Origin of the sequence: Saccharopolyspora rectivirgula DSM 43747, assembly GCF_000497205.1 — a bacterium.
GTDB classification, from domain to species: Bacteria; Actinomycetota; Actinomycetes; order Mycobacteriales; family Pseudonocardiaceae; genus Saccharopolyspora; species Saccharopolyspora rectivirgula.
Window position 1 is genome coordinate 1 of the sequence record NZ_AYJW01000011.1, and the last position, 57,258, is coordinate 57,258.

Genomic DNA, 57,258 nt, shown 5'->3' on the forward strand with positions numbered 1-57,258 from the left:
CGGCAAGATCATCGCCATCAACCCGCTGCCCGAAACCGGTCTGATGAGGTTCAAGAACCCGCAGACCGCGCGGGGCGTCATCGGCAGTGGGACCGCGCTGACGCGGATCTGGGCGAACTCGTCGGCCAGCGCGGTCCCACTGCCGATGACGCCCCGCGCGGTCTGCGGGTTCTTGAACCTCATCAGACCGGTTTCGGGCAGCGGGTTGATGGCGATGATCTTGCCGCCGTTGCGCTTCACCTTCTCCAGCGAGGTGAGCATGCGCGGGTGGTTGGTGCCCGGGTTCTGGCCCACCACCACGACCAGGTCGGCCTGCTCGACGTCGGCGAGGGAGACGGAGCCCTTGCCGATGCCGATGGTTTCGGTCAGCGCCGCGCCGGAGGCCTCGTGGCACATGTTGGAGCAGTCCGGCAGGTTGTTGGTGCCGAAGCTGCGGACCATGAGCTGGTAGGCGAAGGCGGCTTCGTTGCTGGCCCGCCCCGAGGTGTAGAAGGTGGCCTGGTCCGGCGAGTCCAGCGCGTTGAGCTTGTCGGCGATGACCTGGAAGGCGTCCTCCCAGCTGATCGGCCGGTAGTGGGTGTCCCCTTCGCGGAGGATCACCGGTTGGGTGATCCGCCCCTGTTGGCCGAGCCAGTAGTCGGTCCGCTCGGCCAGTTCGGCCACCGGGTGGGCGGCGAAGAACTCCGGGCCGACGCGGCGGGTGGTGGCTTCCTCGGCCACCGCTTTGGCGCCGTTCTCGCAGAACTCGGCGATTTTGCGGTGCCCGCCCTCCTCCTGCCGCGGGTCGGGCCAGGCGCAGCCCGGGCAGTCGAAGCCGGACTGCTGGTTGAGCAGCGGGAGCGTCCGCACGGTGCGGGCCAGGCCCATCTGTTCCCAACTGCGCTGCAGGGAGACCAGAACGCCTTTGACCCCAGCCGCAGCTTCGGACCGACCGCCCACCTCGAGTTCTTCTTCGTTGATATCCCGTTCGGGAGCTTTGCGTGCCATGAACCTGCCTCCCCTACCGGAGACCACGCGGATCGGAGCGGCTGACCGAGCCACTTAATCCTGTTTGATCTTCTTGGTGTCCCCAACCACCATAAGTCGAGCTCATCAACCGGTACTACCGCGCTGGCCCGGTCGCCCGCAGGCGGAGCAACGGGGGAGCCGATGCCCGCAGAAGGCGCTGAACAGCCGCTCGTAGAATTCGGAGTGTGACTGAGACCCATGCTGCGCAGCCCCGTGAACTTCCGTCGTCCTGGAATCCAGCCGACGTAGAGGCCGAGCTGTACCAGCGCTGGGTAGAAGCCGGTTATTTCACCGCCGACGCGAACAGCGACAAGCCTCCGTTCTCGATCGTCATCCCGCCGCCGAACGTCACCGGCAGCCTGCACATCGGGCACGCCTACGAGCACACCCTGATGGACCTGCTGATCCGGCGCCGCCGCATGCAGGGGTACGAGACGCTGTGGCTGCCCGGTATGGACCACGCCAGCATCGCCGTGCAGGCGCTGGTGGAGAAGCAGCTGCGGGACGAGGGCATCGACCACCGCGACCTCGGCCGGGAAGCCTTCGTCGAGCGCGTGTGGCAGTGGAAGGAGAAGCACGGCGGGGCCATCCTGTCCCAGATGCGCCGCATGGGTGACAGCGTCGACTGGACCCGCGAGCGCTTCACCATGGACGAGGGGCTCTCCCGCGCCGTCCAGACGATCTTCAAGAAGCTGTACGACGACGGGTTGATCTACCGGGCCGAGCGGCTGGTCAACTGGTCGCCGCAGATGCAGACCACCTTGTCCGACATCGAGGTCGAGTACAAGGAGGTCGAGGGCGAGCTCGTCTCCATGCGCTACGGGGACGGCGAGAACTCCATCGTGGTGGCCACCACCCGGGTGGAGACGATGCTCGGCGACACCGCGGTGGCGGTGCACCCGGACGACGACCGGTACAAGCACTTGGTCGGCACGGAGGTCGAGCTGCCGCTGACCGGCCGGAAGATCCCGATCATCGCCGACGAGCACGTCGACCCCGAGTTCGGCACCGGCGCGGTCAAGGTGACCCCGGCGCACGACCCGAACGACTTCGAGATCGGCAAGCGGCACGGCCTGCCGATGCTGACGATCATGGACGAAGCCGGCCGCATCGCCGGGACCGGCACCCAGTTCGACGGCATGGACCGGTTCGAGGCCCGGAAGGCGGTCCGCGAAGCGCTCCGCGCCGAGGGGCGCATCGTCGCTGAGAAGCGGCCGTATCTGCACAGCGTGGGGCACAGCTCGCGGTCGAAGGAGCCGATCGAGCCGCGGCTGTCGATGCAGTGGTTCGTCAAAGTGGGTCCGCTGGCCAAGGCGGCCGGGGACGCGGTGCGCGACGGTCGGGTGCAGATCCACCCGCCGGAAATGGCCAAGCGCTACTTCGACTGGGTCGACAACATGCACGACTGGTGCATCTCGCGCCAGTTGTGGTGGGGGCACCGGATCCCGGTGTGGCACGGCCCCAACGGCGAGATGGTGTGCGTGGGCCCGGACGAGGAACCGCCCACCGGCGAGGGCTGGTACCAGGACGAGGACGTCCTCGACACCTGGTTCTCCTCCGGCCTGTGGCCGTTCTCCACGATGGGCTGGCCGGACGACACCGCCGACCTGCGGAAGTTCTACCCGACCAGCGTGCTGGTCACCGGCTACGACATCCTGTTCTTCTGGGTGGCCCGGATGATGATGTTCGGGCTGTACGCGATGGACGGGGTGGAGCCGTTCAAGGTGATCGCCCTGCACGGCATGGTCCGGGACGCCCACGGCAAGAAGATGTCCAAGTCGGCGGGCAACACCGTGGACCCGCTGGTGTGGATGGACGAGTACGGCACCGACGCCCTGCGGTTCACGCTGGCGCGCGGAGCCAACCCGGGCACGGACGTGCCGATCGGGGAGGAGTGGGTCGCCGGTTCCCGGAGCTTCTGCACGAAGCTGTTCAACGCCACCAAGTTCGCGTTGATGAACGGGGCGCGGGTGCCGGAGGCGCCGCTGCAGCGGGACGAGCTGACCGATGCGGACCGCTGGATCGTCGACCGGGTCGGCCAGTTGGCGTCTGATGTGGACAACCTGCTGGAGGACTTCCAGTTCGCCAAGGCCACCGAGCTGCTCTACCACTTCACGTGGGACGAGTTCTGCGACTGGTACCTCGAGCTGTCCAAGGTCCAGATGGACGAGGACGGCCCGCGGGCCGAGCGGACCCGGGAAGTCCTCGGCTACGTGCTGGACATCCTGCTGCGGCTGCTGCACCCGATCATCCCGTTCATCACGGAGAAGCTGTGGACCACGCTGACCGGCGGTGAGTCGTTGGTCATCGCGGAGTGGCCGAAGCCGGCGACCGAACCGGTCGACGAGGCGGCGGCCGAACGGATCGCCGCGGTGCAGAAGCTGGTCACCGAAATCCGCCGGTTCCGCTCCGACCAGGGCCTCAAGCCCGGACAGCGGGTGGCCGCCCGGTTGGACGGCATCGAGGCGCAGGGATTGGCCGGGCACGTCAAGGCGGTTCGCGCGCTGGCCCGCATCACCGAGCCGGAGGACGGTTTCACGTCCAGCGCTTCGATCGAGGTCGGCTTGCCCGGTGGGGTGGTCACCGTTTCCCTCGACCTGTCCGGCGCGATCGACGTCGCGGCGGAGCGCAAGCGGCTGAACAAGGACTTGGCCGCGGCCGAGAAGGAACTGGCCAACACCGAGAAGAAGCTGCAGAACCCGGCGTTCTTGGAGAAGGCGCCGGCCGAAGTGGTGGACAAGATCAAGGTGCGCCGGGAGACGGCCCAGGCCGACATCGAGCGCATCAAGTCCCGCCTGGCGGCTCTCCCGCAGGGCTGAAAGATCGTTGGTGGCACCTGGCCGGTGGCCCGGTCAGGTGCCACTGCGCACCTCCCCGGGCTGGGCAGCAAGGTTTGTGTCGCGCACCGACACGTAGACTGACCTCGGCATTCAGTCGGGGCGCGAGGAGTGAGGGCACGTGTTCGGCATTGATCCTGCCGAGCTGCAGGAATTGCGAGCGGTCGAAGCGGAGCTCAACGAGCGCTGGCCGGAAACCAAGATCGAACCGTCGCTGGACCGGATCGAGGCGTTGACCGAGCTGCTGGCCGAGCCCCAGCGCACCTACCCGGTCATCCACGTGGCGGGCACCAACGGCAAGACCTCCACCTCGCGCATGGTGGACGCGCTGCTGACCAAGCACGGGCTGCGCACCGGCCGGTACACCAGCCCGCACCTGCAGCTGGCCACCGAGCGCATCAGCATCGACAGCGCACCGATCAGTCCTCGCGCCTACGTGGAGGCCTACCGGGACATCGCGCCCTACGTCTCCATGGTGGATTCGCGCAGCGACATCCGGATGAGCAAGTTCGAGGTGCTCACCGGAATGGCCTTCGCCGCCTTCGCCGACGCTCCGGTGGAGGCCGCCGTCCTGGAGGTGGGGCTCGGGGGCAGCTGGGACGCCACCAACGTGGCCGACGCGAAGGTGTCGGTGATCTGCCCGGTCGCCATGGACCACGCCGACTACCTCGGTGACGACCTGGAGTCGATCGGTCGGGAGAAGGCCGGGGTCATCAAGCCCGGTTCGATCGCCGTCGTGGCGGAGCAGCGGCCGGAGGCAGCGCAAGCCATCTACCAGCGCATCGCCGAGGTGGACGCCACGGTGGCCCGGGAAGGGCAGGAGTTCGGGGTGCTGTCCCGCACGATCGCGGTCGGGGGGCAGATGCTCCAGCTGCAGGGGCTCGGTGGCGTCTACGACGAGATCTTCCTGCCGCTGCACGGGGCGCACCAGGCCCGCAACGCCGCCCTGGCCCTGGCCGCGGCGGAGGCGTTCCTGGGCGCGGGCGCGGAGCACAAGCTCACCGAGGACGTGGTGCGGGAAGCGTTCGCCAGCGTGATCACCCCGGGCCGGTTGGAGCGGGTGCGGTCGGCCCCGGCGGTGCTGGTGGACGCGGCGCACAACCCGCACGGTGCCCGGGCGCTGGCGGAGACGCTCAGCTCGGAGTTCTCCTTCCGCAAGCTGGTCGCGGTGGTGGGAGTGCTGGGCGACAAGGACGCGTCGGGCATCCTCGGTGCGCTGGAGCCGGTGGTGGACGAAGTGGTCATCACCCGCAACTCCTCGCCGCGGGCGGTGAACCCGGACGAGTTGGCCCGCATCGCCAAGGACGTCTTCGGGCCGGACCGGATCGTCGTCGAGCCCCGGTTGGACGACGCGGTGGACACCGCGGTCCAGCTGGCGGAGGAGACCTCCCAGCCCCAGGACCCGGTTTCCGGCGGCGGTGTGGTGATCACCGGTTCTGTCGTGACCGCTGGGGAAGCCCGTGCCCTGTTCGGTAAGGAGCCGGCATGAGCGAGAACGAGTTGCCGAAGGACGAAACCGGTCTGCCGGTGCCGCCCCCTGGCGTGCGGGACCCGTGGAAGGGGCTGCGCGGGGTGATGGCGGGCACCCTGGTTCTCGAGTTCATCGTCTTCTTGCTCGCGCTGCCGGTGGTGTGGCAGTTCGGCGGGGGCGTTTCCAGCGCCGGGTTCACCGTGGTGGCGGTGCTGTCCGGGCTGATGCTGGTGGCGGCGTTCGTGCAGCGGAAGACCTGGGGGCTGTGGGTGGCCCTCGCGCTGCAGGCCGCCATGGTCGTGTGCGCGGTGGTGCACCCCGCGATCGGGATCATGGGCGCCATCTTCGCCGCGATCTGGGGGTACATCCTGTACCTGCGCCGCGACGTGGCCCGCCGGATGCAGGCCGGGCAGCTCTACGACCAGCTGGGGCATCCGCCCGGGTACCCGCCGGAGGAGCAGGGCTGAGCCGCCCGGCTCACCGGATGTCGATCACGGAACGCCCGATGGTCTCGCCGCGGTCGAGCGCGGTGAAGGCCTCCTGCACCTGGCTGAACGGGTAGCGCCGGGTGATGGCGTCCTTCGGGCGGAGCTGTCCGCGGGCCACCAGGTCGAGCAGGATCGGCATGTCCCGCCGGGGTTTGGCCCCGTAGGAGCCTTTGATCTGCAGCTTCCGGCGGGCGATCGTGGCCAGGTCGAATTCGCCGGTGGTGCCCTTGGGGGCGATGCCCACCACCACGACCTGGCCTCCTTCGACCACGCAGTCGCGGGCGATGCCGAAGGTGGCGGTCGAACCGAGCGCTTCGAAGGCCACGTCCACGCCCCGGCCCCCGGTGATCTCGCGGATCGCTTCGGCGGCGTCGACCTGGGCGGAGTTCACGGTGTGGGTGGCGCCCAGTTTGCTGGCCGCGGTGAGCTTGTCGTCGCTGATGTCCACGGCGATGATCGTCGAGGCGCCGAACACGGAGGCCAGCTGCACCAGGGCGGAGCCCACTCCACCGGTGGCCACCACCGCGACCGAGTCCCCGACCTTGACGTCCGCGGCGTGCCGCAGGGCCCCGTAGGCGGTCATCGTGGAGCAGCCGACCGAGGCCACGTCGGCCAGTGCGACGCCGTCCGGCACGCGGAACACCGAGGTCGCCGGGGTGACGCAGCGTTCGGCGAGGCCGCCCATGGAGTACATCCACACCGGTTCGCCATCGGGGCGGTGCAGGCGGGTCCGGTCGTCGTAGAGACGTCCTTTGGCGCGGTTGAACGCGAAGAACTGCCGGCAGATCTCCTCGTTGCCGCGAGCGCACTGCTCGCACTGGCCGCACGGCATGATGAAGCTGGTGACCACTGGATCGCCGACGGACAGCCCGGTGACTCCGGGACCGACTTCGGAGATCACCCCGGCCACTTCGTGGCCGAGCACGGCGGGGGTGGGGAAAGCCAGTTCGCCTTTCATGACGTGCAGATCGCTGTGGCAGGCGCCGCAGGAGTGGACGTCGATCGCCACTTCGCCCACCCCGGGTTCCGGGTCGGCGAGCTCTTCGATCTGCAACGGGCGGTTCGGGGCAGTGTGCACAGCGGCGTGCATTCGGCCTCCCAGATCAAACCGGCCAGTCGGTCGGGGAGAAGCTACCTTGTGACTCACGCCGCATGCCATCGTCAATTCGGGGGACACCGGGTGCGGAGGTGACCTGTGCGCGCCGCGGACCGCCCAGCCCCGCTGCACTTCGTGCGCCAGCTGCATCGATACCCTGACTGGAGCAACGGGCGCTCGTCGAGCACCTGCGGCGCCCCGGTCTGCGAAGGAGAGGAACGTGAACGAGCGCACCCTGGTTCTGGTCAAGCCCGACGGGGTTCAGCGAGGACTGGTCGGCGAAGTCATCAGCCGCATCGAGCGCAAGGGCCTGAAGCTGGTCGCGCTGCAGCTGAAGAACGTGGACCGCAAGCTGGCGGAGCAGCACTACGCGGAGCACGACGGCAAGCCGTTCTTCAACGACCTGCTCGAGTTCATCACCTCCGGCCCGGTGGTGGCCGCGGTGGTCGAGGGCCCGCGGGCGGTTTCGGCGTTCCGGCAGATCGCCGGTGGCACCGACCCGGTGGAGAAGGCTGCGCCGGGCAGCATCCGCGGCGACTACGGCCTGGAAGTGCAGTACAACCTGGTGCACGGGTCGGACTCGCCGGAGTCCGCGCAGCGGGAGATCAAGCTGTGGTTCCCGGAGCTGGAGAACTAGATTGTCCGAGATCAGCGTTGACCCCGAAGGTTTCGTGACCGGTCCGCACCGGGTGGACACCCCTCATCCGGAACTGCCGGCGGCGCTGGCAGACCTCTGGGGGCGGGTGACCGTTGCGGGTGGTTGCGTGGGGTTCAAACCCACCGACGAGGTGGACCGGTTGCGGTCGGTAGCCGAGGAGCTCGTCGAGGACGTCCGCAACCGCCGGGCGAACCTGCTCACGATCGGCCAGCAGCACGTGCTGGTCGGCGCAGCGGTGCTGCGCGCTCGCCGGATGCCGGTGTACCAGCACACCGGTGAACTGGTGGCGATCGCGGTGGACCCGGTGCTCGACGGCAAGGGATGGGACAAGCAGCTGCACGACGCCGCCCTGGTGCAGGCGCAGGCGATGGGATTGCAGCAGCTGGACACCGCGGTGCCGGCGGGGCACGCCCTGGAGGACTTCTACCGGGAGCAGGGCTGGCGCGAGCGGGGCCGCTGGCCGGACGCGGCGCAGCTGGCCGAGGACGACCGCCGGGACCTGGTCTGGTTCACCCGCGAAGTCTGATCGCGTTCTGAACGCGCCGTTCGGCGGGCGGTTCCGGCCGGTGAGGAGCGCCGGGATCGCCCGCTTGGCTGTGGCCGCGGGGCGGCCACTACCCTGGTCACGTGAGTGTGGAGTCCGTCTTCGGCAGACTGGAACCGCTGCTGGCGCGTGTTTCGAAACCCGTGCAGTACGTGGGCGGGGAACTCAACGCGTCGGTGAAGGACTGGGACGAGGTCACCGTCCGGTGGTGCTTGATGTACCCGGACGCGTACGAGGTCGGCCTGCCGAACCAGGGCATTCAGATCCTCTACGAGATCCTGAACGAGCAGGACGACGTGCTGGCCGAGCGCACCTACTCGGTGTGGCCGGACCTCGAGGAGCTGATGCGGGAGCACGGCATCCCGCAGTTCAGCGTGGACGGCCACCGCCCGGTCGGGGCGTTCGACGTGCTCGGTGTCAGCTTCGCCACCGAACTCGGCTACACCAACCTGCTCACCGGGCTCGACCTGGCCGGTATCCCGTTGCACGCGGTGGACCGCACCGATGAGCACCCGGTGGTGCTGGCCGGTGGCCACGCCGCGTTCAACCCCGAGCCGATCGCCGACTTCATCGACGCGGCGGTGCTCGGCGACGGTGAAGAGGCCGTCCTGGAGATCACCGACGCCATTCGGCAGTGGAAGAACGAGGGCCGGCCCGGCGGGCGGGACGAGCTCCTGCTGCGGCTCGCCGAGTCGGGCGGTGTCTACGTGCCGAAGTTCTACGACGTCAGCTACCACTCCGACGGCACCATCGCCGAGGTCGTGCCCAACCGCGACCGGGTTCCCTACCGGGTGTTCAAGCGGACCACCATGAACCTGGACGCCTGGCCGTACCCGAAGAAGCCGTTGGTGCCGCTCGCGGAGAGCGTGCACGAGCGGATGAGCGTGGAGATCTTCCGCGGGTGCACCCGTGGCTGCCGGTTCTGCCAGGCCGGAATGATCACCCGCCCGGTGCGGGAGCGTTCCATCGAGGGCATCGGCCAGATGGTGCAGCGGGGCCTGGAGGCGACCGGGTTCGAGGAGGTCGGGCTGCTCTCCCTGAGCTCCGCCGACCACTCCGAGATCAAGGAGATCACCAAGGGGCTGGCGGACCGCTACGAGGGCACCAACACGAGCCTGTCGTTGCCGTCGACCCGGGTGGACGCCTTCAACGTCGACCTGGCCAACGAGCTCTCCCGCAACGGGCGGCGGACCGGGTTGACCTTCGCCCCCGAGGGCGGCAGCGAGCGGATCCGCAAGGTCATCAACAAGATGGTCTCGGAGGAGGACCTGATCCGCACCGTCACCACCGCCTATGCGAACGGGTGGCGGCAGGTCAAGCTGTACTTCATGTGCGGTTTGCCCACCGAGACCGATGAAGACGTGCTGCAGATCGCGGAGATGGCCCGCAACGTCATCCGGGCCGGCCGGGCGGAGACCGGTCGCAAGGACATCCGGTGCACCATCTCGATCGGCGGTTTCGTCCCCAAACCGCACACGCCGTTCCAGTGGGCGGCGCAGGCCGACCCGGACACGATCAACGACCGGTTGCGCAAGCTGCGGGAAGCGGTCAACTCCGACCGCTCGCTGGGGCGCAACATCGGCATGCGCTACCACGACGGCAGGCCGTCGTTGATCGAAGGCCTGCTGTCCCGCGGCGACCGGCGGGTCGGCCGGGTCGTGGAACGGGTTTGGCGGGAAGGTGGCCGGTTCGACGGTTGGAACGAGCACTTCTCCTTCGAGCGCTGGGTCCGCTGCGCGGAGGAGGAGCTGGCCCCGTACGGGGTCGACCTCGACTGGTTCACCACCCGGGAGCGCACCCAGGACGAGGTCCTGCCCTGGGACCACCTCGACTCCGGTCTGGAGAAGGAGTGGTTGTGGGCCGACTGGCAGGACGCGCTGGACGAGCGCGAGCAGGACGACTGCCGCTGGACGCCGTGCTTCGACTGCGGTGTCTGCCCCACGATGGGCACGGACATCGAGGTCGGGCCGTCCGGGCGCAAGCTGCTGCCGATCAGCCCGGTGGGGCAGGGAGCTCCGGTGCGCAACCCGGCGTTCAGCCAGTCCCAATGAGTCCGGGCCGGCCCGTTGGCGGGGCTGCCACCAGCGCCCGCTCGCGGGCCGGTGCACCACCGTCATTTGCCGGGCAGGTGTTGCCACAGGGACGTGAAGCAAGCAAGCATCGTCGTCGACACGGCCAGCAGGCCAGGTTGACGAGCATGGTCGGGAGGGCATTCTGAGTCGACAGGATCAACCGAACCCTTCGGCGCCGCCGGTGCAGCGGTTGCGGCTGCGCTACGCCAAGCGCGGCCGGCTGCGGTTCACGTCGCACCGCGATGTGGCTCGGGCTTTCGAGCGGGCGCTGCGGCGGGCCGGGGTTCCGATGGCTTACTCCCAGGGGTACAGCCCCCACCCGAAGATCTCCTGGGCAGGGGCGGCGCCGACCGGGGTGGCCAGCGAAGCCGAGTACGTCGAGCTCCAGCTGGTCGAGCGAGTGGCTCCCGAGGTGCTGCGCGAGGAGTTGGACGCGGCGCTGCCGGCGGGCATCGACGTGCTGACGGCTGTGGAAGCCGATGCGCAACCGCTGGCTGACCAGCTGGAGGTCAGCCGCTGGCGGATCGATCTGCCCGGCACCGGTGTTGCGGAGCTGCGGGACGCGGTTTCGGCGGTGCTGGCGGCGGACAGCGTTCCGGTGGAGCGGATGACCAAGAACGGGCGTCGCACGATCGACGCTCGGGCCGCGCTGGTCAGCGCTGAAGTGCTCGGCAGCGACGAAGTGGTTGCGCTGGGTGAGCAAAGAGGTCCAATCAACGCCCGAGTGGACGATTGGCCTGACAGCGGCGAACCGTATGGGATACTTGTAGCGGTCGTACGGCACACAACACCGGTCGTGCGACCTGACGACGTACTGAGCGCCCTGCGTGTCGTCGCCGGTTTGGCACCGTCGGCCGCCGCGAGCGCGACCCGGCTGGAGCAGGGCCGGCTCGAGAGTGGCGGCAGGATTGCCGACCCGTTGGCCCAGGACTCAGTCGGCGACCGATATCCGGCGGGGAGACCGTAGCCGGATCACGGGCGGCGTGAACGTTGTCGCCCTGTGGCTTCCCGGCCGGAGAACCGGGGCGTCGGAACTTGACAGAATTACCGCCGCTTGCGAGCGGCGGAGGCCGTGAAACGCACATGCCTCTGTGCGGCCGCGTCTGGGAGGACGCGCCCGGGGGCGGAGGAGCTGGATGTTGAACATGGACACGCCCGCTGGGAACGACAGCGGGCAACCGCCCACACCCGCAAGAGAGCAGGGCACGATCGAGATTCCTGCCAAGCTTCGGGTGCACGCACTCGCCAAGTTGCTTGGTTCGAGCAGCCGGGAAGTTATCAACACGCTGAAGTCGCTCGGCTCCGAGGTCCGCAGCGCTCAGTCGAACATTACCCGGGACGTTGCCCTGCAGGTCGTGAAGGCTCTCCATCCGGAGCTGCTGGAAGGTCCAGCCGCCGGAGGGGACGAGCGGAACGAGGAGGAGCAGAGCGGTGCCGGGCAGCCGGAGGAAGCTCCGGTTGCTGCGAGCGGTGCTGCTCCGCAGCCCGAGGTCGAGTCGGCGAGTCCGGTGGCGGCTGGTGCGCCGCAGGCCGCGTTCACCGCGCCCACCGAGCCGGAGGACAAGCCGCAGGCACCACCGACCAACCTGACGCCGGTGTTCGCCGCGCCCGAGGCGATGTTCCTGGCGCCGGAGCCGCAGGAGCTGCAGCCGGCTCCGAAGGCCGAGCCGGAAGAGCCTGCCGCCGAGTCCGGGAGCACCGCCGAGGAGCAGTCGGGGACTTCGGAGAGCAGCGGCACGCACCGGCGTCGGCGGCGTCGGGGCCGGCGGGGCCGCGGCCGTGGCCGAGGTGGTGACTCCTCCGAGCAGAGCAGCAACAACACCGCTCCCGAGGCTCGCGAGGAGTCCAACGCCAAGCCGCAGGACCAGGACAAGGAGCAGCAGTCCGCGTCCGGGCAGGAAGAGCAGCCGGCGGAGGAGCGGGAGCAGAGCGAGGAGACCGCGCAGTCCGCGCAGGAGCAGTCCTCGGAGAGCGCTTCCGACTCGTCCACCACCGGCAGCAGCACCCGGCGGCGTCGCCGCCGTCGTCGCCGTCGCGGCTCCAGCGACGACGACCTGGCGGTTCGGGACGACGATCCGCCGAACACCGTGGTCCACCTCCGGGATCCTTCCGAGTCCCGGCAGGACAGCAGCGATGACGAGGTCCGCTCGGTCAAGGGCTCCACGCGCCTGGAGGCCAAGCGGCAGCGCCGCCGGGACGGGCGGGAGGCCGTTCGGCGCCGGGCGCCGGTGCTCACCGAGGCCGAGTTCCTCGCCCGCCGCGAAGCCGTGGACCGGCGCATGGTCGTCCGCCAGACCGAGGATCAGACCCAGATCGCGGTGCTGGAGGACAACGTCCTGGTGGAGAACTTCGTCACTTCACCGGGGAGCGGTTCGCTGGTCGGCAACGTCTACCTCGGTCGGGTGCAGAACGTGCTGCCCAGCATGGAGGCCGCGTTCGTGGACATCGGGCGGGGCCGCAACGCCGTGCTGTACGCCGGTGAGGTGGACTGGGACGCCGCCGGCCTGGCCGGCAAGGCCCGCCGGATCGAGCAGGCCCTGCAGACCGGCGACAGCGTGCTGGTCCAGGTGACCAAGGACCCGGTGGGGCACAAGGGTGCTCGGCTGACCACGCAGATCAGCCTGCCGGGCCGGTTCCTGGTGTACGTGCCGGGCGGCGGGGCGAACGGCATCAGCCGCAAGCTGCCCGACACCGAGCGCAAGCGCCTCAAGGAGATCCTCAAGCGGATCGTGCCGGACAACGCCGGGGTCATCATCCGCACGGCGTCGGAGGGCACCAGCGAGGAGGCCCTGGAGCGCGACATCAGGCGGCTGCAGGCGCAGTGGGAGGTCATCAAGGAGAAGGCCGAGTCGCCCAGCACGCACGCGCCGCAGCTGCTGTACGAGGAGCCGGACCTGTTGATCAAGGTGGTCCGGGACCTGTTCACCGAGGACTTCTCGTCGTTGACGGTGCAGGGTGACGAGGCCTGGGACACCATCGAGGCCTACGTCCAGCACGTCGCGCCCGATCTGCTGCCGCGGCTGCACAAGCACGTCGGTCCCAACGACGTGTTCGTCGAGCAGCGCATCCACGAGCAGATCGCCAAGGCGCTGGACCGCAAGGTGTGGCTGCCGTCCGGTGGGTACCTGGTCATCGACCGCACCGAGGCGATGACCGTCATCGACGTGAACACCGGCAAGTTCACCGGCTCCGGCGGGAACTTGGAGGAGACGGTCACCCGCAACAACCTGGAGGCGGCCGAGGAGATCGTCCGGCAGCTCCGGTTGCGGGACATCGGCGGCATCATCGTCATCGACTTCATCGACATGGTGCTGGAGTCCAACCGGGACCTGGTGCTGCGCAGGCTCACCGAGTGCCTGGGCAGGGACCGGACCCGGCACCAGGTCGCCGAGGTCACTTCCCTCGGCCTGGTGCAGATGACCCGCAAGCGGGTGGGGACCGGCTTGCTGGAGGCCTACAGCAGCACGTGCGAGCACTGCCGGGGTCGAGGCGTGCTGGTGTCCACCGACCCGGTGAACCACTCGCACAACGGTTCCCGTCGCAACCGGCACCGCAACAAGCACCAGGAGCACGCTCCTGCGGAGAACGGCAAGCAGTCCCGGGAGAGCTCGGAGCCGGCCAAGGAGGAGGCCAAACCTGCCAAGGAGGAGGCCAAGCCGGCTCAGCAGGCCACCGCGGAGAAGCCGCAGCAGGAGAAGGCCCAACCGGAGAAGGCCCCGGAAGCGGAAGCCGAGCGGGGCGCCAAGCAGCAGAAGCAGAAGCCGGAGCAGAAGCAGCAGCCGGAGCAGCCGCGGGAAGCGGTGGAGCAGAAGGCCGCTGAACCGGAGCCCGCTGCTGCCGACGCCGAGCCCGCTTCGGAGGAGGCCGTCGCTCAGCCGGCGGTCAACGGTCGCGTCCGCCGGCGGGCCACCAGGCCGGCCGGCAGCGCGGGGGAACCGGTGCGCCCGGTGGTGTTGAGCAAGCCGGTGGAGAGCTCGAACGGCGAGAGCACCCAGGAGCTGGCTCCCGCGGAGCCGGTGCGGAAGAACCGGCGGGCGGCTTCCCGCCCGGCTGGGCCGCCGGCCGCGGTGAAGTCGGAAGGGGCGGTTGCCGGCAGCGGTGACTGATTCTCGCTCGAGGCCGGTCCGCGTTCCGCGGGCCGGCCTTTTCCACGCCCACCTGTTTGCTCAACTGTGCTATTTTTTGCTTGTGCGAGCAAATCCGGGCGCTGACCGGCGCTCCTTCACCGAGCTGATGCGGCGCAGGCAGATCGTGGACGCCGCCATCGAGGTGATAGCCGAGCGCGGCTACGCCAAAACCTCGTTCGGCAAGATCGCCGAGCGAGCCGGGCTGAGCAGCACCGGCATGATCTCGTACCACTTCCGGAACAAGGACGACCTGATGAACCAGGTCGTGCTCGACATCTACGCGCGAGCAGCCGAAACCGTGGGGGCCCGCATCGAAGAAGAAGCCACCGCCCGCGGTCAACTGCTCGCCTTCATCACGGCCAGCATCGACTTCTACCGGGACCACCACCGGCACATGCGGGCGCTCGCCGAGATCTCCCTCGGGCAGCGCGCGACCGCGAACCAGGCCGCGCGCTCCCGCCAGCAGGAACTGGCGGACCTGGAAGACCTGTTCCGGTCGGGGCAGCGCCGGGGGGAGTTCCGAGAATTCGACCCGCACGTCATGGCCTTGGCGCTGCGGCACGCCCTGGACGGGATCGCGCTGCACCTCGCGGACGACCCGAACTGCGACACCGGCCGGTGCGCCCGGGAACTCGCATCCACCTTCGACCTGGCGACCCGCGCTGTTTGACCGCGCGGAAGGAGTGCTTCGTGAACGACATCGTGGAACTGACGACCGGCCCCGTCCGGGGACGGGTTTTCGAGGACTTCTCGCTCTTCCAAGGAATTCCGTACGCGGCCCCGCCCACCGGGGAGCTGCGCTGGCGGGCGCCGCAGCCGGTGCAGCCGTGGACCGAGGTGCGCGACGCCACCAAGCCGGGAAACCCCTGCCCGCAAACGGCGAGCGCGTTCGCCAACATCCAGAGCAGCGATGAGGACTGCCTGTACCTGGACGTCACCGCGCCGCGCACTGCCGGGACGAAACCGGTCATGGTCTGGTTGCACGGAGGCGGCGGCACCAACGGCTCCGGCTCCGCGTTCGACGCGAGCCGGCTCGCCGTGGACGAAGACGTCGTGGTGGTGACCCCCAACTTCCGGTTGGGCATCCTGGGCTACTTCGCCTTCCCCGGTCTCGAGGACGGCGGCTGCTTCGGCCTGCAGGACCAGCAAGCCGTGCTGCGCTGGGTGCGGGACAACATCGCCGCCTTCGGCGGGGACCCGAACAACGTCACGCTGTTCGGGGAGTCCTACGGCGCTTTCAACATCGGTGCCCACCTGGTGGCCCCCGGCTCGGCGGGCCTGTTCCACCGCGCCATCATCCAGAGCGGTTTCGCGCTGATGCGCCCGCCGGCCAACACCTTCATGCCCGGCCAGCCGGGGTTGTCCTCCATGTGGATGCCGCTTCCCGAACTGGAGCACGTCGGGCTGCAGCTGGCCGACCAGCTCGGCTGGGTGCTGCCCAAGAAGGGGGATCTGCTCCAGCAGCTGCGCGAAGTCGAGGTGGACGAGCTGCTCCAGATGTCCTCCGTGTTCACCCGACCAGCTTTCGGCGGACAGGTGCTGCCGCAGGCCCCCGACGAGGCGCTGCGGAACGGCCAGTTCCACGACGTGCCGGTGCTGCTGGGCAGCAACCGGGACGAGGCGCGCTTGTTCGTCGGCCTGTTCTACGAGGCAGCGGGGCAGCCGGTGACCACCGAACGGCTCGCCCACCTGCTCGAGCAGGCCTTCGGGGAGAACGCCGCCGCGGTGGCCGCCGAATACTCCGCCGATTCCTTCGACTTCGCCAGCTTGGAATGGGCGCAGATCCTCACCGACCGGGCGTGGGCGCTGTCCACGTGGGAGCTCGCCGAGGCGCTCAGCGGGCGTTCGGAGACCTTCGTCTACGAGTTCGCCGATCGGGGAGCGCCGCACATCCTCCCGTTCCCGCCGGGGTTCCCGGCCGGCGCCTACCACTCGGCCGAGCTCCTCTACCAGTTCGACCTCGGTGAACCAGCGGACCTGGGCGAAGCGCAGCGGAAGCTCGCCCGGACGATGAACAGCTACTGGGCCAACTTCGCCCGCACCGGCGACCCGAACGGAGAAGGTCTGCCGGAATGGGCCCCGTTCGCCTCCGGTGATCCGCACGTCCAGCAGCTGGCGCCGGAGCGGATCGAGCGCACCGACTTCGCCGCTGACCACCGACTGGAGTTCTGGCGCGAACTGTGAGCGGACAGCGGCGATCGTCCGCCTGGCAGCTGGTGGTCGACCTGCTGCTGCCGGTCGGGCTGTACTACCTCCTGCGGTCGACCGGTGCGGAACCGGTGGCAGCGCTGTTGATCAGCGGCGCTGTCCCGGTGCTGCGGCTGGGGTACCAGCTGGTCGCGCACCGGCGAGCCGATCCGATCACCCTGTTCGTGATCGGCGTCGTGGTGGTGAGCGTCCTGCTGGCCTTCGTCGGCGGCACTCCGCGGATGATGCTGGCCAAGGACGCGCTGCTGTTCGCCGCGTGCGGGGTCGGCGTGCTGCTGACCCTGTTCGGCAAGCCCCTGATGTTCACGCTGGGCCGGATGCTCTCCGCCCGGGCCGGCTACCAGGACGACTGGGACGCCCAGTGGGAGGCCTCCGCGGCGTTCCGCCGCGTCTGGCAGAAGCTGACGGTCCTGTGGGGAGTGGGGCTGCTGGTGGACGCGGTGGTCCAAGTCGTGCTGGCGTTCACCTTGCCGATCGATGTGGTGCCGGCGCTGTCCTTGGGGCAGTGGCTGGCCGTGCTGGTGCTGCTGCAGCTGGTCACCCAGCTCTACCTGCGCCGGCCGGCCATCCGCGCGATCATCGATTCCTGATCGGTCATCCGGCCGGGGATCGGGAGTCGCTGGGGTGCGTCCGGTCGGCGACGAGCGCGGTGACGTCCTCCGGTCGGCCGGTCCGGTGCAGCACCAGCTCCGCCAGCAGCCCCAGCGAGATCATCTGCACGGACAGGATTTCCAGCAGGATGCCGAGCGTCAGCAGCGGGCGGGTGCCGATCGACTGGTCGGTGAACACCCAAACCCCGGTCAGGTAGAGCAGGATCAGCGTGCCGATGGTGCCGGCCAGCAGGCCGAGCCCGCCGAAGAGGTGGGCCGGGCGCCGCCCGTACCGGGTCAGGGTCACGACCGTGAGCAGGTCGAGCGCACCGCGGGCGTACCGCTCCAGGCCGTAGTGGGATTTGCCGTGCACGCGAGCTCGGTGGTGGACCGCTCGTTCCCGGACCACGTAGCCGAGCTGGTGGGCCAGGGCCGGGATGTAGCGGTGCAGCTCCCCGTAGAGCGGGATGCGCCGGTAGATCTCGGTCTTCGCCGCTTTGAGACCGCAGTTGTGGTCGGACAGCCGCAGCCCGGTGATCAACCCGGTGGCCCAGTTGAACAGCTTGGACGGCAGGCGCTTGCCCAGCGGGTCCTGCCGCTGCGCCTTGTGGCCGCTGACCAGGTCCGCGCCGTTGTCGAGCTCGTCCAGCAGGGCGGGGATCTCCGCGGGGTCGTCCTGCAGATCGGCGTCCAGCGTCACCAGCAGCCGCCCGCGGGCCTGCTCGACACCGGCCGCCAGCGCGGCGGCCTTGCCGAAGTTCCGGCGCAGCCGGATGCCCCGCACGCGCGGGTCCCGGGCGGCTTGCTCGGCGATCACCTGCCAGCTGCCGTCGGCGCTCCCGTCGTCGACCACCAGCAGTTCCCAGGACCGGTGCTGGCCGTCCATCGCCGCGCGGATCTCTTCGACCAGCTGCGGCAGACTGGCCTGCTCGTCCTTCGCCGGGGTCAGCAACGAGACTTCGATCTCACCGGAGTCCGTCTTCTCGGTCATGACACCACCTGCGGTGTGGGAGTGAGCGGCCGGATCCACCAGCCGTCGGGGAACTGGAAGGCGATGCGCAGCTGGCCGGTGTGCGCGGGAGCGACGGCCTCGAAGCCCAGGCCGATTTCGGTGCCGATGGTCTGGGCCTCGGCGTCGGCCCGGGGGATGTCCACGACCCCGCCGCCGACGACCGTCCCGGATTCGTCGATGACCGCGATGCACCGGGCGCGTTCGATGCCGGAGATCGCCCACCCCTTGAGCATCCGCGCACCGCCCTGCACCTGGTCGGTCTCCACGTTCAGGATCACGTCGCGGCCGTCCGGGCCGGGTTCGCGCAGGTTCCCGATGCTCGGGGAGCGCCAGCCGGTGGTGTCCGCCCGGTCGCCGATCTCGAGGCCGTCTTCGCAGCCGAGGGTGAACTCCTCGGAGAACGGGTAGTGGCCGAGGGCCTGCAGGCGGGGGAGCAGTCGATCGGGTTCGGGGAAGCGGTCGGCGAACGCGTCCGGGTGGCCGATCCGCGCCGCCACGGCCAGCAGCTGCTGGTTCGGCGCGTCGTCCCGGACCTGCTGCGCCATCGGGGCGCCGAGGGCCACCGTGGCCAGCACGGTGCCGCCCACCAGGGCGGCGCGGTGGTTGCGCCAGCGCGGCCAGGCCACGGCGATCACCAGCAGCGCGATCCACAGCGCCGCGGACATGCTGTTGTACCTGCTCTGCAGGCCCGCGGCCTCCCCGAAGGCCGCGCGGGAGACCGCGATCATCGCCGCGCAGCCGAGCGCGTACAGCGCCAGGCCCCACCAGGGGGCGGCGGCTCGCAGCTGCTCCCGGTCGCGGGTGAGGTGCAGGGCCAGGACGCCGAGCCCGGCCACCCCGGCGATGACGGCCAGCGCCGGTTCCAGCCCGGTCCACAGCATGCCCAGCATGCTCAGTCCGGTGAGCAGCACCTGGGCGGGGTCGTCGGTGGGGGCGCTGCCCCCGCCGCCCTGCGGGCCCCGCAGCAGCAGCCAGGTGCCCACCACGACCGCCCCGGTCACCAGCGGGGTCACCACCCAGCGCTTGCGCTCGCCGCGCAGCCAGGCGGTCAGCGCCAGGGCTGGCCACACCGCGAACGACGTGCCGTAGCTGATCGAGGCCAGCAGGCCGCAGGCCACCGCGGTGATGTGGTGCTGGCGCTGCGCGGCCAGCAGGGCGGCCAGCACCAGCAGCATCGCCAGCAGCCAGGAGGCCCCGCTCATCGAGCGCACGTAGTTGTGGATGCCGTGCGGGTTGAACACCAGCGTGGAGGTGGCGGCCACCAGGCCGGCCCGCTGCCACCGGCCGAGGTGCTCGGGCAGCATCCGCCACACCAGCAGGACGCAACCGATGCCGAACGCGATGATGAGCAGCCCGAGCGGTTGGTTGAGCCCGTTCCCGTAGCGGGCGCTGAGCCAGAACAGCAGGCTCGGCAGGACGAAGGGGTGCTCGTTGCGGAAGCCCAGGAGGGCGCTCGGGCGCAGGGAGCCGTCGTCGTTGGTGATGTCCAGCAGGACCCACCAGTAGTCGTAGAAGTGCATCTGCGGGTAGCGCAGCACTTCCCGCAGCATCATGATCGGCGGGACGACGGCCAGCAGGCCGAGCAGGACCGGCCCGAACGTTCGCAGCCGGGACGCCCACGGCGTGGTGGTGGAGTTCTCCTCGCGGTTTCCGGCGACGGTGTCAGTCACGCGCTTTCCCCAGGATCCGGTTCGACGGCGGTCAACATTAGCAATCATGTTCGGATCGGTGGTCGCAGCTGCGTGATCTCCGGCAAAAACTCCGCGCGGTAAATTGACCTGGTGGTTGCGGCTCCGTAAGCTCTGCGGGTGCCCGCAGAGCGGGCTCTTTCCGCGCGTGCCGGACCTGCGGTGACGCCGGACCACCCTTCTTGCCGCCCCGGTCGGTCGGGTATGCCGAAGCGGTCTGTATGATGGGTGGGAAATTCTCGCCGCCGGACGGGCGGAGAGGTTAAACGCCTGTTGAGGCGGCGACCGCCCGCGAGGCTCGGCTGTCGAGACAGGAACCCACCGAGACGCTGCACCAGCGGCGTGGTAGGAGTCCCCGGCCCGCGCGGCTGGGGGTGGGCGTCCGCCGCAACCTGGTGAAATAGCGAAACCGAGCAGCAGGAGACTTCCGACTCATGTACGCGATCGTCAAGACCGGCGGCAAGCAGTACAAGGTGGCTGTCGGGGACGTCGTCGAGGTCGAGAAGCTCGATGGCGAGCCGGGCTCCGAGGTCAGCTTCCCGGCGCTAATGGTCGTCGACGGTTCCGAGGTGACGACCGACGCCGATGCGCTGGCCAAGGTGTCGGTGACCGGCAAGCTGGTCGAGCACACCAAGGGCCCCAAGATCCGCATCCACAAGTTCAGGAGCAAGACCGGCTACCACAAGCGTCAGGGTCACCGCCAGAAGCTGACCCGCGTTGAGGTCACCGGCATCAACAAGTGAGGACCTGAGTAGTCATGGCACACAAGAAGGGCGCTTCCAGCTCTCGCAACGGCCGCGACTCGAACCCGAAGTACCTCGGGGTGAAGCGCTACGGCGGCCAGGTCGTCAAGGCCGGTGAGATCCTGGTCCGGCAGCGGGGGACCAAGTTCCACCCCGGCATGAATGTTGGACGCGGCGGAGACGACACGCTTTTCGCACTGTCCGCAGGCACCGTGCAGTACGGCCGTTACCGCGGCCGCAAGGCAGTCAGCGTGGTGCCGGCCGAGGTCTGAGACCCGGCTCTCGGCTACCAGCAACTTCCCGACGAGGGGCGGGTCCGGATTACCGGCCCGCCCCTCGTCGTTTCATCGTCAGGCACCTACTTCCCCTTCTCTTCCTGGAGGCATACGTGTCGCGGTTCGTTGACCGCGTGACCATCCACGTCGCGGCTGGCAGTGGCGGCAATGGCTGCGCATCGGTGCACCGGGAGAAGTTCAAGCCGCTCGGTGGGCCTGACGGTGGCAACGGCGGTCGCGGGGGTGACGTCAAACTGGTCGTCGACCCCGGGGTGCACACCCTGCTGGACTTCCACTACCGCCCCAACGCTCGGGCGTCGAACGGCAAGCCCGGCAAGGGCAGCATGCGCAACGGCGCCGCCGGGGAAGACCTCGTGCTGTCCGTCCCGGACGGCACTGTGGTCCTCACCCCGGACGGCGAGGTGCTGGCCGACCTGGTGGGTGCGGGAACGACGTTCGTCGCCGCCCGCGGAGGCCGAGGTGGCCTGGGCAACGCGGCGCTGGCGTCCAAAGCCCGCAAGGCGCCCGGTTTCGCCCTGCTGGGAGAACCGGGTGAAGAGCTGGACCTGGTGCTGGAGCTGAAGTCGGTGGCCGACGTCGGCCTGCTCGGCTTCCCCTCGGCGGGCAAGTCCTCGCTGATCTCGGTGCTGTCGGCGGCGCGGCCGAAGATCGCCGAGTACCCGTTCACCACGTTGATCCCCAACCTCGGTGTGGTCACCGCGGGGGAGACAGTGTACACGGTGGCCGATGTGCCGGGGCTGATCCCCGGTGCCAGCCAAGGGCGGGGACTGGGCCTGGACTTCCTGCGGCACATCGAGCGCTGCGCGGTGCTGGTGCACGTGGTGGACTGCGCCACGTTGGAGCCCGGGCGGGACCCGATCTCCGACGTGGACGCCTTGGAGGCCGAGCTGGCCCAGTACACCCCGGCGCTGGCGGCCGAGCACGGTGGTCAGGACCTCGCGAGCCGGCCTCGGATGGTGGTGCTCAACAAGATCGATGTTCCCGAAGCCAGGGAGTTGGCCGAGTTCGTCCGCGAGGACCTGGAAGCCCGGGGTTGGCCGGTCTTCCTGGTCTCCACCGCCACCCGGGAAGGGTTGCGGGAGCTCTCCTACGCGATGGCTGCCGAGGTGGAGCGGTACCGGCGGGAGCTGCCGCCGCCGGAGCCGGCGCGGGTGGTGGTGCGACCCACCGCGATCGACGACAGCGGCTTCACCGTCGAGCCGGACCCGGACGTGGAGGACGCCTTCATCGTGCGCGGGGCGAAACCGGAGCGCTGGGTGCGGCAGACGAACTTCGACAACGACGAGGCCGTCGGTTACCTGGCGGACCGGCTGGCGAAGCTCGGTGTGGAGGAGGAGCTGGCCAAGGTCGGCGCGAAGCCGGGCAGCCAGGTCACGATCGGCGACATGACTTTCGACTGGGAACCGTCCACTCCGGCTGGCGTGGCCGGTGTGCTCGGCAGCCGCGGGCACGACTCGCGGCTGGAGGGCAGCGACCGCGTGTCTGCGGCGGAGCGGAAAGCCGCCAGGCAGGCCCGCCGGTCGTCGCTGGACGAGCACGGCGGGTATGCCGGGTCGGAGGAAGAGGACGACGAGTGGTGAACGAAGACATCTCGGTGACGCGGAAGACGATCGCCGCAGCCGAACGGGTCGTGGTCAAGGTCGGGTCGTCGTCGCTGACCACCGCCGAGGGAGGCTTGGACTACGAGCGGTTGTCCGGTGTCGTCGACTCCGTCGCGGCTCGGATCGTCTCCGGTGGACAGGTGGTCCTGGTGTCCTCGGGCGCGATCGCGGCGGGCCTCGCGCCGCTGGGGTTGCAGGGGCGTCCGAAGGACTTGGCCACCAAGCAGGCCGCGGCCAGCGTGGGGCAGTTGGCGCTGGCGCACGCGTACGCCGAGTCCTTCGCCCGGTACGGGGTCACGGTCGGCCAGGTGTTGCTGACGGCGGAGGACGTGATCCGGCGCGGCCACTACCGCAACGCGCAGCGCACGCTGCACCGGTTGCTCGGGTTGGGGGCTGTGCCGGTGGTCAACGAGAACGACACGGTGGCCACCACGGAGATCCGGTTCGGCGACAACGACCGGCTCGCCGCACTGGTCTCGCACCTGGTGGGTGCGGAAGCCCTCATCTTGTTGTCCGATGTGGACGCGCTGTACGACGGGGACCCCCGCAGCGGTGGTGCTTCGGCGATCCGCGAGGTGAACGGCAAGGACGACATGGTCGGGGTGGAGCTCGGCGGAGCCGGGGCTTCCGGGGTCGGCACCGGAGGCATGGTGTCGAAGGTGCAGGCGGCGAAGGTCGCGTGCACCTCGGGCATTCCGGTGCTGTTGACCTCCGCTGAGCTGGCCGACCGGGCGCTGGGGCCCGCCGATGTGGGCACGGCTTTCGCCGCGACCGGTGCACGCCTGTCGGCGCGGCGGTTCTGGTTGGCGCACGCCGCGGGCACCCGCGGGCGGTTGTGGCTGGACGACGGGGCCGTGACGGCTGTGGTGGAACACCGCCGGTCCCTGCTGGCCGCGGGGATCACCGCGGTGGAAGGGGAGTTCGACAGCGGCGACGTCGTGGAGCTGCTGAACCCGCAGGGGGACGTGGTGGCCCGCGGGGTCGTCGCCTACGACGCGGGTGAGCTGCCCGAACTGGTCGGGCGTTCCACTTACGAGCTCCCCCCGGAGCAGCGGCGCGAAGTCGTCCACGCCGACGACCTGGTTCCGCTGCGCTGAATTCCGGTTCCGGTGGCGCTCGAGGTGGTGGGCGGGCCGGCCGAGGCTGTGCGGCCGCCTGCCCTCAGGGGATGTCTTCGGGTGTGGTTTCGGCGCTCTCGCTGCTGTTGGCCAGGTCGCGTGCGACTTGGTTGCACTCCGGACAGGTGGTCCACAACCAAGCCAGTTCCGAGTTGTCCACCGTCACCGTTTCACCGCAGAGGGTCTTGATCCGGGTTTCCGGCGGAAAACCCCCGCGGGGTCGAGCGCACAGGGTGGCGTGTCGCTGTCCTTCGCCGGGCTGCCAGCGGAACGGGTGCGGCACTTACGACCACCCCCCGCCCCGGTGCGAGCGGGCCGGGCGTCTCGGTCCGGTGCGGAAGGCCTGGCGGCCGGTGGTCGACCAGAACGCTCGGGAAGGAACAGCGCGGCGCGGAATCACTGCTCGTTCCGACTGCACAGCCTCGAGGAGCATCTTCTTCGTCGCCCCCTGACCTTCGTCGCACGTACCATTCTGGTGGTACAGAAACGCCGCGCCAACTACCTGAACAGGTAGTAGTTAACAGATTTTCGTTCTGTTTTTCTATGGTTCATGACCCGTACCACTGGTGGCACCCCGAAGGCGCGGGCACTTGGTGCTGAATTGCGGGAAGCGCGAGAAGCTGCAGGAAAAAGCCTGCGGAAACTGGCTCGAGAACTGGGCACCAATCATGTGCGACTGATGCGGTACGAAATCGGGAAATCGGTGCCGTCTCCCGACTTCGTCACCAAGGTGCTCACCGCTCTCGGCGTTGGCGCTGCCGAGCAGGACCGGCTGGTGGAGATGGCGCGGGAAGCCGGCACCCCGAACTGGCTCACCGCCGACCGCGCCGGGGTCGGGCAGGAGCTGAGCGCGCTGATCGAGTTCGAGCGCACCGCAACGCGCATCACCAACGTGGCCACCGGGCTCGTCCCAGGGCTGCTGCAGACGGCCGACTACGCGCGAGCCGTGATGCGCGGAAAACCGCCTGGTGAAGCGGAAAAGCTCGTGCTGATGCGCCTCGGCCGCCGGGAAGTCCTCGCCTCCCGCAGCGCGCCGCGGTTCGTCGCGATCATCGCCGAGAACGCCCTGCGCGAACCGATCGGCGGGTACCAGGTCATGGCCGAACAGCTGCGCAAAGTCGCGGACCTGGCGCAGTGGCCGAACATCTCGGTGCGGGTCCTCCGCAGCGGTTCAACGGTCTGGCACCCCGGGCACGTCGGCCCGTTCGTCCTCTTCGAGTTCGCCAAAGCCGGCCCGGTGGTCCACTTGGAGCACTACCGGTCGTCGGTGTTCCTCCACAACCCGGCGACGGCCGAGGAGTACCTGCGCGCGGCTGCCGACCTGCTGGACATGGCGATGGACGAACAGGAATCCTTGCGGTTCATCACCAAGTGCGCAGAAGAGATGGAAGGGGTCAGGTGATGACGGCGAGACCTGCCGGTTGGCGGAAGTCGAGCTGGTCAGCCCAGGAAACCGACTGCGTCGAGGTCGGTCGGACCGGTGGTGCGGCAGCGGTGCGGGATTCGAAAAACCCGTCCGGTGGACATCTCGAGATCCCCGAGGAGCAGTGGCGCTCATTCATCGCCGGAATCAAAGCCGGGCGTTTCGACAATTGAAATCGCGAATGCGCTTCCTCGTATTGCTCTGATCGGGGGAATGCAATCCGCGGCCGGTATTTTTCCCGCTTCCATTCGGAGCATCGCGGTGCGCTGAATTGCGCCTGGAGAACAACCGGCGCTGTTCCGAACGCGACGTGCGCCGCGCCGGTGGTGACCCGAAAAGCTGCTCCTGCCCAGCGCGGCGCACCGAACCGTGGAAAAGGAACCGCGGGGTGTGGGTCCCGGTTGCGCCTGCGGACTACGCTGGACAGGTGACCACCACAGAGGCTTCCACGAGTGTCAAAGCTTCCGGAGAAGAACTGCGCGAGCAGGTGCTCGCCGCGGCCCGCAGGGCCAAGAAAGCCGCCGCTGAACTGGCGCAGGCCACCAGCGGAACCAAGAACGGCCTGCTGCACGGCATGGCGGATGCCCTGGTGCAGCGCAGCGCGGAGATCATCGAGGCCAACGAGCAGGACCTCGCGGCCGGTCGAGGAGCAGGCCTGCCGGACAGCCTCCTCGACCGCCTGGCCCTGACCGAGAAGCGCATCGACGCCATGGCGGACGGCCTGCGCACCGTTGCCGGTCTCCCGGACCCGGTCGGCACGGTGGTGCGCGGCAGCGTCCTGCCCAACGGCATCCAGCTGCAGCAGGTCAGGGTTCCGCTCGGCGTTGTCGGCATGGTGTACGAAGCCCGCCCGAACGTCACCGTTGACGCCGCCGGCCTGACCCTCAAGGCGGGCAACGCGGTGCTGCTGCGCGGCTCGTCCTCGGCGGAGAACTCCAACGCGGTTCTGGTGCGGATCCTGGCCGACGTGCTGCAGGCGCACGGCCTGCCGGCCGACGCGGTCCAGCTGCTGCCCTGCCACGACCGGGCTTCGGTGCAGCACCTGATCACCGCCCGTGGACTGGTCGACGTGGTGATCCCCCGAGGGGGAGCCGGTCTGATCTCGACGGTGGTGGAGCGAGCGACCGTGCCCACCATCGAGACCGGGGTGGGCAACTGCCACGTCTACGTGGACGCCAGCGCCGATTTCGACACCGCGCTGCGGATCCTGCTGAACTCCAAGGCGCGGCGCCCCAGCGTCTGCAACGCGGCGGAGACCCTGCTGGTGCACAAGGACATCGCCGACGAGTTCCTGCCGCGGGCGATCGCGGAGCTGCGCGGCGCGAACGTGACGGTGCACGGTGACGAGAAGGTGGTCGCCGTCGGCGGCTCCAACGTCGTGCCGCTCACCGAGGAGGACTGGGACACCGAATACCTGTCCCTGGACATCGCGGTCGGGGTGGTGGACTCGCTGGCCGACGCCGTCGAGCACATCCGCGCTCACGGTTCCGGGCACACCGAGGCCATCGTGACCAGCGACGTGCGGGCGGCCCGGCAGTTCACCGCGCAGGTCGACGCGGCGGCGGTGATGGTGAACGCCTCCACCGCCTTCACCGACGGCGGCGAGTTCGGCATGGGAGCCGAGATCGGCATCTCGACCCAGAAGCTGCACGCGCGCGGGCCGATGGGGCTTCCCGAACTGACCTCCACCAAGTGGATCGCCTTCGGCGACGGCCACGTGCGCCCCAGCAGCTGAGCCGCCCCGCGGCGGAGCGGCTGGTCCTGGAGGGCCGGACGACGCCGCGGGCGAAGCCGGTGCGCCGCGGAAGCGCTCCGTGGAGGCGGTCACAGTTCGCCGGTCACGGTGCGCAGCACGCCGTGCGGGAAGTGTGATTGCGGCGGGTTCTGGCTGGTGAGAGCGGTCGGAACCCGCTTCGCGCCCGGGCCGGTTGGGCCTCCCCGGTGCCGCGGGCAACCGGGTGGACTCCTACGCTTGGCTTTTATGTCGCGTCCGCGTCGGATCGGTGTCATGGGTGGCACCTTCGATCCCATTCACCACGGTCACCTGGTTGCCGCTAGTGAGGTGCAGGCGCAGTTCGGTTTGGAACAGGTGGTCTTCGTCCCGACCGGACAGCCCTGGCAGAAGAGCCACGAGACGGTGAGCCCCGCCGAGGACCGCTACCTGATGACGGTGATCGCCACCGCGTCCAACCCGAGGTTCCTGGTCAGCCGGGTGGACATCGACCGGGGCGGTCCCACCTACACCGTGGACACCCTCACCGACCTGCGAAAGCAGTACCCGGACGCGGAGCTGTACTTCATCACCGGTGCCGATGCGCTGGAGCAGATCCTCTCCTGGCACCGGGTGGAGGAGCTGTTCGAGCTCGCGCACTTCATCGGCGTCACCCGTCCCGGCTACTCGTTGGACGGAACCCACCTGCCGAAGGGGTCGGTGTCGCTCGTGGAGATCCCGGCGATGGCGATCTCCTCGACGAGCTGCCGCGAGCGGGTGCGGGCGGGCTTGCCGGTCTGGTACTTGGTGCCCGACGGGATCGTCCAGTACATCGCCAAGCGCGGCCTGTACCGGGAAGGCGGGCCGGAGCACAAGCCCGAGTGGGGGCCGAACCCGCAGGCCTGACGGGCGCGGTGGTCCGGAGGCCGGCACGCCAGCGCAGCCGCCGTTCCGGCCGGCGACGGCCATCGCGCGCCCAGCCGCGCCAACAGCGCGAACCGGTGCGCGCAGTGCCCGGGAGCAGCGGAAGTCCGTTCTCCGGAACTTCCACTGGATGGCTATCCTGGCACACCGGATCCAGCGAAAGGAGCGACGTGGCAGCCACGGAGAACTCGCGTCAGCTAGCCCTGGTGGCGGCACAGGCCGCGGCCGACAAGAAGGCGATCGACGTTGTCGTCCTGGACGTGTCCGAGCAGCTGGTGATTACCGACTGCTTCGTGATCGCCTCGGCCCCGAACGAGCGGCAGGTCGACGCGATCGTGGACCAGGTCGAGGAGAAGATGCGGCTCGCCGGTGCGAAGCCGGTGCGCCGGGAAGGGACCCGGGAAGGTCGCTGGGTGCTGCTCGACTTCGTCGACGTGGTCGTGCACGTCCAGCACTCCGAGGAGCGTGCCTTCTACCAGCTGGAACGGCTCTGGAAGGACTGCCCGCGGATCCCGTTCGAGGACCAGGCCGAGCCGGCGAGCGACGAACAGGACGCCGAGGCGTGACGCTCGAGCGGCTGGTGCTCTGGCGCCATGGGGAGACCTCCTACAACCTCGCGGGCCGGATCCAGGGGCACCTCGACACCGAGCTGACCGAGGCGGGCCAGGAACAGGCCAGGAAAGCAGCCCCGGTGGTCGCCGAGTACGCACCGGACGTCCTGGTCTGCTCGGACCTGCGCCGCGCCCAGGACACGGCTGCCGCGCTCACCGAGATCACCGGTCTCCAGCCGCGGCTCGACAAGAGGCTGCGGGAAACGCACCTCGGCGAGTGGCAGGGGCTCAGCGGTGCCGAGGTGGAGATGGGGTGGCCGGGGGCCATGCTCACCTGGCGGCAGAACCCGGAGTGGGCTCCTCCTGGCGGCGAATCCCGGGTGGAGGTCTCCGAGCGGGCCGTCGAGGTGGTGGAGGAACTCGACCAGCAGTACAGCGGGACCGCTCTGCTGTGCGCCCACGGCGGGCTGATCATCGGTTTGACCGCGAAGCTGCTTGGTCTTCCGCACGAGCTGTGGCCGAGCCTGGGCGGGGTCGCCAACTGCCACTGGGTGGTGCTGATCCGCCGGGCCGGCACCGGGCGCAAGTGGGTGTTGAACGCCTACAACGCTGGTGTGCAGAGTTGACCGGCCGTCGCCGTCGATCCGCGGTGCGCCCACGTCGTAGGGTGGCGGCGTGCCCATCGCAGTCGTCACGGACTCCACAGCGTACTTGCCCGAAGGCTGGGCGGAGCAGTTCGCGGTGCGGACTGTGCCGCTGCAGGTGAACGTCGGCGGTGCAGGAGCCGTCGCGGAGAGCGATTTCACCCCGCGCGAGCTCACCCGCGCGCTGGAGCGCAAGCAGCGGGTCACCACTTCCGGTGCGGCCTCGGAAGAACTGGCGAAGGCGTACCAGGCGGCTCTGGACGACGGGGCTGACGGCGTGGTCGCGGTCCACTTGTCCCGGCAGCTCTCGGCCACCTGGGACGCGGCCCGCTTGGCGGCCCGGGAGGTGGATCCGCAGCGGATCCGCGTGGTGGATTCCAGGTCAGCGGCGATGGGCCTGGGTTTCCCCGTGCTGGCCGCGGCCGATGCCGCTCGTCGTGGTGCCGATCTCGACGAGGTCGAGCACACCGCGATCGCCACCGCGGGGCAGACGACCACTCTTTTCTCGGTGCAGACGCTGGAGCACCTGCGCCGGGGCGGGCGCATCGGAACCGCTGCGGCGGTGCTCGGCACGGCGCTGGCGATCAAACCGGTGCTGCACGTCCGGGAAGGCCGCATCGAGGTCCTGGAGAAGGTGCGCACCACGAGCCGGGCGATGGACCGGATGCTGCAGGCGGCGCTTCGATCCGCAGGTACCGGTCGTGCGGCGGTGGCGGTCCACCACCTGGCGGCCGCTGACCGGGCGCAGGAGCTGGCGGACCAACTCCAGGAGCGACTGGGGAATTCGGTGAGCTGCCAGATCTCCGAAGTGGGGGCGGTGATCGGGGCGCACATCGGCCCGGGCGCGGTCGGTGTGGTGGTGCTGCCCGGAGGTTGGCGGGTCCCGGAATGAACCGCTGGGCGGTTTTCCACAGCAGCCGTGGTTGTCCACAGGGGAGCGTTCTGCTGGTGTTCGCCTGACCCGCCGGATTCCTAAGGTCGGCGTCATGTCGATCACCAGGAATTTCCGCGCTCGGGACACCGGTGCGGATTCCACCCCGCAACAGCGGTTGGCGGCGCTGGGCCGAGCTGCCGCCAACGACGAAGCGGAGGAACGGACCAGCCCCGGGTATTCCGCTCCCCCCCCCGAGCAGGAGGACGAGAGCGCGCTCCGGCGGTTCGCCAGCCGCTGGTTGCCCCGGTCGCTGGTCGGCGCCCGGGTGGATCCCGGTTGGGCCGGCGTGCTGGTGTTCGTAGTGCTGGCAGCAGCTCTCGTCGCGGGAGTGGTGGTCTCGGTCTGGGGTGCGCGCCCGCGGGTCGAGGACGCACCACCGCAGTTGACACCGCCAGCGGCAGCGCCCACCAGCAGTCCGCCCCAGGAACTGGTCGTCAGCGTGGTGGGGCGGGTGGCCCGCCCGGGGTTGGTGACCCTCGCCCCGGGGGACCGGGTGGCCGACGCGGTGCGCGCCGCCGGTGGACCGCTGCCGGACACCGATCTGACCCCGCTGAACCTGGCCCGGCGGTTGACGGACGGGGAGCAGATCCACGTGGGAATCCCGGCGCCGCCGCAGTCCCCAGAGGGCGGCGGAACGGGGAAGTTGAACGTGAACACGGCGACCGCTGAGCAGCTCGAGCAGCTGCCGGGCATCGGGGAAGTGACGGCCGAGCGCATCCTGCAGTGGCGAGCCGAGCACGGTGCTTTTTCCAATGTGGACCAGCTTCTCGAGGTGGAGGGCATCGGTGAGGCCAAACTCGACCGCCTGCGGGACGAAATCGAGGTATGACCGGCCCGGTGGAAACGCCTCGACCGCTGGACCTGCGGCTGGTGCCGGCCGCGCTGGCGGTGTGGGCCGGAACTCTGCTGGTGCTGTACGGCGGTTGGGTCTCCGGCGTGGTGGCTGCGGGTGCCGCGCTGTTGGCCGCGCTGGCGTGCTGGTGCTGGGGCAGTGGGAGCGGGCTGCGGGGATCCTTGGCGGTGCTCGTGCTGGCCGGGGCCGCCACCGGAGCGGTGAGCGTCCGAGCCTGCTGGGTGCAGCACCACCCCCTGCGGGAAGCGGCCGAACAGCAGGAGCAGGTGACGATCCGGGTCGAATTGCGGGAGAAACCCCGGCCGCGGCAGGGCGTGGCGTACGGGGCGCACCGGGCCCAGGAGCGGTCGATCGCCACCGCCACCCTGCGAACGCTCCAGCGCGACGGCAGCCCGCTGCGGGTGGGCGGGAAGGTCGTGCTGTTCGTCCCCACCAGCTCGTGGCGCCACCTCATCGCCGGCCAGCAGCTCACGGTGACCGGCCGAGCTGTGCCCCCGCGTGCTGGAGAACTCACCGTGGCGGCGGTCCAAGCGTTCCGGCCACCGAGCGAGGTCACCGAACCACCGGGGTGGCAGCGGGCCGCCGAGGACCTGCGGGAAGGACTGCGGCGAGCGGCCGACCGAGTGCTGAGCCCCGCCGCTGCCGGGCTGCTCCCGGGGCTGGTGTTCGGCGACACCACGGCATTGTCGCCGGAAGTGCAGCAGCAGTTCCTGGACGCCGGGCTCACCCACCTGACATCGGTTTCCGGAGCCAATCTGGCGATCGTCTGCGGCGCGGTGCTGTTCGTGCTGCGGGGCGTGGGAGCCGGGCCGGTGCTCTCCGCAATGGCCGGTGCCGCGGGCCTGGTCGGTTTCGTCGTCCTCGCCGGACCGGAACCGAGCGTGCTGCGCGCGGCGGTGATGGGCGGTGTTGCCCTGCTGGCCCTGGCGGTGGGGAGGGAGCGGTCCGCGCTGCCCGCACTGGCGACCAGCGTCATCGGGTTGCTGCTCGTCCGGCCGGAGTTGGCTTCCCGGTGGGGGTTCGCCCTCTCCGTCGCGGCCACCGCGGGACTCGTCCTGCTGGTTCCGGGGTGGGCGGATGCGCTGAACCGCCGCGGAGTGCCGCCCGGAGTGGCCGAGGCCCTCGCGGTGCCGGCCGCCGCGCACCTGGCCACCGCACCGCTGGTGGTGTCCTTCTCCGGCGAGCTCAGCCTCGTGGCGGTCGGGGCGAATCTGCTGGCCAGCCCACTGGTCGCACCGGCCACCGTGCTCGGGGTGCTGGCGACGGCCACCGCGACGGCGCTGCCCCGGTTCGCCGATTTTCTGGTCTGGCTCACCGCTCCGGAGCTGGAGGCCGTCTTGTTCATCGGGGAGCGCAGCGCGGCAGTGCCCGGGGCCGTCGTGAACTGGCCGTCCGGCCTGCTGGGCGGGCTGCTGCTGGCCGCCGCCAGCGTCGTGCTGCTCGGCTTCCTGCGGAGTCAGCGGCTGCGCGCTGTCCTGGGGGCTCTCGTGGTGGTGGCCGTGCTGGTGCTGGTGCCGGTGCGAACGCTGCGCCCGCACTGGCCCGCCACCGACTGGAGCGTGGTGGTCTGCGACGTGGGGCAGGGGGACAGCCTGGTGCTGTCCACCGGGGTGCCCGGAGAAGCGGTGGTGGTGGACACCGGACCGGCTCCGGACACCACCGCGGACTGCCTGCGCCGCCTCGGCGTGAACAAGATCCCGCTGGTGATCCTCACCCACTTGCACGCCGACCACACCGGAGGGCTCGCCGGGGTGCTGGCCGGGCGATCAGTGGGAGCGGTGGGGATCGGTCCGCTCCGGAAGCCCGAATGGGCGTTGGACGAAGTGCTGCAGCGCACGCGTCAGCAGCACGTGCCGGTGATGACGTTGACGGCCGGCCACCGGGCCCGCTGGCCCGGTCTGGACATCGAAGTGCTGGGCCCGAGCGGCGCCCTGGCCGCCAGTCGGGACGAGCAGGACGCCAACGACGCTTCCCTCGTCGTGATGGCCACCACCGAGGCGGGGCGGGTGCTGCTCACCGGCGACATCGAACTGCGCGGCCAGGGCCAGCTGCTGGCCACCGGGGCGGAGTTGCGCGCCGAAGTGCTGAAAGTGCCCCACCACGGATCCCGGTTCACGTCCCCGCGGTTCTTGCAGGCCGTGCGCCCGCGACTGGCGGTGATCAGCGTCGGCGCCGACAACGACTACGGGCATCCCAGCTCGCACGTCATCAACGAGCTCACCGCAGCTGGAACCCGCGTGCTGCGCACCGACGAGCGGGGGGACATCGCCGTGCTCCCCGGGCCCCACGGCTTGCGCTACGCCCTGTCGCGGTGACAACTGGCCACCGGGACAGGGCGCAGCGGCTCCGTCACTCCAGGCCCAGGGCGGCGTTGACGGCTTCGGTGCTGGGGGCCACCGTGGCCTTCGGGCCGACCTTCTCCTGCACCGCGTCCAGGGTCTTCAAGCCGTCGCCGGTGATCAGCAGGACCGTCTCGGCGTCCGGGTCGATCTTGCCGTTCTCGATGAGCTTCTTGGCGGTCGCCACGGTCACGCCGCCCGCGGTCTCGGCGAAGATGCCCTCGGTGCGGGCGAGCAGCCGGATGCCTTCCACGACCTCTTCGTCGGTGACGTCCTCGATCGCCCCGTTGGTCTTGCGGACGACGTCCAGCACGTAGGGGCCGTCAGCGGGAGCGCCGATGGCCAGCGAGCGGGCGATCGTGTCCGGACGCACCGGCTGGACGACGTCGTGGCCGTTCTTGAACGCCGTGGAAACCGGGGCGCAGCCGGAGGCCTGGGCGCCGAAGATCCGAACCGGGCTCGGCTCGACCAAGCCGACCTGACCGAGTTCGTTGAATCCTTTGTAGACCTTGGTCAGCTGGGAGCCGGAAGCGATCGGCACGACGATCTGCTCGGGGATGCGCCAGCCGAGCTGTTCTGCGACCTCGAAAGCCAGGGTCTTGGAGCCCTCGGAGTAGTAGGGGCGGACGTTGACGTTGACGAACGCCCAGTCGGAGTGCTCGGCGGCCAGCTCGGTGGCAAGCCGGTTGACGTCGTCGTAGTTGCCGTCGACCGCCAGCAGCGAGCCGTCGTAGACCGCGCTCATCAGGATCTTGGCCCGCTCGAGGGTCTTCGGCACCAGCACCACCGAGTCCCAGCCGGCGCGAGCCGCTGCGGCGGCCACCGCGTTGGCGAGGTTGCCGGTGGACGGGCAGGCCAGCACCTTGAAGCCGAACTCCCGGGCGGCGGCGAGCGCTACCGCGACCACCCGGTCCTTGAAGGAGTGGGTCGGGTTGCCGGTGTCGTCCTTGATCCAGATCCGCTTGACCCCCAGCGCTTTGGCGAGGTTGTCCGCGCGGACCAGCCTGGTACACCCCGGTTCGGTGTTCGGGTATTCCTCCACATTGGAAGGAACGGGGAGCAGTTTCTTGTAGCGCCAGATGGAACGTGGCCCAGATTCGATGTCCTCGCGGCGCACTCGGCCGAAGTCGTAGGCGACCTCCAGCGGGGAGAAGTCCTCCATGGAGACGAATTCCGGAGCGAGTGGCTGGCGGTGCCCCTCTTCCTTGGACACCAGCTCAACAGCCGGACCGAGGTCCAGACCTTTGCTGTTGGCGGCCTGAGTTCGCGCAGCGATAGTCATCGCGAGGTCCCTTCCTCATCTGTCCCGTAGTGGGTCGGAATTGGCACCTTTTTCGTCGACGGCCTCGCGGGAAGAATCACGAATTTGTCGACGACGGTTGCCGGGGCTTCACTGGGCCGGTCCCTCTGCCCCTCTGGATGAGCTATTCAATTGTGGCCGCCACGCTAGCCCCTCGTTCGGGATGTGGCTAGCTGGCAATCCAGATGCCGAGACGACAGTGACGCGTGCGACTATGCTGCTATGAGTTCTCCCTCGGTGGTCGCCGAGCCGTTGCACCTCGTGCTGGGTGAAGAAGAACTGCTGGTAGAGCGCGGAGTTCGCGCTGCGGTCAATGCTGCGCGAGCAGCAGATCCCAACACGGAGTACCGCCGAGTTCGCGTGAGTGAACTCACGGCGCCCGAACTCGACGAATTGCTCAGCCCTTCGCTGTTCTCCGACAGCCGGGTGGTCGTGGTGGACGCCGCCCAAGAAGCGGGCAAGGACATCGCCGAAGCGCTCCTGGGGCACGCCCGGAACCCAGCGGACGGTGTCGTTCTGGTGATCGCGCACAGCGGCGGCGGTCGCGGAAAGCACGCCAAGGAATTGCCGAACGCGTTGCGCAAAATCGGCGCCCGCGTGACCGAATGCCGCAAGATCACCAAGCCGGCGGAGCGGGAAGCCTTCGTCCGCGACGAAGTGAAGCGGGCCGGGGGGAAGATCGACGCCGGCGGGGTGGCGGCGCTGATCGAAGCGGTCGGCACCGACCTCCGAGAGCTCTCCTCCGCAGCCAGCCAGCTCGTGGCGGACACCGGCGGGCGGATCGACGAAACAGCTGTTCGCCGCTACCACCGCGGCCGAGCTGAAGTCACCGGCTTCGCGGTCGCGGAGAAGGCAGTGACCGGTGACCGTGCCGGGGCGCTGGAAGCGCTGCGCTGGGCGATGCAGCTCGGGGTGCCGCACGTGCTGATCGCGGACGCGCTGGCGGATGCGGTGCGCACGATCGGCCGGGTCTCCGCAGCCGGCCGCAACGACCCCTTCGGGCTGGCCGGCGAGCTGGGCATGCCGGCCTGGAAGGTGAAGAAAGCGCTCTCCCAGTCCCGCGGCTGGAACAGCAGCAGCATCGCCACGGCGCTGCAAGTCGTGGCCGAGGTCAACGCCGCCGTCAAAGGACAGGCAGCGGACGCGGGCTTCGCCCTGGAACGGGCTGTCGTCGAACTCGCCCGGCTGCGCCGCGCACGTCCGTAGGAGGAGCCCCGGAGCGGCAAAAACCCCTTCCCGGCCAGGCCGTGGAAGGGGTTTCGCAGTTCAGGACGGCGATCAGAGGTTGTTGACCAGCTTGGCGAGCGCCGACTTCTTGTTGGCCGCCTGGTTCTTGTGGATCACGCCCTTGCTGGCGGCCTTGTCCAGCGCGCGGGCGGCAGCGCGCTGCAGCTCGATGGCCTTGTCCTTGTCACCGGCGGCAGCGGCTTCGCGCACCTTGCGGATAGCGGTCTTCACCGAAGACTTGACCGCCTTGTTGCGCAACCGGTTCCGCTCGTTGGTCCTGATGCGCTTGATCTGGGACTTGATGTTGGCCACTGCCCACGCCTCTCTTCGTCGTCGGAACGGATCGCGCCGCACTTTCGTGGCACTGCGCGTGCAGCGCAGTCTTCCTCCCCTGCGGAATGCCGCACGGCGCGAGGAAACATGTTAACAGCGGGTGGTCGCCAGCTGCGGAGACGGGCCGGGGAGCGAACCCGCTCACATTCGCCCTCCCCGAGGAGCTTCCCGCCGTAAGGTCCCAGCCCGTGCTCGAGCCGTTGGACTGGCCCGGTTTCGCCGATGTGTCGCTGGGCGGCCTGCTGCTGTTGTGCGCGGCCGCGTTCGCCGCCGGCACGATCGACGCGATCGTCGGAGGTGGCGGTTTGCTCCAGCTGCCGGCGCTGCTGCTGATCATGCCAGGGGGAGGAGCGATCTGCTCGCTGGCCACCAACAAGCTCGCTTCGATCGCGGGCACCACCGCGGCCTCCGCCGCCTACGCGCGCCGCGGCGCCATCGACTGGCGGAGCACGCTGCCGATGGCCTTCCTGGCGCTGCTCGGATCCGTGGGAGGGGCGGTGTTCGCCGACGCGCTGCCCTCGGAAGCGCTCAACGCGGTCGTCCTGGTCGCGATCGCCGCGGTGGGGGTCTACACCTGGCGCCGGCCGCAGCTGGGTGTGCGACCGCGGCCGCGGTTCAGCGGTGCTGCGCAGCTCGCGGTGCTGCTGGCCGGTGGTGCGCTGATCGGGTTCTGGGACGGCATCGCCGGCCCGGGAACCGGCTCCTTCCTGGTCTTCCTGCTGGTCGGCCTGGGTGGACTGGCGTTCGTGAACGCCTCGGCCACCGCGAAGGTGGTCAACGCCGCCACCAACCTCGGAGCACTGCTGTTCTTCGTGCCCGCCGGCAAAGTCCTGTGGGGGTTGGGACTGGTCATGGCGGTGGCCAACATGTCGGGGAGCGTGCTGGGGACGGCGGTGGCCACCAGCCGCGGCTCCGGGTTCATCCGGCGGGTGTTCCTGACCGTCGTGGTGGGGATGTTGATCAGCCTGGGCTGGAAGTTCGCGGCCAGCGTCTGAGTTGTTGCGCGCCCGCGGTGTTCGCCCGACGCTGGGATTCGGAACGAATCTGGGGGGAGACTGGTATGACCAGCACTTCGGGCAAGACACCAGCTCAGCCGGTTCTCGCCGGCAAACGTCCACGTCGCGAAGTCGTTCTGGTAGCTGTTTTCATCACCGCGCCGATGCTGGCGCTGCTGTGCGCCGTGCCGTTCGCCTGGGGGTGGGGGCTCGGCTGGACGGACATCGCGTTGGGCGTGGTGTTCTACTGCATCAGCGGACTGGGGATCTCGGTCGGCTACCACCGCTACTTCACCCACGGGTCGTTCAAGGCCAGAACACCGCTGCGCGTGCTGCTCGCGGTGGCCGGCAGCCTCGCGATGCAAGGACCGGTGATCCGGTGGGTGTCCGACCACCGGCGCCACCACGCCTACGCGGACAAGGAAGGCGACCCGCACTCGCCGTGGCTGTACGGCACGAACGCGATCGCGCTGGTGCGGGGCTTCTGGCACGCCCACATGGGGTGGTTGTTCAGCCGGGACATGACCAACAGCCGGCGTTTCGCCCCGGACCTCCTCGCCGATCGACTGATCACCGCGGTGGACCGGCTGTTCCCGCTGTGGACCGCGGCCACGCTGCTGCTACCAGCCCTGCTGGGCGGCCTGCTCACCTGGTCCTGGCAGGGAGCTGTCACCGGGCTGTTCTGGGCGGGACTGGTGCGGGTCGGGATGCTGCACCACGTGACCTGGTCGGTCAACTCGATCTGCCACATGGTCGGCAGCCGCCCCTTCCGAGCTCGCGACCGCTCGGCGAACTTCTGGCCGCTGGCGCTCCTCTCGTTCGGGGAGTCCTGGCACAACTCCCACCACGCCGATCCGACCTGCGCGCGGCACGGTGTTCGGCGCGGACAGCTCGACATCTCCGCTCGGGTGATCTGGCTGCTGGAGAAACTGGGCTGGGCCTACCAGGTCCGCTGGCCCACCCCGCGCCGCCTGGCCCGGCTCGCGCGCGACTGACGGTCTCCGGTGCCCCCGCGCCGGCCGGCGTTGCGCTCACCCCGCCGCGCACGAGCAGCGGGTAGAAACGGGGGCATGGAGATCCTCAGCAGCCGTCTGATCCTGCGGCCGCGGCACCGGGAGCGGTCCCTGCGCTTCTACCGGGACGTGCTGGGCCTGGCCATCGCCCGGGAGTTCCCCGGCGGCACCGTCTTCTTCCTCGGCCAGGGCTATTTGGAGCTCTCCGGTGAAGGGGAGACCGGACCCAGCCCCGACCAGGTGCTGTGGCTGCAAGTGCGGGATCTGCAACGCGAGTTCACCCGGCTGCGGGACCTCGGAGTCACCGTGCTGGCCGAGCCGGCCCGCCAACCGTGGGGGCTGGACGAGGCCTGGATCGCCGACCCGGACGGGATGCGGATCGTCCTGGTGGAGGTTCCCGCCGATCACCCGCTGCGCGTGGACGTCCGCCACCACCAGCCCGGCGACTGAGCTGCCCGGCCCGGGCGGCCTCACCGGCCGGAGCGGCTCCGCGCCACCGGCTACCGGGTGCGGTGCGCCGGGCACCGGGCAGAACAGCTGGTCAGCTGCGCACCCCCAGCTCAACGCCGCTGCCCGGCCCGGTACAACGGAGGTAACCCGGAGTTGGGCGCCGGACACCCGGAGTGGCGTGGGACCATGGGGTGAACACCCCCGTATCAGCCGATATCCGCGAGGACACTGAGTGAGCAGTTACGCCGACACGACGTTCACCGCCCCGGAGCGGATCCGGAACTTCTGCATCATCGCGCACATCGACCACGGCAAGTCCACCCTGGCCGACCGGATGCTGCAACTGACCGGGGTGCTGGATGAGCGCGCGTACCGAGCCCAGTACCTCGACCGGATGGACATCGAGCGGGAACGCGGCATCACCATCAAGGCGCAGAACGTCCGGATGCCCTGGACCGTCGACGGCACCGACTACGTGCTGCACATGATCGACACGCCAGGGCACGTCGACTTCACCTACGAGGTCAGCCGGTCGCTCGCCGCGTGCGAGGGAGCCATCCTGCTGGTCGATGCGGCCCAGGGCATCGAGGCGCAGACCTTGGCGAACCTGTACCTGGCCATGGAGCACGACCTGCAGATCATCCCGGTGCTCAACAAGATCGACCTGCCGGCCGCCGAGCCCGACCGGTACGCGGCCGAGCTCGCGCACATCATCGGCTGCGAGCCGGAGGAGGTGCTGCGCGTCTCGGCGAAGACGGGCGAGGGCGTGCCGGCCGTCCTCGACGAGGTGGTGCGGCAGGTGCCGCAGCCGGAGGGCAGGTCTGACGCCCCGCCGCGGGCGATGATCTTCGACTCGGTCTACGACACCTACCGCGGCGTGGTCACCTACATCCGAGTGGTGGACGGGAAGATCACCCCTCGGCAGCGGATTCGGATGATGTCCACCGGCGCCACCCACGAGCTGCTCGAGGTGGGGGTCATCTCCCCGGAACCCAAGCCGTGCGAAGGGTTGGGCGTCGGTGAAGTCGGCTACCTGATCACCGGCGTGAAGGACGTCCGGCAGTCCAAGGTCGGGGACACCGTGACCGCCGAGCGCAACGGTGCGGAAGAGCCGCTGAGCGGCTACCGGGAACCGAAGCCCATGGTCTACTCGGGGCTGTACCCGGTGGAGGGCAGCGACTACCCGCTGCTGCGGGAGGCGCTGGACAAGCTCCAGCTCAACGACGCCGCGCTGACCTACCAGCCGGAGACCTCGGGTGCGCTCGGCTTCGGTTTCCGCTGCGGGTTCCTCGGGCTGCTGCACTTGGAGATCACCCGGGCTCGGCTGGAACGCGAGTTCGGGCTGAACCTGATCTCCACCGCGCCCAACGTCGTCTACCAGGTGTTGATGGACGACGGCACGGAAGTGGAGGTCACCAACCCCTCCGACTGGCCCGAGGGCAAGATCCGCGAGGTGCACGAGCCGGTGGCGAAGTGCACGATCATCGCCCCGTCGGAGTTCGTCGGGGCCATCATGGAGCTCTGCCAGTCGCGCCGCGGCAACCTCAACGGGATGGACTACCTCTCGGAGACCCGGGTGGAGCTGCGCTACACGCTGCCGCTCGCCGAAATCGTCTTCGACTTCTTCGACCAGTTGAAGTCGCGCACTCGCGGCTACGCGTCGATGGACTACGAGGAGTCCGGCACCCAGGCCTCCAACTTGGTGAAGGTGGACATCCTGCTGCAGGGCGAGCCGGTGGACGCCTTCAGCGCGATCGTGCACCGCGATTCCGCGTACGCCTACGGCACCAAGATGGCCAGCAAGTTGAAGGAACTGATTCCGCGGCAGCAGTTCGAGGTGCCGATCCAGGCAGCCATCGGTTCCCGGGTGATCGCTCGGGAAACCATTCGCGCACTGCGCAAGGACGTGCTCTCCAAGTGCTACGGCGGTGACATCAGCCGCAAGCGGAAGCTGCTGGAGAAGCAGAAGGAAGGCAAGAAGCGGATGAAGACCATCGGTCGGGTCGAGGTTCCGCAGGAAGCCTTCGTGGCCGCGCTGTCCACCGACGCCGGTGGCAAGGACGAGAAGGGCGGCAAGGGGAAGAAGTAGCCCGAGCCCTGCCTCGGGGCGCCGTCGCTGGTCCTCCCAGCTCGGCGCCCCGTGGCAGCTCTGCACTGGCCTTCGGTGTCCTTTGCGGACGGAACGGGTGGGACGTGCGTCCGTTCAGTCCTGGTGGGCTTCGACGAACGCGTAGACGTCCGCCTCGTCCACCCCGGGGAAGGTGTCCGAGGGCAGGGCGGCGAGCACGTGCGAGTGGGCCCGGGCCGACGGCCAGACCATTCCTTCCCAGCGGCTGGCCAGGTCCGCTGGCGGACGTTGGCAGCACTCGCCGTGCGGGCAGCGGGACTTGGCGTGGTTGGTCGTGTCCCGGCCGCGGAACCAGCGGGATTCGTTGTAGGGAACGCCGAGGGTGATGGCGAAGTCGCGGCCGCGGCTGGGGTCGACGTGGGCCACGCACCAGTGGGTGGCCCCTGGTTTGTCGGTGTACTGGTAGTAGGTCGAGTAGCGGTCGGGGGAGGCGAAGACTTGCCGCCCGGCCCAGTACCGGCACATCCGCTGCCCTTCGATCGCCCCGGTCGGGTCGCTGGGGAAGAGCAGCCCGTCGTTCTCGTAGGCCTTGTGGATGATGCCGGTTTCGTCGTTGCGGACGAAGTGGCAGACCAGGTCCAGGTGCCGGGTGGCCAGGTTGGTGAACCGGTGCGCGGCCATCTCGTACGAGACCGAGAAGACGTCCCGCAGGTCTTCCACCGCCAGGTCCCGCTCGGCCTTCGCCTCCTGCAGGAAGGGGACCGCGGTCTTCTCCGGCACCAGCACCGCGGCGGCGAAGTAGTTCGCCTCCACCCGCTGGCGCAGGAAGTCGGCGAAGTCCCTGGGTTGGCGGTGACCGAGCGTGAGGTGCCCGAGCGTCTGCAGCAGGATCGTGCGCGGGCTGTGCATGCCCAGCGATTCCCGCCGCAGGAAGATCCGGCGGTTCTTCAGGTCGGTGACCGACCGGACCGAGCGGGGCAGGTCGGTGACGAACCGGATCCGGTAGCCCATGTGGTGCACGAGCGAGTGGATGAGGCCTTCGGACAGCGCGCCGCCGTGGTACCCGACCCGCTCCAGGAGATCGGTGGCGACCTTTTCGATCTCCGGGAAGTAGTTGCCGTGCTCGCGCATCATGCGGCGCAGATCGGCGTTGGCCTTCCGGGCTTCTTCCGGGGTGGCCACCTGCTTGGTCTCGCGCCGCTTGAGCTCCTCGTACAGCGCCAGCACGTGCTCCAGGGCTTCGGTGGGGATGCGCTTGCTCACCTTCAGCGGGGGAACACCGAGCTGCTGGTACAGCGGGTCCTTCTGGGCCCGCTCGACCGCGATCTCCAGTTCGGCGCGCCGGTTCGGCGCCTTCTTCGACAGCAGTTCGTCAACGGAGGTGCCCAGGGCGTCGGCTAGCGCCCGCAGCAGCGAGAGCTTTGGCTCCCGGTGCCCGTTCTCCAGCAGGGACAGCTGGGAGGGTGCGCGGCCAACCTTTTCTCCCAGTTCGGAGAGGGTGAGGCCGGCTGCCCTGCGCAGGTGGCGCAGGCGTTGCCCGAAGACCAGGAGGTCGTGTTCCGTCGAAAAACTGTGGTCTTCTTCGCCGACTAACTCTGACATGAGATTGATGATAGCAGAAAAATCTCGAAAATTAACATGGAAAAGTTCTCCTCTTTCGCGGATGCGTGGTCAAGACTGAGAAACAACAGGCGCGAGCAATCCGTGAAAGGTGAACGCCATGAGCATCCGCGAGCAGGCGCAGAAGGCAGTTGAGGAACTGCGGCGGGACTGGGAGACCAACCCGCGCTGGAAGGGCATCGAGCGCACCTACTCGGCTGACGACGTCATCCGGCTCCGCGGTTCGGTCCAGGAGGAGTACACCCTCGCTCGGCAGGGTGCTGAACGGCTGTGGAAGCTGCTGCACGAGACCGACTACATCAACGCTCTCGGTGCGCTGACCGGTAACCAGGCCGTCCAGCAGGTCCGCGCCGGCCTGAAGGCGATCTACCTGTCCGGTTGGCAGGTCGCTGCGGATGCCAACCTGGCTGGCGAGACCTACCCGGACCAGAGCCTGTACCCGGCCAACTCCGTTCCGAACGTCGTCCGCCGGATCAACAACGCCCTCAAGCGGGCCGACCAGATCACCTGGTCCGAGGCGCTCGACCCGGAGGCCGAGGAGACCTCGACCGAGCCGGTGCACTGGCTGGCGCCGATCGTCGCCGACGCCGAGGCCGGCTTCGGTGGCGTGCTCAACGCCTACGAGCTGATGAAGGGCATGATCGCCGCGGGTGCTGCCGGTGTTCACTGGGAGGACCAGCTCGCCTCCGAGAAGAAGTGCGGCCACCTGGGCGGCAAGGTGCTCGTCCCGACCAGCCAGCACATCAAGACCCTCAACGCGGCCCGGCTCGCCGCCGACGTCGCCGGTGTGCCCACCCTGGTCATCGCCCGTACCGACGCGCAGGCTGCCACCCTGCTGACCAGCGACGTCGACGAGCGCGACCGCCAGTACCTGACCGGTGAGCGCACCTCCGAGGGCTTCTTCAAGGTCCGCAACGGCCTGGAGCCCTGCATCACCCGTGCGCTGGCCTACGCCCCGTACGCCGACCTGATCTGGATGGAGACCTCCACCCCGGACCTGGAACTGGCGCGGAAGTTCGCCGAGGCGGTCAAGGCCGAGTACCCGGACCAGATGCTGGCCTACAACTGCTCGCCGTCGTTCAACTGGAAGAAGAACCTGGACGACGCCACCATCGCCAAGTTCCAGCGCGAACTGGGCCACATGGGCTACAAGTTCCAGTTCATCACCCTGGCCGGCTTCCACGCGCTGAACTACAGCATGTTCGACCTGGCCAAGGGCTACGCCGCCGACGGCATGACCTCCTACGTGGACCTGCAGGAGCGGGAGTTCGCCGCGGAGAAGGACGGCTACACCGCCACCCGTCACCAGCGCGAGGCGGGCACCGGTTACTTCGACCTGATCAGCACCGCGGTGAACCCGGAGTCCTCCACCACCGCGCTGGCCGGCTCCACGGAGGCTGCTCAGTTCTGAGGCTGTGTTCGGTGCGGTCCCGAGAGGGGGAGGTCGCACTGAGCACCTAGGCGCACCAGCGGCCCTGTGGCGGGGTGTCGGAAGATCGCACTGGTGCGAGCGGGCGGGAACCCGGAAGCGGGTTCCCGCCCTTCTTGCTGTTCCCCGGTGGTCGCCGGTCAGGCCGGATCGCGCCACAAACCGAACACGGTCAGCCCGCTCGGCACGGTGTACTCCTGGATGATTCGGAAGCCGCGGCGCTGGAAGCTGGCCACCGCGGCGTGGGTGGCCGCTTCGGTGTAGACGGGAACGTCCTGCGCATCAGCTCGGGACAACCCCCTCTCCAGCAGTTCTCCGGCGAGTCCTCGGCCGCGCGCCGATGGGGTGGTGCCGAGGGCGAACAGCCGCCAGTGCGGTTCGTCCGGGCGGTGACCGGTCTCGGTGTTGAGCGTCTCCAGGGCGCGCATGGTTTCCGGGATCCGCCAGCGGAAGACCGACAGCAGGGCCGGCAGCTGGACCAGGCGGTAGCCGAGCCGGTCCGGGACTCCGGTGGGGCGGTCCCACACCGCCACCGCTTCGATCCGCCCGCCGCGCACCGAGAGCTCGCTCTCCCGGTGCCGGCTGTCCTGGTCCAAGAGCAGGGAGAACAATTCGCTCAGTTTGGTGCGCCGGTGCTCGGGGTCGGGCAGCAGGGCCACCATGCGCGGTTCGTCCTGATAGGCCTGACCCAGCAGGTCGCTGATCTCCGCGGCGTCCTCGCCGACCGCCGTTCTGGTGAACCGGTCCTCTCGGATTCCTGTGCGCAGCATTCCCACCTCTCTCCGTGATTCGTCCCCACTTCCGTTATGCCCGAGCCGGTGGTCGGGCGGCGGGAAAAGTCGTGTGGTGGGCAGCACAACCGGAAGGTGGAAGCCTCGACTCGGTGCCCTTGCGGGCCGTCGTTGCCGATACGGTCGGAGCATGATCGCGAAGCGACAGTTCCCGTTGATCTCCGCGCCGATGGCCGGAGGGATTTCCACGCCCGAGTTGGCCGCTGCGGTCAGTTCGGCAGGCGGTCTGGGGTTCCTCGCGGGCGGTTACCTCACCGAAAAGGCGCTCGCCGAACAGGTTTCCGCGGTGCGGGAGAGCACTTCCGAACCGTTCGGGGTGAATCTGTTCGTGCCCGGCATCCGGCATGCGATCGACCTGGACGACTACTGCGCCAGGATGGGAGCGGAAGCCGCCCGGTACGGGGTGCGGGCCGGGGCGCCCTCCTGGGACGACGACCAGTACCAGGCCAAGGTGGAGTTGGTCGTCCACCAGCGGATCCCGGTGGTCTCCTTCACCTTCGGGCTCCCGGAGGAGTCCGTTGTGGAGCGACTGCACGAGGTGGGTTCCGAGGTCGTGGTCACCGTGACGACCCCGGAAGAAGCAGCGCAGGCCGCGGCGGTCGGTGCGGACGCGGTTTGCGTGCAGGGGATGGAGGCCGGTGGGCACCGCGCGGTGTTCGAAGACGACGGCCGGTCGCCGGGCGGCGGCCCGCTCTACGGTCTGCTGGCCGCGCTGCGCCTGGTGAAAGCCGAAGTGGACCTTCCGGTCATCGCCGCTGGCGGATTGGTGCACGGGGCCGATGTGGCCGCGGTGCTGACCGCTGGCGCGGTGGCGGCCCAGTTGGGCACGGCTTTCCTGGTGTGCGCGGAGGCCGGGACCTCGTCGGAGCACCGGGCGCAGATCGCCGCCGGGGCCAGGTGGACCGAGCTCACCCGTGCCTTCAGCGGTCGACCGGCTCGGGGATTGGTCAACGAGTTCATGACCGAGCACGGCCCAGTGGCGCCGGCGGCTTACCCGCAGCTGAACAACCTGACCAAGCCGATCCGCGGTGCTGCGGCCAAGGCCGGTGACCCGGAGCGGATGTCGATGTGGGCCGGGCAGACCTACTCGCAAGCCCGCCCGATGCCGGCCGCGCAGCTGGTGCAGCAGCTGATGGCGGAAGCTCGCGAGGCGATGGCGGGAGCTCGCGACCGGCTGTCGCCGAGCGCGTCGGACGCGTTGTGAGCGCGGGAACGTCGCTTGGGGAGATCGAGACCGGCCCCGTAGATTGTCCCGCGTGGGTTACGTGGAGTCAGTGAACACCGCGGTGGTGCGGACCGATCCGTGGACTGGACGGGTGGGGCGCAGCGGAATCGACAAACGTCCGGTCCCCGGTGGGGTGCGCTTCGACACCACCGGAGTTCACGGTGACGCGGTCTGCGACACCAAGCACCACGGTGCCTGGTACCAGGCGGCTTACGCCTTCGACAGCGAGGAGTTGGCCCACTGGGCGCGGGTGCTCGGCCGGGAGCTCGTTCCCGGCAACGCCGGGGAGAACTTGACGCTGACCGGGTGCGCCTGCAGCGACGCGGTGGTCGGTGAGCGCTGGCGGGTCGGCACCGCGGTGCTGCGGGTCACCAGCCCGCGCACGCCCTGCCGGGTCTTCGCCGGTTTCTGGGGGGAGCAGCGCCTGGTCAAGCTCTTCACCGAGCACGGCAGGACCGGCGCGTACCTGGCGGTCGAGCGGCCGGGCGTGGTCACGGCCGGGGACCCGGTGGAGGTGCTGTCCCGGCCCGAGCACGGGGTGACGGTGGCCGAGGTGTTCGCCTTCTACCGGAGGAAGCAAGGGGGCTTGGCCGATCGGGTGCGGATGGCGCTGGCGGATCTGCCCGACGAGGTGGGTGCGGAGGTCGAGCGGGAGCTGCGGCGTCAGGAGGAGCGCTCGCACTCGACGATGGTGTAGCCGTTGTCCATCGGAGTGACGTCGACGGCTGCCAGGCCGGCGGCTTCGACGATCTGCTCGAGCTGGTCCAAGTCGCGCATGCGGCCTCCCACGTAGACCATCATGCGGAGGTCCATTTCGGTGAACACGGCCATCTGCCCGGCTTCCGGCAGCATTTCGATGACCAGCACGCGCCCGTCGGGGGACACGGCCTCGGCGCAGTGGCTGAGGAGCCGGGTGGCGTCCGCGTCCTCCCAGTCGCCGAGCACGTCGCACAGGATCGCCGCGTCGGCGTGCACCGGGAACGGCTCGAACAGGTTCGCGGTGACCACTTCGGCGCGGTCCCGCACCCCTTCTTCCTGCAGGTGCTGGGGCGCGTTGCGGGCGGGGCCGGCCAGGTCCACCAGCACTCCCCGCAGGTTCGGGTGGGCTTTGAGGATTTCCGCGAGCACCGCTCCGTTGCCGCCGCCGATGTCGGCGACCCGGTCGTACCGGTTCCAGTCGTGCGCGGTCGCGATCAGCGAGGCGATGCCGTGGGTCTTGGTCTCCATCAGGGAGTCGAAGGATTCGGCCAGTTGGGGGCTGTGCGCGAGGTCTTCCCAGAAGGAGCGGCCGAACGCGGCCGGGTACGCGGGGTGGTGGCCGCGGACTTGTTCGATGAGTTCCACGAAGGCGAGGTCGGCTCGGCCCACCGCGCCGTCGAGGTCCAGCCAGGCGTGGGGGCCACCGGGCAGGTCGCTGAGCAGGGCGTTGGACGCCTTGTTCGGGCCGAAGACGTTGGGTTCCGGCTCGGTGAACACCCCGTGGTGGACCAGGAAGCGCAGCACTCTGCCCAACGGGTCGGGTTGCGCGCCGCACCTCCGGGCGATCTCGTCCAGGGGGACCGGGCCGTCCCGGACTATGTCGGGCACGCGCAGCGTCGCTGCGGTTCGAACGGCGAACGGGGTGGCCAGGTCGGCCATGGCCCAGACGTCTCGTGACTCCGGCGTCACGTTTGCAGAGTAGTCCCGCTGGCCTCGGTCAGCGCGGCGTCATCCGGCCGAGGACGAGCACCCGCTGGAACAGGTTCATCCATTGGAATGGGCCGGTGATGGTGCGGAATCCGCGTCGCCGGTAGAACTCCTTGGTCCGGTGGTTGCCGGTGGCGTTCGTGACGAGCACGGTGCGGGAGTGGGTGATCATCCGGTCGGCTTCGGCGAGCAGTGCCGTGCCCACGCCGCAGCTCTGCACGTCCGGGTGCACGTGGAGCTCGGAGATCTTGAACGCGTCGTCCAGCCAGTGCAGGTTCTCGCACATGTCCAGGGCGAGGGCGACTTGGTTGCAGAACCACCGGTCGTTGCGCACCGGTTGGCCGAGCAGCATTCCGGCGAGGTCGCCCCGGTAGTAGGCGCCGAGGGCGAGGTTCCCGTCCATTTCGGCGATCTCGGGGAAGCGGTTGCCGATGAGCGCGCCGCCGGGTTGCCCAGCCGCGCTCATCGCCGTTCTGGCCAGCTCTTGGCACCGGGTTGCTTCGACGGCCAAGTCGAACGGGTGGAGTTGGATGTCCATCCGGCCAGTCAACATGATCTGGCCGGGGTGCATCCGGGGATTCCGCGAATCCGTGGCGGGGCCACCGCGGATTACTCCGAAGGGTTGGTTGTGGTCGGGGGCGCGGCGGGGATGGCCCGGGTTTGCGCCGGTCGGTGACACCCCGACAGGGTCAGTGACGCACATCACCCTTTTGCAAACCGCCGTTGTCTGAGAAAGATTGGACTACCAAGTATCTGAATTCCGAGCAAACCGGGTCCGGGCGGCGGAGGGTGCTATATGACCAACGAGCTGGAGCACTTCATCGGCGGCAAACGAGTTGCGGGGACCTCCGGTTCCTTCGGCGACGTCTTCGACCCCAACACCGGGCAGGTGCAGGCCAGGGTGCCGCTGGCCTCGGCCGAAGAAGTCGCCGCTGCCGTGGCCAACGCAGCCGAGGCCCAGCCGGCGTGGGCGGCGCAGAACCCGCAGAAGCGAGCCCGTGTGCTGATGCGCTTCCTGCAGCTGGTCAACGAGGAGAAGGACGAGCTGGCCCGGCTGCTGTCCTCGGAGCACGGCAAGACCGTCGCCGACGCCAAGGGCGACATCCAGCGCGGCCTGGAAGTGGTCGAATTCGCGGTCGGTGTGCCGCACCTGCTCAAAGGCGAGTACAGCGAAAGCGTCGGCACCGGCATCGACGTCTACTCCATGCGCCAGCCGCTGGGAGTGGTCGCCGGCATCACGCCGTTCAACTTCCCGGCGATGATCCCGCTGTGGAAGGCCGCCCCGGCCATCGCCTGCGGCAACGCCTTCGTGCTCAAGCCTTCCGAGCGGGACCCCTCGGTGCCGCTGCGCTTGGCCGAGCTGTTCATCGAGGCGGGACTGCCGCCGGGGGTGTTCAACGTCGTCAACGGCGACAAGACCGCGGTGGACGCGATCCTCACCGACTCGCGCGTGGAAGCCGTCGGATTCGTCGGCTCCTCCGACATCGCCGAGTACATCTACGCCACCGCGGCCGCGCACGGCAAGCGCGTGCAGTGCTTCGGCGGCGCCAAGAACCACCTGATCGTCATGCCGGACGCCGACATGGACCAGGCGGCGGACGCGCTCGTCGGGGCCGGCTACGGCTCGGCCGGTGAGCGGTGCATGGCGATCTCCGTCGGCGTCCCGGTGGGCGAGCAGACCGCCGAGGCCCTGCGGGAGAAGCTCGTCGAGCGCATCGGTAAGCTCAAGGTCGGCACCAGCTTCGACGAATCCGCGGACTTCGGCCCGCTGGTCACCGCGCAGGCCAAGCAACGGGTCCGCGACCTGATCGAAACCGGGGTGGCGGAAGGCGCCGAACTCGTCGTCGACGGCCGGGACTTCCAGCTGGCCGGCCACGAGAACGGCTTCTTCCTGGGCCCGTCGCTGTTCGACCGGGTCACCCCGCAGATGCGGATCTACCAGGAGGAGATCTTCGGCCCGGTGCTGTCGATCGTGCGGGCCGCCGACTACGAAGAAGCCCTCCGGCTGCCCAGCGAACACCAGTACGGCAACGGGGTGGCCATCTTCACCCGGGACGGAGACGCGGCCCGCGACTTCGTCTCCCGCGTGAACACCGGGATGGTCGGCGTCAACGTGCCGATCCCGGTGCCGATCGCCTACCACACCTTCGGCGGCTGGAAGCGGTCCGGCTTCGGCGACCTCAACCAGCACGGCCCGGACTCGATCCGCTTCTACACCAAGACGAAGACGGTGACCTCGCGCTGGCCGTCCGGACTCAAGGAAGGCGCCAGCTTCACCATCCCCACCATGCACTGATCCGCGCCGCGAGCCGGTGGAGCAGCACCTCCGCCTGCTTCACCGGCCCTCGCGGTCCCGGGAGGAGTAGCAGTGTCGGTTGCAGCGACGCCGGTTTCGCCGTTCGGCCTGACCGAGGACCAGCAGGAGATCCAACGAACCGCGCGCCAGTTCGCGGCGGAGCGGCTGGCCCCTCACGCGATCGAGTGGGACCAGGACAAGCACTTCCCGGTCGAGGTGATCCGGGAAGCCGGGGAACTCGGCATGGGCGGCATCTACGTCGACGAGTCCGTCGGCGGCAGCGGCCTGAGCCGGTTCGACTCGGTGCTCGTCTTCGAAGCCCTCGCCAGCGGCGACCCCTCCATCGCCGCCTACATCTCCATCCACAACATGTGCGCCGGCATGATCGACCGGTTCGGCACCGACGCCCAGCGCAGCCGCTGGCTGCCGGACCTGTGCTCGATGCGCCGGCTCGCCAGCTACTGCCTCACCGAGCCGGGTGCCGGTTCGGACGCGGCAGCACTGCAGACCAGGGCGGTCCGGGACGGGGACGACTACGTGCTCACCGGGGTGAAGCAGTTCATCTCCGGCAGCGGCAGCTCCGACGTGTACGTCGTCATGGCCCGCACCGGGGAGCCGGGCGCCAAGGGGATCTCCACTTTCGTGGTGGAGAAGGACACGCCGGGACTGTCCTTCGGAGCCAACGAGAAGAAGATGGGCTGGAACGCCCAACCGACCCGGCAAGTGATCTTCGACGAAGTGCGGGTCCCCGCCGCGCACCGGTTGGGGGACGAAGGAATCGGCTTCAAGATCGCCATGGCCGGGCTGGACGGCGGCCGGCTCAGCATCGGCGCCTGCTCCCTCGGAGGCGCGCAGGCAGCGCTGGACAAGAGCCTCTCCTACGTCCACGAGCGCAGTGCGTTCGGCCGCAAGATCAGCGATTTCCAGGCCCTGCAGTTCAAACTGGCCGACATGGCCACCGAGCTGGAAGCCGCCCGGCTGTTGCTGTGGCGGGCGGCCGTGGCGCTGGACCAGCGCGACCCCCGCGCCACCCAGCTGTGCGCCATGGCGAAGCGGCTGGCCACCGACACCGGGTTCGCGGTGGCCAACGAAGCCCTTCAGATCCACGGTGGATACGGCTACCTTGCCGAATACGGCCTGGAAAAGATCGTCCGCGATTTGCGGGTGCATCAAATCCTGGAAGGTACCAACGAGATCATGCGGCTGATCATCTCCCGTGGACTCCTGAAGGTGTCGTGACCGGGACGGGCGGCCGCAAGAGGAGTCGGCACTATGACAGAGCCCGAAGTCCTGCTCAGTGAGCGAGGAGCGCTCGGACGCATCACACTGAACCGCCCGAAAGCGCTCAACTCCCTGACGCTGGGAATGGTGCGGGCCATGACCGAGGCACTGCAGCGGTGGCGCGACGCCGAGCACATCCGGGTGATCGCCGTGGACGGCGCCGGTGAGCGCGGGCTGTGCGCCGGCGGTGACGTCCGCGCCCTGCACGATGCGGCCAAAGCCGGTGACGAGACCTTGGCCGAGACCTTCTGGGCGGAGGAGTACCAGCTCAACGCCGCGCTGGCGCGCTACCCGAAGCCGGTGGTCGGCCTGATGGACGGCATCTGCATGGGCGGCGGTGTCGGCGTCACCGCGCACGGTTCGCACCGAGTCGTCACCGAACGATCCAAGATCGCCATGCCCGAGGTCGGCATCGGTTTCGTGCCCGACGTCGGCGGCACCTACCTGCTGCAGAAAGCGCCCGGGCAGCTCGGTGTCCACTTGGGGCTGACCGGGACCACGATCACCGGACCGGACGCGATCTACTGCGGCCTGGCCGACCACTACGTGCCCAGCAGCAGCCTGGAAGCGCTGTTGGAGGCGCTTTCGGACGGGGACCCGGACGCGGCGCTGCAGAAGTTCGCCGAGCAACCGCCCGAACCTCCCCTGGCCGAGCACCGGGAGTGGATCGACGCGGCCTACTCGGCGTCGACCGTGGAGGAGATCCTGCAGCGGCTGCGGGACCGCCCGGAACCGGCCGCTCGGGAAGCGGCCGACACCATCGAGCAGAAGTCGCCCACTTCGTTGAAGGTGACCCTGCGGTCCCTGCGCACCGAGTTCACGTCCTTGGAGCAGGCGCTGGAGCAGGAGTACCGGGTTTCCCTGGCGTGCGTGCGCATCGGGGACTTCGTCGAAGGCGTGCGGGCCACGCTGGTCGACAAGGACCGCAACCCCGCTTGGTCCCCGAAGACCCTCGGGGAAGTGGACGAGCAGCGGGTGGAGAAGTTCTTCGCGCCGGTGGAAGGGCTGGACTTGAGCAGCTAGCGCGATCCGACCGGCCTTGACAGGAAACCAGTCGGCGAAGGAAGGATGACAATGGCTGTCATTGGGTTCATAGGACTGGGCCACATGGGTGGTCCGATGTCGGCGAATCTGGTCAAGGCCGGTCACGAGGTCCGAGGTTTCGACCTCTCCTCGGAAGCGCTGGCGAAGGCCGAGCAGCACGGGGTGAACGCGGTCGGCTCGGTGCCCGAGGCGGTCTCCGGCGTCGACGCGGTCATCACCATGCTCCCCGGTGGGCAGCAGCTGCTGCAGTGCTACGACGAAGCGCTGCCCGCGGCCGACCCGGGGACGCTGTTCATCGACTCCTCCACCGTCGACGTGGCGGATGCCCGCCGGGCGCACGAGCTGGCCGGCATCGCCGGGTTCGGTTCTCTCGACGCGCCGGTTTCCGGCGGCACCGCAGGAGCCGAAGCGGGCACCCTCACCTTCATGGTCGGCGGTGCCGAGGAGGACTTCGCCCGAGCCGAGCCGTTGCTGGAACCCATGGCCCGCAAGGTCATCCACTGCGGTGGTCCGGGCAACGGCCAGGTCGCGAAGATGTGCAACAACCTGATCCTGGGCGCCTCGATGATCGCCGTCAGCGAGGCCTTCGTGCTCGGCGAACGGTTGGGCCTGGACCACCAGGCCTTCTACGACGTGGCCTCGATCTCCACCGGGCAGTGCTGGTCGCTGACCACCAACTGCCCGGTGCCGGGGCTGGTGGAGACCAGCCGGGCCAACCACGACTACCAGCCCGGGTTCGCGGCGGCCCTGATGCTGAAGGACTTGAAGCTGGCCGTCTCCGCCGCCGAGCAGAGCGGCACGAACACCGAGGTGGGCCGGTTGGCCGCGGAGCTGTACCAGCGGTTCAACGACGAAGGCGGCGGTGGCTACGACTTCGGCGCGATCATCAAGCTGGTCCGCGAGCACTCCAAGCCGCTGCAGGAGACCGAGGAGGCCAAGGAGGCCTGAGCCCCCACGGGGCCGGAGGGGGTGCTGGAGCTGCTTCCAGCACCCCCTTCTTGTGCACACCGGGGGCGGTTCCACAAGGAATCCGAGCCGAGGTCACGTATTGGCCGGGGTGGCGTACGCGCCCTGAACCGCCCGCGTACCCTTGCGCTCTGTGTTGGAGTGGCTGGTCGAGTGGTGGGACGGCGCTGAGCTGTGGATCGTGCAGCTGCCCTACCCGCTGCAAGTGGCCCTGGTGTTCGCAGTTCTGCTGCCCGTTTGCTGGGGGCTGGCCAGGGTGATTGATCACGGCATCGACGGACTCATCGCCCGGCTCACCTGGGTGCGTGACGCCGAGCCCCCGCTGGGTAACCGGGAGGGTGCGGAAAGCCGGGAGGATCTGGCGTGAGAGGTTCGCGCAGGCGCATCACGACCGCGCTGGTGGGCCTGATCGTGCTGGTCTTCGTGGGCTGGTTCGTCCGCGATGTCACGGGTCCGCAGCACCAGGTCCCGGGGGCTGAATCCGGGCTGCCGGTGCGGCCGATCTCGTCCCTGCCGCCCGAGGTCGAGCAGACCTGGGAGTTGATTAACCGGGGCGGCCCATTTCCTTTTCCCGAGAAGGATGGCACGGTCTTCGGTAACCGAGAGGAGCTGCTTCCCAACAAGCCCCGCGGTTATTACCGTGAGTACACGGTTCCGACACCAGGTTCGTCTGATCGGGGGGCCCGTCGATTGGTCACTGGCGAAGAATCTGAGCTTTACTACACCAGCGATCACTACGAATCCTTTGTTGTTGTTGACGTAAACGGTTGACTTCCATGTTTCCTACCAAGTGGGCTTTGAAGACGAGGAAGGAGCCCGCAGTGGCTGAGGTGGAAGAACCTTCCTCCGGTCTTACTGCACGACAAGCCGGGACGGAGGCCGAGGAGCGCGGCGCCATCCCGCACCACCTCGACGGTTCAGAACTGACCAACAAGCGCACTGCGCTCGACGGGATCGCTGCCGCTCTGGACTTCCCGGAGTGGTCCGGACGCAACCTGGACGCCCTCTACGACTGCCTGACCGACCTCTCCTGGTTGCCGGAAGGCGAGCACGTGCTGATCTGGTCCCACCACCGGGTGCTCGCCCGGAACGATCCGAAGGCCTACCGGGGGATCAACGCCGTGCTGCGGGACGCGTCCGAACACCCCATGTGCGGCCGGTCGTTCCGGGCGGTGCTCACCGACGAGTGAGGGGACGAGCGCTCACTTGAGAGCGTCCGGCACCCAGTTCGGTTTGCGCTTCTCCGCGAACGCCCGCATCCCCTCCTGGCCTTCGGCGCCGGCGAAGTGCTCGGCGGACAGCTCGAGCATCTCCGCGAACGCCTCCCGCATCGACGCCGGCCGCTGAGCGGTCAACATCCGCTTGGTGGCCGCCAGGGCGTTCGGCCCGCCCAGCACGAGCATGTCGGTGAACCGCTTCACCTCGTCGTCGAGCTGGTCGGCCGGAACCGCCGAGTTGATCAGCCCGATCTCCTGGGCCCGGCGGGCGTCGAAGGTCTCCCCGGTGAGGAACAATTCGTGCGCCTGCCGCGCGTGCAGGCGGGGCAGCACGGTCACCGAGATGACCGCGGGCACCACGCCGATGCGCACCTCGGAGAACGCGAACGTCGCGGTTTCAGCGGCGACCGCGATGTCGCACGCGGCGACCATGCCGACACCGCCGGCGCGGGCCGGGCCGGCCAGTTTCGCCACCACGGGCTTCGGGCTGGTCCACAGCTGCTCCAGGATCGCCGGGAACTCCTGCACGCCCTGGTCCTCAGCCCCGGCGGAGCGGGACTCCTTGAGGTCCATGCCGGCGCAGAAGACCGGTCCCGTGTGCGTCAGGACGATGGTTCGAACCGCGTCGTCGGCGTTCGCCGCGGCCAACTGCTCCCGCAATTCCCGGCGGAGCTGCGCGGAGAGCGCGTTGCGGTTCCGCGGGGAGTCGAGCGTGATGGTGGCGATGCCGTTTTCCACGGTCCGGTGTACGAGTTCTTCCATGCGGGGCACGTTAGCCGTGCCCCAACCGGACGAACAGTGAATTGCGTCGCATTCCCTCAGGTCGCCGGGTACCGGTCACCCCACCGCGGGGGCCAGGTGCCGAACTCGAGCAGGGCGTCCTCGGCGAGCTGCTCGATGACCTCGCACAACTCCAGGTCCGCCGTCCAGTGGTCGGCGATGTGGTCCGCCCCCACCGAAGCTCCTGCCAGCGCGCCACCGACCGCTCCGGTCAAGGTGCTGTTGCCGGAGTGGTTGACCGCCGTCCTCAGGGCGGTGTCGTAGTCGTCGCCGCAGGACAGTGCCGCGTGCACGCCGATGGCGAGAGCTTCCGGGGCGCTCCACCCGGTGCCCAGGCTGCGCACCAGCTCCTCCGGGCCCACCGGGCCACCGCCGGCCAGCCGCACCGCGGTGGTCAACCGGCGGCTCACCTCGCTGTGCTGCTGGTGCTCCCCGAGCACGTCCAGCGCGTCGTCCAACGCGGTCTGCAACGAAGTGCCGTGCAGCAGCCGCGACAGCAGGAACGCCAGCGTCCCGGCGCTCAAGTACGCCGACGGGTGCCCGTGGGTGAGCGCCGCCAACTGGACACCGAGGTCGAAAGCCTCCTCCGCCTCCGGGTGCCACAGCGGCGCGGCCACGGCGCGCAGCAGCGCCGAGCCGTCCGCGGAATCGCTCACCGGCTTCTGCGGGGTTCCGAGCCCCTGCTGTCCCTTGGCGAACGCGATCAGGGTGCGCATCATGGTCCGCCCGGGATTGCGGGCGTGGAACAGGGCGCGCTGCTCGACCAGCCAGCCGTCCGGCTCCGGTGCTTCGGCGAGGAACTCCCCACCGGCCCGGGCCCAGCTCAAGTGCTGGGTGTGCAGCCAGCGCTGATAGGCGTGCTGGACGTGGCGCACCGGGGTGATGTCGGGCTGACCGGTGCGGCGAGCCACGTTCGCCCGGATCAGACCCTCCGTGGTGAACAGCAGAACCTGGGTTTCACTGCCGAGCCTGCCGGAGGGGTGACCGGCGGGAACGTAGTTCTTCAACCCCTCCGGGCCGTGCCGGTTCTGGATCTCCTCCCAGGAATCGGTGGTGATCGGCAACCCGAGCGCTTCCCCCGCGGCACCCCCCAGCACCGAGCCGAGGAAGCGGTTGCGGAACGCGCTCAGCTGCGGCAGCCCGCTCAGCGGTGGCCGGTAGCCGGTCTTGCCGGTGCGGTCCGCGGCGGTCTGCAGGATCGGGTACCGCTGCTGCCACCGGTCCGATTCGTCGGGGCAGGAGCTGAACTCGGTCACCGCGTCCACGGCGAGCTGCTCGACGATGCCGGTCACCGGCAGCTCGGCCCGCCAGCGAGCGGGCACGACCGTCGGACCGCGCAGCGCGCCGATCAGCTGCCCGCACAGCACCGCGGTGGTGGCGGTGTCGCCGCCGTGCTCGGTGGCCGATTCGACGGCGCCGACGAAGTCCCCGGCGCAGGCAACGGAAATCCGCAGCGCCAGCGCCAGCGTGTCCAGCGCGCCCCGACCGCTCATCGCGGCCAGGTGCCGCCGCCTGGGCCGGAGCCCGGCCGGGCTGAGCCGGCCGAGCTGGACCGCCCGTTCCAGGTGGGCTTGGGCGTTGGGCCACTGGTGCACGGCGCTGTCGAGGGCTTCGGTCAGGGAACGACCCCGCAGCAGCCAGTACGTCGTCGCCGCGAGCACGCCGGCGGCCGCGTGGCTGTTGGGGTGCCCGTGGGTCAGCGCGGAGAGATCTCCGCCCAACTGCACCGAATTGTCCAGGTCCGCCGACCACAGCGCGGCCAGGGCACCGAGCGGAACCGAGGTCGCGGAGTTGGCGCTGTTGATCGGGTCCTGCCGGGTGCCGGCGGTGCGCCCGGCAGCGATCCGCGCCATCGCCGTGATCATGGTCGGTTCGTCCACGCTCCGGGACCACAGGGCCGGCTCGCCGATCAACCAACCGTCCCGCTTGTCGCCACCGCAGTCCCGCCACGGGACTCCCCGCGAATGCAGCCAGCGGCGCAACCCGCTCACCGCGAAGGCGAGCGGATCGCCTTCCCCGGTCATCCGGAGCCGGGTGTGCGCCCGGATCAACCCTTCTAGGACGAACAGCAGCGCGCTGGTGCGCTGGCCGACCCGTCCGAGCGCCCGGAACTCAGCTGCAGCACCCCCGAGCAGCAGGCCCAACAACCTGCCTTCGACGTCCGGCGCCGCGTCGGCCAACCCGCTCTCCGGAGCCGGTGTCGGCTCCGCGCCGAGCTGCTGCCGCAATTCGATGGCCCACAACGGGCGGCTGGCCGGGTGCTCCTGCCAGTTCCGCCAGGTGGCGATCAGTTGCTGCTCCACCTGCGTCAAGCCCGCGGGAGTGCGCTGCCGGCGGAATGCCGCCAGCAGCGCGCGTTCTGTGCTGTCGAGCCGAATGCTGTTCACTGACTTCGGTCACCGTAGCGATGGAGGAGTTCCTGGCGCTGCTCGTCGGACAGTTCGCCTCCCGCGCGGAAGTAGTCGTCGGCCAGCTGCTGGAGCAATTCGCGCAGCTCCAACTCGCTTCTCCAGGACTCCGGGATGTCCTCGGCGCCGCGCGCCGCGCCGATCAGCGCACCGCAGACCGCGGCGGTCGCCGAGCTGTGCCCGGAATGGGTGG

General features: G+C 69.3%; 53 protein-coding genes and 1 riboswitch (1 of these 54 only partly in view). Of the genes, 39 read left to right on the top strand and 14 right to left on the bottom strand.

Going from position 1 to position 57,258, the window contains the following annotated elements; translation table 11 throughout:
• Window positions 1-987, bottom strand: a 987-nt coding sequence (locus tag SREC43747_RS0104995) for a molybdopterin-dependent oxidoreductase (protein ID WP_029720054.1), incomplete at its 3' end; no start/stop codon positions are given.
• A gap of 206 nt (window positions 988-1,193) precedes the next feature.
• On the opposite strand from SREC43747_RS0104995, the gene SREC43747_RS0105000 reads away from it, so the two are divergent.
• The 3 genes from SREC43747_RS0105000 to SREC43747_RS0105010 all read left to right on the top strand — a co-directional run bounded on the left by SREC43747_RS0105000 (window position 1,194) and on the right by SREC43747_RS0105010 (window position 5,783).
• Window positions 1,194-3,827 carry a valine--tRNA ligase gene (locus tag SREC43747_RS0105000; protein ID WP_029720055.1) on the top strand — a complete coding sequence of 878 codons (2,634 nt, stop codon included), beginning with the start codon at window positions 1,194-1,196 and terminating at the stop codon, window positions 3,825-3,827.
• Window positions 3,828-3,966: 139 nt separating this feature from the next.
• A complete protein-coding gene (gene folC, locus SREC43747_RS0105005) occupies window positions 3,967-5,334 on the top strand; it encodes a bifunctional tetrahydrofolate synthase/dihydrofolate synthase (protein WP_029720057.1) in 1,368 nt (455 codons plus the stop codon).
• Entirely contained in the window at window positions 5,331-5,783 is a 453-nt protein-coding gene (locus SREC43747_RS0105010) for a DUF4233 domain-containing protein (protein ID WP_029720058.1), read from the top strand. Before folC ends, SREC43747_RS0105010 begins: the two co-directional genes overlap by 4 nt.
• 10 nt (window positions 5,784-5,793) lie before the next feature.
• Here SREC43747_RS0105010 and SREC43747_RS0105015 read toward each other — a convergent pair whose 3' ends face one another.
• Window positions 5,794-6,894: a zinc-binding dehydrogenase gene (locus tag SREC43747_RS0105015; RefSeq protein WP_029720059.1), complete on the bottom strand. Its 1,101-nt coding sequence runs from the start codon at window positions 6,892-6,894 to the stop codon at window positions 5,794-5,796.
• A gap of 226 nt (window positions 6,895-7,120) precedes the next feature.
• On the opposite strand from SREC43747_RS0105015, the gene ndk reads away from it, so the two are divergent.
• From ndk to SREC43747_RS0105055, 8 genes are all read left to right on the top strand, one after another.
• Window positions 7,121-7,537, top strand: coding sequence for a nucleoside-diphosphate kinase (gene ndk, locus SREC43747_RS0105020; RefSeq protein WP_029720060.1), 417 nt, complete (start codon window positions 7,121-7,123; stop codon window positions 7,535-7,537).
• A gap of 1 nt (window position 7,538) precedes the next feature.
• Window positions 7,539-8,084 (top strand): GNAT family N-acetyltransferase, encoded by a 546-nt coding sequence (locus SREC43747_RS0105025; RefSeq protein WP_029720061.1) that lies wholly within the window; start codon window positions 7,539-7,541, stop codon window positions 8,082-8,084.
• Window positions 8,085-8,185: 101 nt separating this feature from the next.
• Window positions 8,186-10,153 carry a TIGR03960 family B12-binding radical SAM protein gene (locus SREC43747_RS0105030; RefSeq protein ID WP_029720062.1) on the top strand — a complete coding sequence of 656 codons (1,968 nt, stop codon included), beginning with the start codon at window positions 8,186-8,188 and terminating at the stop codon, window positions 10,151-10,153.
• 202 nt (window positions 10,154-10,355) lie between these two features.
• A complete protein-coding gene (locus tag SREC43747_RS0105035; protein WP_029720063.1) occupies window positions 10,356-11,141 on the top strand; it encodes a TIGR03936 family radical SAM-associated protein in 786 nt (261 codons plus the stop codon).
• A 169-nt stretch (window positions 11,142-11,310) separates the two neighbouring features.
• Entirely contained in the window at window positions 11,311-14,280 is a 2,970-nt protein-coding gene (locus SREC43747_RS0105040) for a translation initiation factor IF-2 N-terminal domain-containing protein (protein ID WP_029720064.1), read from the top strand.
• Window positions 14,281-14,362: 82 nt separating this feature from the next.
• On the top strand, window positions 14,363-14,971 hold the full coding sequence (locus SREC43747_RS0105045) for a TetR/AcrR family transcriptional regulator (RefSeq protein ID WP_037331374.1): 609 nt from the start codon (window positions 14,363-14,365) through the stop codon (window positions 14,969-14,971).
• Between the two features lie 20 nt (window positions 14,972-14,991).
• Window positions 14,992-16,485, top strand: coding sequence for a carboxylesterase/lipase family protein (locus SREC43747_RS0105050; RefSeq protein ID WP_029720066.1), 1,494 nt, complete (start codon window positions 14,992-14,994; stop codon window positions 16,483-16,485).
• A complete protein-coding gene (locus SREC43747_RS0105055; protein WP_029720067.1) occupies window positions 16,482-17,099 on the top strand; it encodes a VC0807 family protein in 618 nt (205 codons plus the stop codon). Before SREC43747_RS0105050 ends, SREC43747_RS0105055 begins: the two co-directional genes overlap by 4 nt.
• Before the next feature lie 4 nt (window positions 17,100-17,103).
• On the opposite strand, the gene SREC43747_RS0105060 is transcribed toward SREC43747_RS0105055, so the two are convergent.
• Both SREC43747_RS0105060 and SREC43747_RS0105065 read right to left on the bottom strand, forming a co-directional pair.
• Window positions 17,104-18,090, bottom strand: a complete 987-nt coding sequence (locus tag SREC43747_RS0105060) for a glycosyltransferase family 2 protein (protein ID WP_029720068.1) — start codon at window positions 18,088-18,090, stop codon at window positions 17,104-17,106.
• Window positions 18,087-19,781, bottom strand: coding sequence for a hypothetical protein (locus tag SREC43747_RS0105065; protein ID WP_029720069.1), 1,695 nt, complete (start codon window positions 19,779-19,781; stop codon window positions 18,087-18,089). The genes SREC43747_RS0105060 and SREC43747_RS0105065 overlap by 4 nt, the downstream gene beginning before the upstream one ends.
• Window positions 19,782-20,233: 452 nt before the next feature.
• Between SREC43747_RS0105065 and rplU the strand changes: the two genes are divergently transcribed.
• The 4 genes from rplU (at window position 20,234) to proB (ending at window position 23,536) form a co-directional block, all read left to right on the top strand.
• A complete protein-coding gene (gene rplU, locus SREC43747_RS0105070) occupies window positions 20,234-20,542 on the top strand; it encodes a 50S ribosomal protein L21 (protein ID WP_029720070.1) in 309 nt (102 codons plus the stop codon).
• 14 nt (window positions 20,543-20,556) lie between these two features.
• The gene (rpmA, locus tag SREC43747_RS0105075) at window positions 20,557-20,814 is read left to right on the top strand and encodes a 50S ribosomal protein L27 (RefSeq protein ID WP_029720071.1); all 258 of its coding nucleotides are present in this window, start codon (window positions 20,557-20,559) and stop codon (window positions 20,812-20,814) included.
• Between the two features lie 104 nt (window positions 20,815-20,918).
• On the top strand, window positions 20,919-22,418 hold the full coding sequence (gene obgE, locus SREC43747_RS0105080) for a GTPase ObgE (protein WP_029720072.1): 1,500 nt from the start codon (window positions 20,919-20,921) through the stop codon (window positions 22,416-22,418).
• An 8-nt stretch (window positions 22,419-22,426) separates the two neighbouring features.
• A complete protein-coding gene (gene proB / locus SREC43747_RS0105085; protein ID WP_029720073.1) occupies window positions 22,427-23,536 on the top strand; it encodes a glutamate 5-kinase in 1,110 nt (369 codons plus the stop codon).
• Between the two features lie 64 nt (window positions 23,537-23,600).
• Here the strand turns inward: proB and SREC43747_RS0105090 are convergent, their stop codons facing one another.
• Complete coding sequence (locus SREC43747_RS0105090) at window positions 23,601-23,840, bottom strand: HC3 family zinc finger protein (protein ID WP_029720074.1); 240 nt, start codon at window positions 23,838-23,840, stop codon at window positions 23,601-23,603.
• Window positions 23,841-24,107: 267 nt separating this feature from the next.
• On the opposite strand from SREC43747_RS0105090, the gene SREC43747_RS0105095 reads away from it, so the two are divergent.
• The 9 genes from SREC43747_RS0105095 to SREC43747_RS0105130 all read left to right on the top strand — a co-directional run bounded on the left by SREC43747_RS0105095 (window position 24,108) and on the right by SREC43747_RS0105130 (window position 32,912).
• Window positions 24,108-24,959: a helix-turn-helix domain-containing protein gene (locus SREC43747_RS0105095; protein WP_029720075.1), complete on the top strand. Its 852-nt coding sequence runs from the start codon at window positions 24,108-24,110 to the stop codon at window positions 24,957-24,959.
• Window positions 24,959-25,153, top strand: coding sequence for a DUF397 domain-containing protein (locus tag SREC43747_RS20495; RefSeq protein WP_081722429.1), 195 nt, complete (start codon window positions 24,959-24,961; stop codon window positions 25,151-25,153). The genes SREC43747_RS0105095 and SREC43747_RS20495 overlap by 1 nt, the downstream gene beginning before the upstream one ends.
• A gap of 254 nt (window positions 25,154-25,407) precedes the next feature.
• Window positions 25,408-26,715 (top strand): glutamate-5-semialdehyde dehydrogenase, encoded by a 1,308-nt coding sequence (locus tag SREC43747_RS0105100; protein ID WP_029720076.1) that lies wholly within the window; start codon window positions 25,408-25,410, stop codon window positions 26,713-26,715.
• A 246-nt stretch (window positions 26,716-26,961) separates the two neighbouring features.
• Window positions 26,962-27,597, top strand: coding sequence for a nicotinate-nucleotide adenylyltransferase (gene nadD / locus SREC43747_RS0105105; protein ID WP_051387711.1), 636 nt, complete (start codon window positions 26,962-26,964; stop codon window positions 27,595-27,597).
• 188 nt (window positions 27,598-27,785) lie between these two features.
• The gene (gene rsfS / locus SREC43747_RS0105110; protein ID WP_029720078.1) at window positions 27,786-28,181 is read left to right on the top strand and encodes a ribosome silencing factor; all 396 of its coding nucleotides are present in this window, start codon (window positions 27,786-27,788) and stop codon (window positions 28,179-28,181) included.
• Window positions 28,178-28,792: a histidine phosphatase family protein gene (locus SREC43747_RS0105115; RefSeq protein WP_029720079.1), complete on the top strand. Its 615-nt coding sequence runs from the start codon at window positions 28,178-28,180 to the stop codon at window positions 28,790-28,792. Before rsfS ends, SREC43747_RS0105115 begins: the two co-directional genes overlap by 4 nt.
• Before the next feature lie 49 nt (window positions 28,793-28,841).
• The gene (locus SREC43747_RS0105120; protein ID WP_029720080.1) at window positions 28,842-29,702 is read left to right on the top strand and encodes a DegV family protein; all 861 of its coding nucleotides are present in this window, start codon (window positions 28,842-28,844) and stop codon (window positions 29,700-29,702) included.
• A 94-nt stretch (window positions 29,703-29,796) separates the two neighbouring features.
• The gene (locus tag SREC43747_RS0105125) at window positions 29,797-30,573 is read left to right on the top strand and encodes a ComEA family DNA-binding protein (RefSeq protein ID WP_051387712.1); all 777 of its coding nucleotides are present in this window, start codon (window positions 29,797-29,799) and stop codon (window positions 30,571-30,573) included.
• On the top strand, window positions 30,570-32,912 hold the full coding sequence (locus tag SREC43747_RS0105130; protein ID WP_029720082.1) for a DNA internalization-related competence protein ComEC/Rec2: 2,343 nt from the start codon (window positions 30,570-30,572) through the stop codon (window positions 32,910-32,912). Before SREC43747_RS0105125 ends, SREC43747_RS0105130 begins: the two co-directional genes overlap by 4 nt.
• 34 nt (window positions 32,913-32,946) lie before the next feature.
• Here SREC43747_RS0105130 and thrC read toward each other — a convergent pair whose 3' ends face one another.
• Window positions 32,947-34,218 (bottom strand): threonine synthase, encoded by a 1,272-nt coding sequence (thrC, locus tag SREC43747_RS0105135; protein ID WP_029720084.1) that lies wholly within the window; start codon window positions 34,216-34,218, stop codon window positions 32,947-32,949.
• A gap of 12 nt (window positions 34,219-34,230) precedes the next feature.
• A riboswitch (SAM riboswitch) is annotated at window positions 34,231-34,362 on the bottom strand.
• A 96-nt stretch (window positions 34,363-34,458) separates the two neighbouring features.
• Here thrC and holA point away from each other — a divergent pair.
• Window positions 34,459-35,442 (top strand): DNA polymerase III subunit delta, encoded by a 984-nt coding sequence (holA, locus tag SREC43747_RS0105140; RefSeq protein ID WP_029720085.1) that lies wholly within the window; start codon window positions 34,459-34,461, stop codon window positions 35,440-35,442.
• Between the two features lie 72 nt (window positions 35,443-35,514).
• Here holA and rpsT read toward each other — a convergent pair whose 3' ends face one another.
• Entirely contained in the window at window positions 35,515-35,775 is a 261-nt protein-coding gene (rpsT, locus tag SREC43747_RS0105145) for a 30S ribosomal protein S20 (RefSeq protein WP_029720086.1), read from the bottom strand.
• A gap of 209 nt (window positions 35,776-35,984) precedes the next feature.
• On the opposite strand from rpsT, the gene SREC43747_RS0105150 reads away from it, so the two are divergent.
• The 4 genes from SREC43747_RS0105150 (at window position 35,985) to lepA (ending at window position 40,343) form a co-directional block, all read left to right on the top strand.
• Window positions 35,985-36,791: a TSUP family transporter gene (locus tag SREC43747_RS0105150; protein WP_029720087.1), complete on the top strand. Its 807-nt coding sequence runs from the start codon at window positions 35,985-35,987 to the stop codon at window positions 36,789-36,791.
• 65 nt (window positions 36,792-36,856) lie between these two features.
• On the top strand, window positions 36,857-37,786 hold the full coding sequence (locus SREC43747_RS0105155) for an acyl-CoA desaturase (protein ID WP_029720088.1): 930 nt from the start codon (window positions 36,857-36,859) through the stop codon (window positions 37,784-37,786).
• A 75-nt stretch (window positions 37,787-37,861) separates the two neighbouring features.
• Window positions 37,862-38,254, top strand: coding sequence for a VOC family protein (locus tag SREC43747_RS0105160; RefSeq protein WP_029720089.1), 393 nt, complete (start codon window positions 37,862-37,864; stop codon window positions 38,252-38,254).
• A 232-nt stretch (window positions 38,255-38,486) separates the two neighbouring features.
• On the top strand, window positions 38,487-40,343 hold the full coding sequence (lepA, locus tag SREC43747_RS0105165; RefSeq protein WP_029720090.1) for a translation elongation factor 4: 1,857 nt from the start codon (window positions 38,487-38,489) through the stop codon (window positions 40,341-40,343).
• 114 nt (window positions 40,344-40,457) lie between these two features.
• Here lepA and SREC43747_RS0105170 read toward each other — a convergent pair whose 3' ends face one another.
• Window positions 40,458-41,924: an XRE family transcriptional regulator gene (locus SREC43747_RS0105170; RefSeq protein ID WP_029720091.1), complete on the bottom strand. Its 1,467-nt coding sequence runs from the start codon at window positions 41,922-41,924 to the stop codon at window positions 40,458-40,460.
• A gap of 118 nt (window positions 41,925-42,042) precedes the next feature.
• Between SREC43747_RS0105170 and aceA the strand changes: the two genes are divergently transcribed.
• Window positions 42,043-43,353, top strand: coding sequence for an isocitrate lyase (gene aceA, locus SREC43747_RS0105175; RefSeq protein ID WP_029720092.1), 1,311 nt, complete (start codon window positions 42,043-42,045; stop codon window positions 43,351-43,353).
• A 158-nt stretch (window positions 43,354-43,511) separates the two neighbouring features.
• On the opposite strand, the gene SREC43747_RS0105180 is transcribed toward aceA, so the two are convergent.
• Entirely contained in the window at window positions 43,512-44,141 is a 630-nt protein-coding gene (locus SREC43747_RS0105180; protein WP_029720093.1) for a GNAT family N-acetyltransferase, read from the bottom strand.
• Window positions 44,142-44,292: 151 nt separating this feature from the next.
• Here SREC43747_RS0105180 and SREC43747_RS0105185 point away from each other — a divergent pair, with 151 nt between their 5' ends.
• Entirely contained in the window at window positions 44,293-45,366 is a 1,074-nt protein-coding gene (locus tag SREC43747_RS0105185) for a nitronate monooxygenase (RefSeq protein ID WP_029720094.1), read from the top strand.
• 52 nt (window positions 45,367-45,418) lie between these two features.
• Window positions 45,419-46,084: an MOSC domain-containing protein gene (locus SREC43747_RS0105190; protein ID WP_236623035.1), complete on the top strand. Its 666-nt coding sequence runs from the start codon at window positions 45,419-45,421 to the stop codon at window positions 46,082-46,084.
• Here SREC43747_RS0105190 and SREC43747_RS0105195 read toward each other — a convergent pair.
• Window positions 46,051-47,055: a methyltransferase gene (locus SREC43747_RS0105195; RefSeq protein WP_037331380.1), complete on the bottom strand. Its 1,005-nt coding sequence runs from the start codon at window positions 47,053-47,055 to the stop codon at window positions 46,051-46,053. The genes SREC43747_RS0105190 and SREC43747_RS0105195 overlap by 34 nt on opposite strands.
• 28 nt (window positions 47,056-47,083) lie before the next feature.
• Window positions 47,084-47,611, bottom strand: coding sequence for a GNAT family N-acetyltransferase (locus SREC43747_RS20190; RefSeq protein WP_081722432.1), 528 nt, complete (start codon window positions 47,609-47,611; stop codon window positions 47,084-47,086).
• A 258-nt stretch (window positions 47,612-47,869) separates the two neighbouring features.
• Here SREC43747_RS20190 and SREC43747_RS0105205 point away from each other — a divergent pair, with 258 nt between their 5' ends.
• The 7 genes from SREC43747_RS0105205 (at window position 47,870) to SREC43747_RS0105235 (ending at window position 53,850) form a co-directional block, all read left to right on the top strand.
• Window positions 47,870-49,369 carry a CoA-acylating methylmalonate-semialdehyde dehydrogenase gene (locus SREC43747_RS0105205; RefSeq protein ID WP_029720098.1) on the top strand — a complete coding sequence of 500 codons (1,500 nt, stop codon included), beginning with the start codon at window positions 47,870-47,872 and terminating at the stop codon, window positions 49,367-49,369.
• A 72-nt stretch (window positions 49,370-49,441) separates the two neighbouring features.
• Entirely contained in the window at window positions 49,442-50,608 is a 1,167-nt protein-coding gene (locus tag SREC43747_RS0105210) for an isobutyryl-CoA dehydrogenase (protein WP_029720099.1), read from the top strand.
• 33 nt (window positions 50,609-50,641) lie between these two features.
• The gene (locus SREC43747_RS0105215) at window positions 50,642-51,673 is read left to right on the top strand and encodes an enoyl-CoA hydratase/isomerase family protein (RefSeq protein WP_029720100.1); all 1,032 of its coding nucleotides are present in this window, start codon (window positions 50,642-50,644) and stop codon (window positions 51,671-51,673) included.
• Window positions 51,674-51,724: 51 nt separating this feature from the next.
• The gene (gene mmsB, locus SREC43747_RS0105220; RefSeq protein ID WP_051387714.1) at window positions 51,725-52,642 is read left to right on the top strand and encodes a 3-hydroxyisobutyrate dehydrogenase; all 918 of its coding nucleotides are present in this window, start codon (window positions 51,725-51,727) and stop codon (window positions 52,640-52,642) included.
• A gap of 151 nt (window positions 52,643-52,793) precedes the next feature.
• Complete coding sequence (locus tag SREC43747_RS0105225) at window positions 52,794-53,027, top strand: hypothetical protein (protein WP_029720102.1); 234 nt, start codon at window positions 52,794-52,796, stop codon at window positions 53,025-53,027.
• Window positions 53,024-53,431, top strand: a complete 408-nt coding sequence (locus SREC43747_RS0105230; protein ID WP_029720103.1) for a guanyl-specific ribonuclease — start codon at window positions 53,024-53,026, stop codon at window positions 53,429-53,431. The genes SREC43747_RS0105225 and SREC43747_RS0105230 overlap by 4 nt, the downstream gene beginning before the upstream one ends.
• A 50-nt stretch (window positions 53,432-53,481) precedes the next feature.
• Window positions 53,482-53,850, top strand: a complete 369-nt coding sequence (locus SREC43747_RS0105235; protein WP_236623036.1) for a barstar family protein — start codon at window positions 53,482-53,484, stop codon at window positions 53,848-53,850.
• A 12-nt stretch (window positions 53,851-53,862) separates the two neighbouring features.
• Here the strand turns inward: SREC43747_RS0105235 and SREC43747_RS0105240 are convergent, their stop codons facing one another.
• The 3 genes in view from SREC43747_RS0105240 to SREC43747_RS0105250 are tightly spaced (at most 56 nt apart) and all read right to left on the bottom strand, a layout consistent with a single transcriptional unit that may run on beyond the window.
• A complete protein-coding gene (locus tag SREC43747_RS0105240) occupies window positions 53,863-54,639 on the bottom strand; it encodes an enoyl-CoA hydratase-related protein (RefSeq protein WP_029720105.1) in 777 nt (258 codons plus the stop codon).
• 56 nt (window positions 54,640-54,695) lie between these two features.
• Window positions 54,696-57,044 carry an ADP-ribosylglycohydrolase family protein gene (locus tag SREC43747_RS0105245; protein WP_029720106.1) on the bottom strand — a complete coding sequence of 783 codons (2,349 nt, stop codon included), beginning with the start codon at window positions 57,042-57,044 and terminating at the stop codon, window positions 54,696-54,698.
• Window positions 57,041-57,258 carry the final stretch of a type VII secretion system-associated protein gene (locus SREC43747_RS0105250; protein ID WP_051387716.1) on the bottom strand. 4,588 nt of this gene lie beyond the right edge of the window, so the window shows 218 of its 4,806 coding nt (coding positions 4,589-4,806); the start codon falls outside the window, past its right edge — the gene reads right to left on this strand; the stop codon is at window positions 57,041-57,043. Before SREC43747_RS0105250 ends, SREC43747_RS0105245 begins: the two co-directional genes overlap by 4 nt.

Coding starts and splice junctions, on each gene's coding strand:
- holA (WP_029720085.1), top strand. CDS start 34,459: ATGAGTTCTCCCTCGGTGGTCGCCGAGCCGTTGCACCTCGTGCTGGGT.
- SREC43747_RS0105160 (WP_029720089.1), top strand. CDS start 37,862: ATGGAGATCCTCAGCAGCCGTCTGATCCTGCGGCCGCGGCACCGGGAG.
- SREC43747_RS0105010 (WP_029720058.1), top strand. CDS start 5,331: ATGAGCGAGAACGAGTTGCCGAAGGACGAAACCGGTCTGCCGGTGCCG.
- mmsB (WP_051387714.1), top strand. CDS start 51,725: ATGGCTGTCATTGGGTTCATAGGACTGGGCCACATGGGTGGTCCGATG.
- SREC43747_RS0105240 (WP_029720105.1), bottom strand. CDS start 54,639: ATGGAAGAACTCGTACACCGGACCGTGGAAAACGGCATCGCCACCATC.
- rpmA (WP_029720071.1), top strand. CDS start 20,557: ATGGCACACAAGAAGGGCGCTTCCAGCTCTCGCAACGGCCGCGACTCG.
- rplU (WP_029720070.1), top strand. CDS start 20,234: ATGTACGCGATCGTCAAGACCGGCGGCAAGCAGTACAAGGTGGCTGTC.
- SREC43747_RS0105040 (WP_029720064.1), top strand. CDS start 11,311: ATGTTGAACATGGACACGCCCGCTGGGAACGACAGCGGGCAACCGCCC.
- SREC43747_RS0105125 (WP_051387712.1), top strand. CDS start 29,797: ATGTCGATCACCAGGAATTTCCGCGCTCGGGACACCGGTGCGGATTCC.
- SREC43747_RS20190 (WP_081722432.1), bottom strand. CDS start 47,611: ATGGACATCCAACTCCACCCGTTCGACTTGGCCGTCGAAGCAACCCGG.
- thrC (WP_029720084.1), bottom strand. CDS start 34,218: ATGACTATCGCTGCGCGAACTCAGGCCGCCAACAGCAAAGGTCTGGAC.
- SREC43747_RS0105170 (WP_029720091.1), bottom strand. CDS start 41,924: ATGTCAGAGTTAGTCGGCGAAGAAGACCACAGTTTTTCGACGGAACAC.
- SREC43747_RS0105185 (WP_029720094.1), top strand. CDS start 44,293: ATGATCGCGAAGCGACAGTTCCCGTTGATCTCCGCGCCGATGGCCGGA.
- SREC43747_RS0105205 (WP_029720098.1), top strand. CDS start 47,870: ATGACCAACGAGCTGGAGCACTTCATCGGCGGCAAACGAGTTGCGGGG.
- nadD (WP_051387711.1), top strand. CDS start 26,962: ATGTCGCGTCCGCGTCGGATCGGTGTCATGGGTGGCACCTTCGATCCC.
- SREC43747_RS0105060 (WP_029720068.1), bottom strand. CDS start 18,090: ATGACCGAGAAGACGGACTCCGGTGAGATCGAAGTCTCGTTGCTGACC.
- SREC43747_RS0105130 (WP_029720082.1), top strand. CDS start 30,570: ATGACCGGCCCGGTGGAAACGCCTCGACCGCTGGACCTGCGGCTGGTG.
- SREC43747_RS0105015 (WP_029720059.1), bottom strand. CDS start 6,894: ATGCACGCCGCTGTGCACACTGCCCCGAACCGCCCGTTGCAGATCGAA.
- SREC43747_RS20495 (WP_081722429.1), top strand. CDS start 24,959: ATGACGGCGAGACCTGCCGGTTGGCGGAAGTCGAGCTGGTCAGCCCAG.
- SREC43747_RS0105095 (WP_029720075.1), top strand. CDS start 24,108: ATGACCCGTACCACTGGTGGCACCCCGAAGGCGCGGGCACTTGGTGCT.
- SREC43747_RS0105180 (WP_029720093.1), bottom strand. CDS start 44,141: ATGCTGCGCACAGGAATCCGAGAGGACCGGTTCACCAGAACGGCGGTC.
- SREC43747_RS0105215 (WP_029720100.1), top strand. CDS start 50,642: ATGACAGAGCCCGAAGTCCTGCTCAGTGAGCGAGGAGCGCTCGGACGC.
- SREC43747_RS0105155 (WP_029720088.1), top strand. CDS start 36,857: ATGACCAGCACTTCGGGCAAGACACCAGCTCAGCCGGTTCTCGCCGGC.
- aceA (WP_029720092.1), top strand. CDS start 42,043: ATGAGCATCCGCGAGCAGGCGCAGAAGGCAGTTGAGGAACTGCGGCGG.